General features: G+C 65.9%; 57 protein-coding genes (2 of these 57 running past the window's edge). 29 read left to right on the top strand and 28 right to left on the bottom strand.

The genetic code is table 11. The annotated features are described in order from the left end of the window. On the top strand, positions 1 to 36 hold the end of the coding sequence (locus ACFPN5_RS24340) for a YsnF/AvaK domain-containing protein (RefSeq protein ID WP_379786433.1). The gene continues 1,341 nt to the left of window position 1, outside the view; the window shows 36 of its 1,377 coding nt (coding positions 1,342-1,377); its start codon lies off the left edge, out of view; its stop codon occupies positions 34 to 36. Positions 37 to 138: 102 nt separating this feature from the next. Here the strand turns inward: ACFPN5_RS24340 and ACFPN5_RS24335 are convergent, their stop codons facing one another. After that, positions 139 to 1,050, bottom strand: coding sequence for a sensor domain-containing diguanylate cyclase (locus ACFPN5_RS24335; protein WP_379786607.1), 912 nt, complete (start codon positions 1,048 to 1,050; stop codon positions 139 to 141). 284 nt (positions 1,051 to 1,334) lie between these two features. Beyond that, the gene (locus tag ACFPN5_RS24330; RefSeq protein WP_379786432.1) at positions 1,335 to 2,273 is read right to left on the bottom strand and encodes a sensor histidine kinase; all 939 of its coding nucleotides are present in this window, start codon (positions 2,271 to 2,273) and stop codon (positions 1,335 to 1,337) included. A 188-nt stretch (positions 2,274 to 2,461) separates the two neighbouring features. Between ACFPN5_RS24330 and queE the strand changes: the two genes are divergently transcribed. From queE to nadC, 8 genes are all read left to right on the top strand, one after another. Continuing rightward, positions 2,462 to 3,097, top strand: coding sequence for a 7-carboxy-7-deazaguanine synthase (gene queE / locus ACFPN5_RS24325; RefSeq protein WP_379786431.1), 636 nt, complete (start codon positions 2,462 to 2,464; stop codon positions 3,095 to 3,097). Positions 3,098 to 3,149: 52 nt separating this feature from the next. Next, positions 3,150 to 3,596: a 6-carboxytetrahydropterin synthase QueD gene (gene queD / locus ACFPN5_RS24320; protein ID WP_379786430.1), complete on the top strand. Its 447-nt coding sequence runs from the start codon at positions 3,150 to 3,152 to the stop codon at positions 3,594 to 3,596. Positions 3,597 to 3,603: 7 nt separating this feature from the next. Continuing rightward, a complete protein-coding gene (gene tadA, locus ACFPN5_RS24315; RefSeq protein WP_379786429.1) occupies positions 3,604 to 4,128 on the top strand; it encodes a tRNA adenosine(34) deaminase TadA in 525 nt (174 codons plus the stop codon). A 147-nt stretch (positions 4,129 to 4,275) separates the two neighbouring features. Next, the gene (locus tag ACFPN5_RS24310) at positions 4,276 to 5,208 is read left to right on the top strand and encodes an alpha/beta fold hydrolase (protein ID WP_379786428.1); all 933 of its coding nucleotides are present in this window, start codon (positions 4,276 to 4,278) and stop codon (positions 5,206 to 5,208) included. Further along, on the top strand, positions 5,205 to 6,143 hold the full coding sequence (ldcA, locus tag ACFPN5_RS24305; RefSeq protein WP_379786427.1) for a muramoyltetrapeptide carboxypeptidase: 939 nt from the start codon (positions 5,205 to 5,207) through the stop codon (positions 6,141 to 6,143). Before ACFPN5_RS24310 ends, ldcA begins: the two co-directional genes overlap by 4 nt. 110 nt (positions 6,144 to 6,253) lie before the next feature. After that, positions 6,254 to 7,855, top strand: coding sequence for an ABC-F family ATPase (locus tag ACFPN5_RS24300; protein ID WP_379786426.1), 1,602 nt, complete (start codon positions 6,254 to 6,256; stop codon positions 7,853 to 7,855). A gap of 134 nt (positions 7,856 to 7,989) precedes the next feature. After that, on the top strand, positions 7,990 to 9,123 hold the full coding sequence (gene nadA, locus ACFPN5_RS24295; protein WP_379786425.1) for a quinolinate synthase NadA: 1,134 nt from the start codon (positions 7,990 to 7,992) through the stop codon (positions 9,121 to 9,123). Positions 9,124 to 9,131: 8 nt separating this feature from the next. Next, positions 9,132 to 9,998, top strand: a complete 867-nt coding sequence (gene nadC / locus ACFPN5_RS24290) for a carboxylating nicotinate-nucleotide diphosphorylase (protein WP_379786606.1) — start codon at positions 9,132 to 9,134, stop codon at positions 9,996 to 9,998. Between the two features lie 52 nt (positions 9,999 to 10,050). Here the strand turns inward: nadC and ACFPN5_RS24285 are convergent, their stop codons facing one another. The 6 genes from ACFPN5_RS24285 to ACFPN5_RS24260 all read right to left on the bottom strand — a co-directional run bounded on the left by ACFPN5_RS24285 (position 10,051) and on the right by ACFPN5_RS24260 (position 16,504). Further along, positions 10,051 to 11,097, bottom strand: a complete 1,047-nt coding sequence (locus tag ACFPN5_RS24285) for an alpha/beta fold hydrolase (RefSeq protein ID WP_379786424.1) — start codon at positions 11,095 to 11,097, stop codon at positions 10,051 to 10,053. A gap of 31 nt (positions 11,098 to 11,128) precedes the next feature. Further along, on the bottom strand, positions 11,129 to 12,022 hold the full coding sequence (locus ACFPN5_RS24280) for an NAD-dependent protein deacetylase (RefSeq protein ID WP_379786423.1): 894 nt from the start codon (positions 12,020 to 12,022) through the stop codon (positions 11,129 to 11,131). Between the two features lie 97 nt (positions 12,023 to 12,119). Beyond that, positions 12,120 to 13,016: a DMT family transporter gene (locus ACFPN5_RS24275; protein WP_379786422.1), complete on the bottom strand. Its 897-nt coding sequence runs from the start codon at positions 13,014 to 13,016 to the stop codon at positions 12,120 to 12,122. Between the two features lie 64 nt (positions 13,017 to 13,080). Beyond that, complete coding sequence (gene nadB / locus ACFPN5_RS24270; protein ID WP_379786421.1) at positions 13,081 to 14,721, bottom strand: L-aspartate oxidase; 1,641 nt, start codon at positions 14,719 to 14,721, stop codon at positions 13,081 to 13,083. A 98-nt stretch (positions 14,722 to 14,819) separates the two neighbouring features. Beyond that, the gene (locus ACFPN5_RS24265) at positions 14,820 to 15,641 is read right to left on the bottom strand and encodes an alpha/beta hydrolase family protein (RefSeq protein ID WP_379786420.1); all 822 of its coding nucleotides are present in this window, start codon (positions 15,639 to 15,641) and stop codon (positions 14,820 to 14,822) included. Continuing rightward, entirely contained in the window at positions 15,638 to 16,504 is an 867-nt protein-coding gene (locus ACFPN5_RS24260) for a hydrolase 2, exosortase A system-associated (RefSeq protein WP_379786419.1), read from the bottom strand. Before ACFPN5_RS24260 ends, ACFPN5_RS24265 begins: the two co-directional genes overlap by 4 nt. A gap of 224 nt (positions 16,505 to 16,728) precedes the next feature. On the opposite strand from ACFPN5_RS24260, the gene ACFPN5_RS24255 reads away from it, so the two are divergent. Continuing rightward, positions 16,729 to 18,366: an AMP-binding protein gene (locus tag ACFPN5_RS24255; RefSeq protein ID WP_379786418.1), complete on the top strand. Its 1,638-nt coding sequence runs from the start codon at positions 16,729 to 16,731 to the stop codon at positions 18,364 to 18,366. Next, positions 18,363 to 20,240, top strand: a complete 1,878-nt coding sequence (locus ACFPN5_RS24250; protein ID WP_379786417.1) for an asparagine synthase-related protein — start codon at positions 18,363 to 18,365, stop codon at positions 20,238 to 20,240. The genes ACFPN5_RS24255 and ACFPN5_RS24250 overlap by 4 nt, the downstream gene beginning before the upstream one ends. A 30-nt stretch (positions 20,241 to 20,270) precedes the next feature. On the opposite strand, the gene ACFPN5_RS24245 is transcribed toward ACFPN5_RS24250, so the two are convergent. Next, on the bottom strand, positions 20,271 to 21,473 hold the full coding sequence (locus ACFPN5_RS24245) for a glycosyltransferase (RefSeq protein ID WP_379786416.1): 1,203 nt from the start codon (positions 21,471 to 21,473) through the stop codon (positions 20,271 to 20,273). Between the two features lie 438 nt (positions 21,474 to 21,911). Between ACFPN5_RS24245 and ACFPN5_RS24240 the strand changes: the two genes are divergently transcribed. The 3 genes from ACFPN5_RS24240 (at position 21,912) to ACFPN5_RS24230 (ending at position 24,956) form a co-directional block, all read left to right on the top strand. Continuing rightward, positions 21,912 to 22,685 (top strand): N-acyl amino acid synthase FeeM domain-containing protein, encoded by a 774-nt coding sequence (locus ACFPN5_RS24240; RefSeq protein WP_379786415.1) that lies wholly within the window; start codon positions 21,912 to 21,914, stop codon positions 22,683 to 22,685. Next, a complete protein-coding gene (locus ACFPN5_RS24235) occupies positions 22,682 to 24,328 on the top strand; it encodes an FAD-binding oxidoreductase (RefSeq protein WP_379786414.1) in 1,647 nt (548 codons plus the stop codon). Before ACFPN5_RS24240 ends, ACFPN5_RS24235 begins: the two co-directional genes overlap by 4 nt. A gap of 103 nt (positions 24,329 to 24,431) precedes the next feature. Next, positions 24,432 to 24,956, top strand: a complete 525-nt coding sequence (locus tag ACFPN5_RS24230) for a pyridoxamine 5'-phosphate oxidase family protein (protein WP_379786413.1) — start codon at positions 24,432 to 24,434, stop codon at positions 24,954 to 24,956. Here the strand turns inward: ACFPN5_RS24230 and ACFPN5_RS24225 are convergent. Both ACFPN5_RS24225 and ACFPN5_RS24220 read right to left on the bottom strand, forming a co-directional pair. Next, positions 24,953 to 25,300, bottom strand: a complete 348-nt coding sequence (locus ACFPN5_RS24225; protein WP_379786412.1) for a hypothetical protein — start codon at positions 25,298 to 25,300, stop codon at positions 24,953 to 24,955. The two genes, ACFPN5_RS24230 and ACFPN5_RS24225, sit on opposite strands and share 4 nt — an antisense overlap. 40 nt (positions 25,301 to 25,340) lie before the next feature. Further along, positions 25,341 to 25,784 carry a DUF411 domain-containing protein gene (locus ACFPN5_RS24220; protein ID WP_379786411.1) on the bottom strand — a complete coding sequence of 148 codons (444 nt, stop codon included), beginning with the start codon at positions 25,782 to 25,784 and terminating at the stop codon, positions 25,341 to 25,343. A gap of 65 nt (positions 25,785 to 25,849) precedes the next feature. Here ACFPN5_RS24220 and ACFPN5_RS24215 point away from each other — a divergent pair, with 65 nt between their 5' ends. Both ACFPN5_RS24215 and ACFPN5_RS24210 read left to right on the top strand, forming a co-directional pair. Then, complete coding sequence (locus ACFPN5_RS24215; RefSeq protein ID WP_379786410.1) at positions 25,850 to 26,239, top strand: DUF2784 domain-containing protein; 390 nt, start codon at positions 25,850 to 25,852, stop codon at positions 26,237 to 26,239. A gap of 245 nt (positions 26,240 to 26,484) precedes the next feature. Next, positions 26,485 to 27,885, top strand: coding sequence for an amino acid permease (locus ACFPN5_RS24210; protein WP_379786409.1), 1,401 nt, complete (start codon positions 26,485 to 26,487; stop codon positions 27,883 to 27,885). A gap of 92 nt (positions 27,886 to 27,977) precedes the next feature. Here the strand turns inward: ACFPN5_RS24210 and ACFPN5_RS24205 are convergent, their stop codons facing one another. After that, complete coding sequence (locus ACFPN5_RS24205; RefSeq protein ID WP_379786408.1) at positions 27,978 to 28,580, bottom strand: isochorismatase family protein; 603 nt, start codon at positions 28,578 to 28,580, stop codon at positions 27,978 to 27,980. A gap of 124 nt (positions 28,581 to 28,704) precedes the next feature. Between ACFPN5_RS24205 and ACFPN5_RS24200 the strand changes: the two genes are divergently transcribed. The 4 genes from ACFPN5_RS24200 to ACFPN5_RS24185 all read left to right on the top strand — a co-directional run bounded on the left by ACFPN5_RS24200 (position 28,705) and on the right by ACFPN5_RS24185 (position 34,499). Continuing rightward, complete coding sequence (locus ACFPN5_RS24200) at positions 28,705 to 29,868, top strand: tyrosine-type recombinase/integrase (protein ID WP_379786407.1); 1,164 nt, start codon at positions 28,705 to 28,707, stop codon at positions 29,866 to 29,868. A 399-nt stretch (positions 29,869 to 30,267) separates the two neighbouring features. Next, positions 30,268 to 30,867, top strand: a complete 600-nt coding sequence (gene wrbA / locus ACFPN5_RS24195; RefSeq protein ID WP_379786406.1) for an NAD(P)H:quinone oxidoreductase — start codon at positions 30,268 to 30,270, stop codon at positions 30,865 to 30,867. Between the two features lie 669 nt (positions 30,868 to 31,536). Then, complete coding sequence (locus ACFPN5_RS24190) at positions 31,537 to 33,054, top strand: BCCT family transporter (RefSeq protein ID WP_379786405.1); 1,518 nt, start codon at positions 31,537 to 31,539, stop codon at positions 33,052 to 33,054. Positions 33,055 to 33,068: 14 nt separating this feature from the next. Then, the gene (locus tag ACFPN5_RS24185) at positions 33,069 to 34,499 is read left to right on the top strand and encodes a DUF389 domain-containing protein (protein WP_379786404.1); all 1,431 of its coding nucleotides are present in this window, start codon (positions 33,069 to 33,071) and stop codon (positions 34,497 to 34,499) included. A 145-nt stretch (positions 34,500 to 34,644) separates the two neighbouring features. On the opposite strand, the gene ACFPN5_RS24180 is transcribed toward ACFPN5_RS24185, so the two are convergent. Together ACFPN5_RS24180 and ACFPN5_RS24175 are read right to left on the bottom strand one after the other, a co-directional pair. Beyond that, a complete protein-coding gene (locus tag ACFPN5_RS24180; RefSeq protein WP_379786403.1) occupies positions 34,645 to 34,839 on the bottom strand; it encodes a hypothetical protein in 195 nt (64 codons plus the stop codon). 59 nt (positions 34,840 to 34,898) lie between these two features. Beyond that, positions 34,899 to 36,182 carry a cation:proton antiporter gene (locus ACFPN5_RS24175; protein WP_379786402.1) on the bottom strand — a complete coding sequence of 428 codons (1,284 nt, stop codon included), beginning with the start codon at positions 36,180 to 36,182 and terminating at the stop codon, positions 34,899 to 34,901. 465 nt (positions 36,183 to 36,647) lie between these two features. On the opposite strand from ACFPN5_RS24175, the gene ACFPN5_RS24170 reads away from it, so the two are divergent. Next, complete coding sequence (locus ACFPN5_RS24170; RefSeq protein ID WP_379786401.1) at positions 36,648 to 37,043, top strand: hypothetical protein; 396 nt, start codon at positions 36,648 to 36,650, stop codon at positions 37,041 to 37,043. A 685-nt stretch (positions 37,044 to 37,728) separates the two neighbouring features. On the opposite strand, the gene ACFPN5_RS24165 is transcribed toward ACFPN5_RS24170, so the two are convergent. Next, positions 37,729 to 38,730, bottom strand: a complete 1,002-nt coding sequence (locus ACFPN5_RS24165; RefSeq protein WP_379786400.1) for a LysR family transcriptional regulator — start codon at positions 38,728 to 38,730, stop codon at positions 37,729 to 37,731. 32 nt (positions 38,731 to 38,762) lie between these two features. On the opposite strand from ACFPN5_RS24165, the gene ACFPN5_RS24160 reads away from it, so the two are divergent. After that, positions 38,763 to 39,518, top strand: a complete 756-nt coding sequence (locus ACFPN5_RS24160; RefSeq protein ID WP_379786399.1) for an SDR family NAD(P)-dependent oxidoreductase — start codon at positions 38,763 to 38,765, stop codon at positions 39,516 to 39,518. Positions 39,519 to 39,548: 30 nt separating this feature from the next. Here the strand turns inward: ACFPN5_RS24160 and ACFPN5_RS24155 are convergent, their stop codons facing one another. After that, the gene (locus ACFPN5_RS24155; RefSeq protein WP_379786398.1) at positions 39,549 to 40,571 is read right to left on the bottom strand and encodes a DNA-binding protein; all 1,023 of its coding nucleotides are present in this window, start codon (positions 40,569 to 40,571) and stop codon (positions 39,549 to 39,551) included. 198 nt (positions 40,572 to 40,769) lie between these two features. Between ACFPN5_RS24155 and ACFPN5_RS24150 the strand changes: the two genes are divergently transcribed. The 3 genes from ACFPN5_RS24150 (at position 40,770) to ACFPN5_RS24140 (ending at position 43,704) form a co-directional block, all read left to right on the top strand. Then, a complete protein-coding gene (locus ACFPN5_RS24150) occupies positions 40,770 to 41,720 on the top strand; it encodes a site-specific integrase (protein WP_379786397.1) in 951 nt (316 codons plus the stop codon). 357 nt (positions 41,721 to 42,077) lie between these two features. Next, the gene (locus ACFPN5_RS24145; protein ID WP_379786396.1) at positions 42,078 to 43,070 is read left to right on the top strand and encodes a tyrosine-type recombinase/integrase; all 993 of its coding nucleotides are present in this window, start codon (positions 42,078 to 42,080) and stop codon (positions 43,068 to 43,070) included. Between the two features lie 196 nt (positions 43,071 to 43,266). Continuing rightward, positions 43,267 to 43,704, top strand: coding sequence for a universal stress protein (locus ACFPN5_RS24140; RefSeq protein ID WP_379786395.1), 438 nt, complete (start codon positions 43,267 to 43,269; stop codon positions 43,702 to 43,704). A gap of 27 nt (positions 43,705 to 43,731) precedes the next feature. On the opposite strand, the gene ACFPN5_RS24135 is transcribed toward ACFPN5_RS24140, so the two are convergent. The 11 genes from ACFPN5_RS24135 to mltG all read right to left on the bottom strand — a co-directional run bounded on the left by ACFPN5_RS24135 (position 43,732) and on the right by mltG (position 51,877). Then, complete coding sequence (locus tag ACFPN5_RS24135) at positions 43,732 to 44,634, bottom strand: aspartyl/asparaginyl beta-hydroxylase domain-containing protein (RefSeq protein ID WP_379786394.1); 903 nt, start codon at positions 44,632 to 44,634, stop codon at positions 43,732 to 43,734. Between the two features lie 159 nt (positions 44,635 to 44,793). Next, positions 44,794 to 45,018: a DUF6139 family protein gene (locus ACFPN5_RS24130; protein WP_379786393.1), complete on the bottom strand. Its 225-nt coding sequence runs from the start codon at positions 45,016 to 45,018 to the stop codon at positions 44,794 to 44,796. Positions 45,019 to 45,143: 125 nt separating this feature from the next. Continuing rightward, on the bottom strand, positions 45,144 to 45,344 hold the full coding sequence (locus ACFPN5_RS24125) for a hypothetical protein (RefSeq protein ID WP_379786392.1): 201 nt from the start codon (positions 45,342 to 45,344) through the stop codon (positions 45,144 to 45,146). A gap of 127 nt (positions 45,345 to 45,471) precedes the next feature. Continuing rightward, positions 45,472 to 46,422, bottom strand: a complete 951-nt coding sequence (locus ACFPN5_RS24120) for a methyltransferase domain-containing protein (protein ID WP_379786391.1) — start codon at positions 46,420 to 46,422, stop codon at positions 45,472 to 45,474. Between the two features lie 135 nt (positions 46,423 to 46,557). Continuing rightward, positions 46,558 to 47,244, bottom strand: coding sequence for an ankyrin repeat domain-containing protein (locus tag ACFPN5_RS24115; protein ID WP_379786390.1), 687 nt, complete (start codon positions 47,242 to 47,244; stop codon positions 46,558 to 46,560). 1 nt (position 47,245) lies between these two features. Further along, a complete protein-coding gene (locus ACFPN5_RS24110) occupies positions 47,246 to 48,028 on the bottom strand; it encodes a TatD family hydrolase (RefSeq protein ID WP_379786389.1) in 783 nt (260 codons plus the stop codon). 218 nt (positions 48,029 to 48,246) lie between these two features. After that, a complete protein-coding gene (locus ACFPN5_RS24105) occupies positions 48,247 to 48,765 on the bottom strand; it encodes a GNAT family N-acetyltransferase (protein ID WP_379786388.1) in 519 nt (172 codons plus the stop codon). Positions 48,766 to 48,793: 28 nt separating this feature from the next. Then, on the bottom strand, positions 48,794 to 49,171 hold the full coding sequence (locus tag ACFPN5_RS24100) for a PilZ domain-containing protein (RefSeq protein ID WP_379786387.1): 378 nt from the start codon (positions 49,169 to 49,171) through the stop codon (positions 48,794 to 48,796). Between the two features lie 35 nt (positions 49,172 to 49,206). Next, positions 49,207 to 50,244, bottom strand: coding sequence for a DNA polymerase III subunit delta' (locus ACFPN5_RS24095; protein WP_379786386.1), 1,038 nt, complete (start codon positions 50,242 to 50,244; stop codon positions 49,207 to 49,209). A gap of 8 nt (positions 50,245 to 50,252) precedes the next feature. Beyond that, on the bottom strand, positions 50,253 to 50,867 hold the full coding sequence (tmk, locus tag ACFPN5_RS24090; protein ID WP_379786385.1) for a dTMP kinase: 615 nt from the start codon (positions 50,865 to 50,867) through the stop codon (positions 50,253 to 50,255). After that, positions 50,864 to 51,877: an endolytic transglycosylase MltG gene (gene mltG, locus ACFPN5_RS24085; protein WP_379786384.1), complete on the bottom strand. Its 1,014-nt coding sequence runs from the start codon at positions 51,875 to 51,877 to the stop codon at positions 50,864 to 50,866. Before mltG ends, tmk begins: the two co-directional genes overlap by 4 nt. A 120-nt stretch (positions 51,878 to 51,997) precedes the next feature. Between mltG and ygfZ the strand changes: the two genes are divergently transcribed. The 4 genes from ygfZ to ACFPN5_RS24065 all read left to right on the top strand — a co-directional run bounded on the left by ygfZ (position 51,998) and on the right by ACFPN5_RS24065 (position 54,295). Then, positions 51,998 to 53,059 (top strand): CAF17-like 4Fe-4S cluster assembly/insertion protein YgfZ, encoded by a 1,062-nt coding sequence (gene ygfZ, locus ACFPN5_RS24080; RefSeq protein ID WP_379786383.1) that lies wholly within the window; start codon positions 51,998 to 52,000, stop codon positions 53,057 to 53,059. 1 nt (position 53,060) lies between these two features. Beyond that, entirely contained in the window at positions 53,061 to 53,342 is a 282-nt protein-coding gene (locus ACFPN5_RS24075) for a DUF4936 family protein (RefSeq protein WP_379786382.1), read from the top strand. Continuing rightward, the gene (locus tag ACFPN5_RS24070) at positions 53,333 to 54,076 is read left to right on the top strand and encodes an NRDE family protein (protein ID WP_379786381.1); all 744 of its coding nucleotides are present in this window, start codon (positions 53,333 to 53,335) and stop codon (positions 54,074 to 54,076) included. The genes ACFPN5_RS24075 and ACFPN5_RS24070 overlap by 10 nt, the downstream gene beginning before the upstream one ends. Positions 54,077 to 54,151: 75 nt before the next feature. After that, entirely contained in the window at positions 54,152 to 54,295 is a 144-nt protein-coding gene (locus ACFPN5_RS24065; protein ID WP_379786380.1) for a hypothetical protein, read from the top strand. 15 nt (positions 54,296 to 54,310) lie between these two features. Here ACFPN5_RS24065 and ACFPN5_RS24060 read toward each other — a convergent pair whose 3' ends face one another. Next, positions 54,311 to 54,889: the 3' portion of an SDR family oxidoreductase gene (locus tag ACFPN5_RS24060; protein ID WP_379786379.1), read on the bottom strand. Its footprint extends 318 nt past the window's final position; 579 of the gene's 897 nt are visible here — the last part of the coding sequence; its start codon lies beyond the right edge, outside the window — the gene reads right to left on this strand; it ends in the stop codon at positions 54,311 to 54,313.

The raw sequence follows: 54,889 nt of genomic DNA, 5'->3' as shown, positions 1-54,889 counted from the left end.
GCCGTGCGCCACGGCTGGAACAAGATGACGAAGTAATGCAAACAGGGCAGGGCCGGTGTGGGTTGCCGGCCTCCTGAAACAGCAGCGGGCGCCTTCGGGCGCCCGTTTTTATTCAAGCCATCGCCAGGGGGTGAGTACTCAGGCGCCATCCGCCATCGGCAGGCTGATACGGTTGCGTCCGAGGTGCTTGGCGCGGTACAGGGCGGCGTCGGCGATCGCCACCAGGTCGCTCGCGCTGTTGTCGGGGCCGGCAATGGCCGTCGCGGCGCCGATCGATACGGTCACCTGCCGCAGCGGCGCCAGGCCGTTCGGCAGCTGCAGGCTCTCAACCCGGCGCCGGATGCGCTCGGCAACGATGGCCGCGCCCTTCAATGACTGGTTCGGCAGGATCACGGCGAATTCTTCGCCGCCATAGCGCGCCACGAGGTCGTTGGCCCGCATTTCGCTGGCCACCGCGGTGGCGATCCGCTTCAGGCATTCGTCGCCGCCGAGGTGGCCGTTAGCGTCGTTATAGGCCTTGAAATTGTCGACGTCCACCATCAGCAGCGACAGCGGCTGGCACAGGCGCAGGGCGCGCGACCACTCGGCAACCAGGGTGTCGTCGAAGCAGCGGCGGTTGGCGAGGCCCGTCAGGCCGTCGCGGGTGGCCAGTTTTTCCAGCGCCGACTGAGCCATCTTTTCGTCGGTCAGGTCGCGCAGGGTTTCCACCACCGCCTTCAGGCGACCGGCTTCGTCGAAGATCGGGCTGGCGTCGGCGGCGAGGTAGCGGCGCTTGCCGGCGCGCGGCATGTCGCACCAGGTTTCGATCGACAACTGACTGGTGGCCGCCTGCGGCTTGCCATGGCGCGGATAGATATGGCGAATTTCGTCGGTACGGTTCTGGATGACGAGGTCGGCCAGGGTAGGGCGGCGCTGGTCGTAGAAGCTGCGCCAGTGATCCTCGGTGCCGATGACTTCAAGCGCCGGCACCCCGGTCAGGCGTTCGCAGGCGCGGTTCCAGATCAGCACCTGGGCGTTACTGTCGAGGACAAAGACGGGCACTGCCAGCATTTGCAGCAACTGGTGCGTGAAACGCAGGTCGGCGTCGGGCGCCAGACCATTGCCTGGCGTTCCGGGCACGATGCCTGGTGCGGCAGCTGCGCCCGGCCCGGCCGCAGCTGCGGCGTTCGTCATGGCATTGGTTGCCGAACTCGGGCGTTGCATTGCTGTGCTGGTCATCAGGCGGCCTTTTCAACTGTTCGTTGAGCAATCTGTTGATTGCTGACAAGGTCCGATTCTGCAACCGCGACTCGTTCGCGCTATTGATGTGAAGCAATACTCACAGGATTGACTTCTCAGACTGCCAGCATCCCATGCCGCGTGGGTAGGCTCAGGGTGAGGCGCGTGCCGCGTCCCGGGCTGGTTGCCGCCTTCAGGCTGCCGCCGAGCGCTTCGATGCGCGGGCGTATGCTCGACAGGCCGCAGCCGCAGGCCGCGCCGGGTTCGCGCGCGGCCATGCCGTTGTCGTCGATACACAGCGTTGCCTCCGATCCACGGTGCTGCAGGCTGACGCTCACCTCGGTGGCGCTGGCCTGGCTGGAGATGTTCGACAGGACTTCCTGCAGCACGCGGTAGAGCAGGGCGTCGGCCTCGACGCGGGAGGAGGCGCCGTCGGAAGCGTTCGATGCGGCATCGAAGCGATGGGTGATGCCGGTCAGGCGCGTGAACTCGTCGAGCTGGCGCGCCATCGCAGTGTCCAGGCGCTCGTCGGGGCCGAGCGGGCGCAGGCCGTTGACCACGATGCGCAGCGAGCGCAGCGCCATGTCGAGCGTGCGGACCATGGCGCCGGTCTTCTGGTGCACCATCGGATGGATGCCGTTGCTGGCGACCTGCAGCAGCGACAGTTCGATCCGCAGCGACAGCAGCGTCTGGCCGAGGTCCTCGTGGATGTCGCGCGCGATGCGGTCGCGCTCGTCGTCGCGCATCGCATCCTGCTGGCGCACCACCCGCGACAGGACCGTCTGGGTGTCCTGCAGCAAGCTGTCGGCGAGCTGGCGGGCGCCGCGTTCGCGGGCAAGCTGGGCGGCCAGCTCGCGGCTGCGGTCGTCAGCATCGATGGCGCGGCGCAGTAGCAGGCAGATCGCGCCGCCCAGCCCGAGCAGCCACAGGATGGTGGTGACGGTGGAGAGCCCCGGCGCGCTTGGGGCGCCGGCGCCCAGTGCGCCCACGGCGCAAGCCAACAGAACCGCGAGGGCGGGGATCCAACCGGCTGTCCTGGCAAGTGCGGTCTTCATGACGCTCCTTTCCGACGGGTTATCAGAAATTTCCTCTAGTAAAGTTACCGCTTGTCGCTTGGGTTTATCTTGTCGGGAGTCAATACCTGTGCCGCATGGCCAACATGGTGCGATGGTGGCCAGTGGCGGCCGGGCCTCGGCAAGCCTGCCGCGGAACGGTATAATGGAGGGTTGACGAGAGGTTTACTGTGACTTACAGCATCAAAGAAATTTTCTACACCTTGCAGGGCGAGGGCGCCCATGCCGGGCGGCCTGCAGTGTTTTGCCGCTTCTCGGGCTGCAACCTGTGGACCGGCCGCGAGAGCGACCGCGCGAGCGCGGTATGCCAGTTCTGCGACACCGACTTCGTCGGCACGGACGGCGAGCGCGGCGGCAAATTCCGGGACGCCGAGGTCCTGGCAAGCGAAATCAACGGCCTCTGGCCGGCGACCCACGCGGCCAGCAAATACGTCGTCTTTACGGGCGGCGAGCCGCTCCTGCAGCTCGATGCCGCGCTGATCGACGCCATGCATGCGCATGGCTTCATGATCGCGATCGAGACCAACGGCACGCTGCCGGTGCCGGCTGGCGTCGACTGGGTCTGCGTCAGTCCGAAGATGGGCTCGAAGCTGGTAGTCGCGAAGGGCAATGAAATCAAGGTCGTGATCCCGCAGGCGAACCAGGACCTGGCCAGCTACGAACACCTGGACTTCGAGAACTTCTTCGTGCAGCCGATGGACGGCCCGCTCGCCGCGCACAACACGCGCCTGGCGATTGAAACCTGCCGTAACAATCCGAAATGGAAGCTCAGCCTCCAGACCCATAAACTCCTACAGATTCCCTGACTTTTCACTAAGACTTTTTACTAAGTCTTTTCACTAAGCTGATGCTGACCCGATGTTAACTATTACCCGCAAGCTCGAATTCGATGCCGGACACCGGATTCCCGACCACAAGAGCCAGTGCCGCAACCTGCACGGCCACCGCTACACGCTCGAGATCACCCTGGTGGGTGCGGTCATCCAGGCCGAGGGCAACTCGGACAACGGCATGATCATGGACTTTTCGGACATCAAGGCGCTCGCCAAGGAGCACCTGGTCGATGTCTGGGACCACGCCTTCCTGGTCTACGAAAAGGACGACAAGGTGCGCGAGTTCCTCGCCAGCCTGCCCGGCCACAAGACGGTCGTGATCGACCGCATCCCGACGGTCGAGAACCTGGCCCAGGTCGCGTTCGGCATCCTGAAGGCCGCCTATACCGACCGCTTCGGCACCGGCCTGCATTTGCACAAGCTGGTGCTGCACGAAACCCCGAACTGCTGGGCCGAGATCACGGATGCCTGATAGACGGATGCTTGATTCAACGCTGATCCTTCCCGACGCATTGACGGTCGAGGCCGCCGAGGCGGACGCGCGCTTCATGCGGCTGGCGCTGGCAGCGGCCGGGCAGGCGCGCCTGGAAGGGGAGGTCCCGGTCGGCGCCGTCGTCGTCAAGGATGGCGAAATCATCGCGGTCGGCCACAACCAGCCGATCGGCCGCCACGACCCGACCGCGCATGCGGAGATTGTGGCGCTGCGCGCCGCGGCCAGCAAGCTGGGCAACTACCGGCTTCCCGGCTGCGAGCTGTATGTCACCCTCGAGCCATGCGCGATGTGCTCGGGCGCGATGATGCATGCGCGCCTGGCGCGTGTCGTGTACGCGGCCACTGACCCGAAGACCGGCGTGTGCGGCTCGGTGCTCGACCTGTTCGCGCACGAGGGGCTGAACCACCATACCGAGGTCGTCGGCGGCGTCCTCGCCGAGGAGGCGAGCAGCATGCTGAAAAGCTTTTTTGCCGAGCGCCGGGCCAGCGCCCGCCGAACCGTGGCGCCCTAGCCGCGCGCGCACGCATCCGCGCCGTCATCGGCGCGAAAATGCTATGCTGGTTTCGCGCTGTGGGTTGTTACTGCGGCGCAGCCACGGGAGACCAGCCTTGCACCCAACCACACATCGGCTTCCTTCATGGGCGCCGGTCCAGATGCCATGCCAACGCTGACCACCAACGGCATCCGCATCGCCTTCGACACCGCGGGGGACGCCAAGTCCACGCCGGTGCTGTTGCTGCACGACCTGGGCATGCAGCTGACGGCCTGGCCCGAGGAATTCGTCGACGGCCTGGTCGAACTGGGTTTCTACGTCATCCGTTTCGACCACCGTGATTGCGGGCTGTCGAGCAAGTTCGACCGCGCCGGCAAACCCAATCTCGCCTGGAGCTGGATCAAGTCCCGTCTCAAGCTGCCCTTGCGCCCGGCCTACGGCCTCGACGACATGGCGACCGACGCACTGGGCGTGCTGTCCGCGCTCGGGGTGGCCCGGGCGCACCTGGTCGGGGTATCGATGGGCGGCATGGTCGCGCAACTGCTGGCGGCGCGCCACCCGCAGCGGGTGCTCAGCCTGGCCTCGATCATGTCGAGCAGCAGCCGGCGCGGCTTGCCGGGCCCGACCGAGCCTGCGCGCCAGGCGCTGCAGGCGCTGCTGCGTCCCGCCAACCCGAACGACGCCGAGGCCATCGTCGACGGATCGGTCGCACTGTGGCAGGCCATCGGCAGCCCTGCCTATCCCACGCCCGAAAAACAGTTGCGCCGCCGCGCCGCGCGCGCCTTGCGGCGCTGCTATTGCCCGGCCGGGATGGCGCGCCAGATGCTCGCCGTGGCGGCAGCACCCGACCGCAGCGCGCTGCTGCAGTCGATCGCCGTGCCCACGCTCGTGATCCACGGCGCCTGCGATCCGCTGGTGCCTCCGGACTGCGGCGCCGATACGGCTGCCCAGGTGCCGGGCGCGCGGTTCGAGCTCATCGAAGGCATGGGGCACGACCTGCCGGCCCAGCTCAACGAACGGCTGCTGACCTTGATCGACTTTCATGCGCGCGGTAAGATGGCGCCGGACTCAACACCGCGCCTCTTCGTCAAACAGTGACTACATCTCCCCTCGGCGTCGCCACCGTGGCGCCCGCCGGCTATGCGCCGGACCCGCTTGCCGTCGAACGCGGCATCGCCCGCCTCGAGGCCGGCGGCTGCCTTGTCCACAATTATTATGACCACCAGGCGATCCACCAGCGCTTCGGCGGCACCGACGAAGCGCGCCTGGCCCAGCTGTATGCGGCAGCCGACGACCCCGACGTGCAGTTGGTGATGGCAGTGCGCGGCGGCTACGGCCTGACGCGCCTGATGCCGCACATCGATTTCGAGCGGTTGGCGGCCAGCGGCAAGCTGTTCGTCGGCTACTCGGACATTACGGCCCTGCACATGGGGCTGATGGCGAAGACGGGCGCGCTCAGCTATGCAGGCCCGTTCCTGATCGACTTCGGCGCCCCCGAGCCGGTCGATTTCACCCTCGACAATTTCTGGCAATGCCTCGCCGGCCCCACCCACACGATCGGGGAAGCCGCATCCGGCAACCCCTGCGTGAATGTGGCGGGCACGATCTGGGGCGGCAACCTGGCCCTGCTCACGTCCCTGGTGGGCACCGAATGGTTCCCGCGCATCGCGGGCGGCCCGCTCGACGGCGGCATCCTGTTCGTGGAAGACATCGCCGAGCACCCGTACCGGATCGAGCGCATGCTGCTGCAGCTGATGCAGGCCGGCGTGCTCGAGCGCCAGCAGGCGCTGGTGCTGGGCGACTTTTCCGGCTACCGGCTCGGCCCCATGGACAACGGCTACGATTTCGACGCCATGGTCGCCTACCTGCGCGCGACACTGCCGATCCCGGTGCTGACCGGGCTCTCGTTCGGCCACGTCCCGCGCCGGGTGACGATACCCTTCGGTGCCCAGGCGCGCCTGGCCAGCACCGAAGCGGGCTTCACGCTCAGCCTGAGCGACTATCCGACGCTGCGCGCGAGGCCGCTGCCCTAGGAGGCTGCACCCCTGCGCCCCTGCGCAGCGTGCTAAAATACGCGGTTAAATTGCCAGATTCGTGTCAGATTCTGCGCCAGACTCCGAAAACTCCGCTAGAGGTCACACCAGTGCTAAGTACAGCCAATATCACGATGCAATTCGGCGCCAAGCCGCTGTTCGAAAACATTTCCGTCAAATTCGGCGACGGCAATCGTTATGGCCTGATCGGCGCGAACGGCTGCGGCAAGTCGACCTTCATGAAAATCCTGGGCGGCGACCTCGATCCGTCGGCCGGCAACGTCAGCCTCGACCCGGGCGAGCGCCTTGGCAAGCTGCGCCAGGACCAGTTCGCGTATGAGGACGTGCGCGTGCTCGACGTCGTCATGATGGGCCATACCGAGCTGTGGGATGCGATCGCCCAGCGCGACGCCATCTACGCCAATCCGGAAGCGACCGACGACGACTACATGCGCGCGGCCGAGCTCGAAGGCAAGGTTGCCGAGTACGACGGCTATTCGGCCGAAGCGCGCGCCGGCGAACTGCTGCTGGGCCTGGAAATTGCCAGCGACCTGCACCAGGGCCCGATGAGCGCCGTGGCGCCGGGCTGGAAGCTGCGCGTTCTGCTGGCGCAGGCCCTGTTCTCGAACCCTGACATCCTGCTGCTGGACGAGCCGACCAACAACCTGGACATCAACACAATCCGCTGGCTGGAAGACGTGCTGAACCAGCGTAACTCGACGATGATCATCATCTCGCACGATCGCCACTTCCTGAACCAGGTCTGCACCCACATTGCCGACATGGATTACGGCACGCTGAAGGTCTACCCGGGCAGCTACGACGACTACATGCTGGCGTCGACCCAGGCGCGCAACCAGCAGCTGGCGAACAACGCCAAGGCCAAGGAAAAGGTCGCCGAATTGCAGGACTTCGTGCGCCGCTTCTCGGCCAACAAGTCCAAGGCCCGTCAGGCCACTTCGCGTGCAAAGATGATCGACAAGATCAAGATCGAGGAATTCAAGCCGTCCTCGCGCGCCTATCCGTTCGTGCGCTTCGAGGGCGAGAAGAAGCTGCACCGCCTGGCGGTGGAGACCGAGGGCCTCACCAAGTCCTATGACCGCACGCTGTTCAAGAATTTCTCGATCATGGTCGAGGCGGGTGAACGGATTGCGATCATCGGCGCCAACGGTGCGGGTAAGACCACGCTGCTGCGCTGCATCGGCGGCGCCGACATTACCGGACTGTCCGCCGACCACGGCCGCGTGAAGTGGGCCGAGAATGCCAGCGTCGGCTACATGCCGCAGGATCCGACCGAGGAATTCCCGACCGACGACGTTCTGACCGACTGGATGGGACGCTGGACGAAAGAGGGCGACGACGACCTCGCCGTGCGCTCGATCCTCGGGCGCCTGCTGTTTTCCGGCGACGAAGTGAAGAAGTCGGTGAAGGTGCTGTCCGGCGGCGAAAAGGGCCGCATGATGTACGGTAAGCTCATGCTGGGCCGTCACAACGTCATGCTGTTAGATGAGCCGACCAACCACATGGACATGGAATCGATCGAGTCGCTGAACATCGCCCTCGATAAATACGAAGGCACCCTGGTCTTCGTGTCGCACGACCGCGAGTTCGTCTCCTCGCTGGCCACGCGCGTGCTCGAAGTGAAGGAAAACGAAATCGTCGACTTCCGAGGCACGTACGAAGAGTACCTGACGAGCCAAGGCATCGATTAATTTGATGCTCGTACGCGCGGCGCTGTCGACTGCGCTGCGCGACCCGTAGGGTGGACGGCTTTGCCGTCCACGCGTTCAACCGGCTGCTGCGCCACTGCACCGGTATTCCGCCATCAATGTGAGAACAACATCGCATGAACATCCTGCCGATCAAAACCTACGAATACGATCACCCGCAAGGCGGCAACGCCTGCACGGCGCAAGCGTGGGCACGTACGCCCGCTACGCCGACGGCTGCCGAGAAGCTTGAACTGAAAGAGCGCATCCGCCGTCTCCTGAAGGAAAAAGAGGCGGTCCTCGTCGCCCACTACTACGTCGACCCCGAACTGCAGGACCTGGCCGAGGAAACCGGCGGCTGCGTCTCCGACTCGCTCGAGATGGCGCGCTTCGGGCGCGACCATCCGGCCCGGACCCTGGTCGTGGCCGGCGTGCGCTTCATGGGCGAAACCGCCAAGATTCTGAGCCCGGAAAAGACGATCCTGATGCCGGACCTGGAAGCGACCTGTTCGCTGGATCTGGGTTGCCCGGCCGACGAATTCGCGGCCTTCTGCGACCAGCACCCAGACCGCACCGTCGTCGTCTACGCCAACACGAGCGCCGCCGTGAAGGCGCGCGCCGACTGGATGGTGACCTCGTCGATCGGCCTGGACATCGTCAAGCACCTGCACGAGCAGGGCAAGAAGATCCTGTGGGCGCCGGATCGCCACCTCGGTTCCTGGATCCAGAAGCAGACCGGCGCCGATATGCTGCTGTGGCAGGGCTCGTGCATCGTGCACGACGAGTTCAAGGGCATCGAACTCGACCTGCTCAAGGCCGAACACCCAGAAGCCAAGGTGCTGGTGCACCCGGAGTCCCCGGCCAACGTGGTGGCCCAGGCCGACGTGGTCGGATCAACCACGCAACTGATCAATGCCGCGCAGACGCTCGATGCGACCACCTTCATCGTCGCCACCGACAACGGCATCCTGCACAAGATGCGCATGGCCGCACCGGGCAAGCACTTCATCGAAGCGCCGACGGCCGGCAACAGCGCCACCTGCAAGAGCTGCGCGCATTGCCCGTGGATGGCGATGAATGGCCTGAAGAACCTGGCCGAAGTGCTGGAATCCGGCGCCAACGAAGTGTTCGTCGACCCGGCCATCGGCCGGGAAGCGGTGCGCGCAATCGACCGCATGCTCGATTTTGCCGCGGCCAAGAAGGCCAAGGCGCTGCCGACCGGCAGCCTCGAGCAGAACACCCGGTTGTTCTCGAATGTGGGGCCGGCATGACGACCTCATTGACTACATTACGTAATCCCCACGCCAGTTTTGACGACAAGCTGCAGGCGAGCTTCGAGCAGAACATCCTTGCGGCGCTGCTGGAAGACGTCGGCACCGGTGACCTGACCGGCAAGCTGGTGCCGCTTGAACCCCGCGCGAAAGCCCGCGTCATCGTGCGCGAAGCGGCCGTGCTGTGCGGCGCGCCCTGGTTCGAGGGCGTGATGCTGGCCGTCGACCAGGACATCGAGATCAGCTGGCAGTATGCCGAGGGCGACCTGATGACGGCGGACTCCGTGGTCTGCACCATCGAAGGCTCGCCCCGTTCCCTGTTGACGGCCGAGCGCGCCGCGCTGAATTTCATGCAGCTGCTCTCGGGCGTGGCCACGGCCACGCGCAAGTATGTCGAGGTGATTGCCGGCACCAATGCCGCCATCCTCGACACGCGCAAGACGCTGCCCGGCCTGCGCCAGGCGCAGAAGTACGCGGTGCGCGTCGGCGGCGGCAAGAACCAGCGCATGGCCTTGTATGACGGCATCCTGATCAAGGAAAACCATATCGCGGCGGCCGGCGGCGTGACGCGCGCCCTGGAAAATGCGAATGCCCTCGATGCGGGCGTGAACGTGCAGATCGAAGTCGAAACCATTGCCCAGCTCGAGGAAGCGCTGGCTGCAGGCGTCAAGTCGGTGCTGCTCGATAACTTCAGCCTCGACACCATGCGGGAAGCGGTGCGCGTGAATGCCGGCCGCGCGCTGCTCGAGGCGTCGGGCGGCATCAACATGGAGACGGTGCGCGCGATTGCCGAAACCGGCGTGGACCGCATTTCGATCGGCAGCCTGACGAAGGATGTGCGCGCGACGGATTATTCGTTGCGGATCGTCGGGTAAGCGGCAGGGGTTGAATGCATCGGGATGGGCGGGTTATCTCCGCCCATTTTTTTTACACTCCGCTCTCGCTGGCCCGCGCCAGCGCCTCCGCCTGCGGACTCCTCAATGCCACCGGTTCGCCCACCTGCGCCGCGATCGCATCGACCGCCGCCACCACCTGTTCAGGGTGCGCGTAATGCACCATGTGGCCCACGCCCGGCATCAGGTGCAGTTCGCTGGAAGCTTCCCGCTCTTGCAGTTCTTGGTGCAGCCGCTCGGACGCCTTAGCCGGGAAGATCACCTTGTCCTGGGTGCCGGCAATGACTTGGACCGGCACCTGCAGCCCCTCGACGCGTTTCGACAGCGACATGGCCGCGGGTATCATCAGCGCCGCGTCGGCCGCACTGGCGCGTACCTGCTTTGGCCGCAGCGCCATCCAGGGCGACATCTGGCGGAAGCGTTCGGACACCCGCATTGGTGCGAACATGTGCTTCGAAGTCAGCGGCCACAGCAGGCGCGCGAACAGCGGCGTGATCGTATGGCGCATCAGGTCGCCGATGATCGGGATCGCAGGCGGCGTGGCGAGCGGCGCGTCCAGGCGCAGCGTCGGGTAGTAATAACCCGACAGCAGCACCAGCCCGCGCACGGCGTCGGGCACCTGCAGGCCCATCGCCAGCGCTACCATCGATCCCCACGAGTGGCCGACGACGATGGCGGAATCGATTTTCAGTTCCTGCATCGCATGGTGCAGCAGGCGGGCCTGGGCGTCCGGTGTCCAGAGCGTGGTGCGCGGCCGCTCGCTGTAGCCGAAGCCGGGGCGGTCGAAGGCGATCACGCGGTAGCGTTCGCCCAACTTGTCGACCAGTCCGCTGTGCTCGAAATCGGTCGAATACACGGCATTGCCGTGCAGGAGCACGAGGGCCGGACCGGTGCCGCGCTCGAGATAGTGCAGGCGCACGCCGTCCACCTCGATGAACTTGCCGCGCGGCGGGTTGTCCTGCTCGGCCTGGGCGGTCTTGCTGCGCACCACCAGATAGGACGCGGCCAGCGCGAGGCCGGCCACGATCGCCGGCTTGCGCCAGCGGCTGTCGGATGTGATGCTGTTGAATGATCTTGTCAAAGTACTCCCCTTTATTGGATGAGGCCGATTGTCATCGGCGCGGAATTGGCGTGGAGCAGTGAGCCAGCATATGTGCCACCTGCGGCAGCAGGCGTTCGGCGGATTCCTCGATTTTCAGCGAGATCAGGTGGTCGGCACGGGTGCGGCCGAGGTTGACGGCGGCGATGGGCTTGCCGGCGGCCGTCGCCAGCCGGCAAAAGCGAAAGCCCGAATACACCATCAGCGACGAACCGACGACCAGCAGCGCGTCGGCCGCTTCCATCTGCGCTAAGGCGCAGGCCGAGCGCGCCGCCGGCAGGTTGTCGCCGAAGAAAATCACGTCGGGCATGAGGGTGCCGCTGCAACAGGTGCAGGCCGGCAGGTGGAAGGTCTCGATCGCGGCCGGATCCAGGTGGGCGTCGCCGTCGGGCAAGGGTATCGCCTCCGCGCCGGAGAACTGGGGGTTGGCGGCGACGAGCTGGGTTTGTACGACAGAGCGTGGCACGCGCGTGCCGCAGCCGAGGCAGACCACCGAGTGGATATTGCCGTGCAGCTCGAGCACGGCCCGGCTGCCGGCTTGCTGGTGCAGACCGTCCACATTCTGGGTCAGGAGCGAGCCGATCCGGCCGGCGCTTTCGAGTGCCGCGAGCGCCTCGTGCCCGGCGTTCGGGCAGGCGCACGCCAGCACCGGCCAGCCGACCATGCTGCGCGCCCAGTAGCGGCGCTGCACGGCGGGCGAGGCGCGGAATTCCGGGCCCTGAATCGGGTGATTGCCTCGGCGCACGCCGTCGCGGTCGCGGTAGTCGGGAATGCCGGACGCGGTCGACAGCCCGGCGCCGGTCAGCACCAGCGTGTTCGGATGGCGCTCCAGGAAGTGCGCGAGCTCGGCCGCGCTGGCGTCCGCGTTAACGTGCGATTCGTCATGTTGCGTAACACCTTCAGCCATCGTGTGCGATCCTCCATTCGGATGGGATCGTAGCATCGTTGCCGGGTCAGCCAGAGCACGATACCCTCAGGGACCATGTAGTCTGGAAACAATCCCTTCAGCGCGCGGACACGGCGATGCCGCCGACGATCAGCGCAAAGGCCAGCGCGTGGTAGAGGTGCGGCGCTTCGCCCAGGAAAGTCGACGACAGCAGCGCCGCGAACAGCGGCGTCAGGTTCACGAAAAAGGCGCCCACGGTCGGCCCGGCGCGCTGCACGCCGGCGCCCCAGGCACGCATGGCGAGGATGGCCGGGCCGACCGCGACGTAGAGCAGGGCGGCGGCCAGCGGCCAGCTCCAGGCGATCTCGATGCCGGTCACTGCGGCTTCGGCGCCGCTCAGCGCGACCGACCACAGCACGCCGAAGGCCACCTGGGCCAGCAAAAAGGCGGCCCAATCGCCGCGCAGGGCCGGCACATCGCGCTGCTGCATCAGCATCCAGCTGTAGAAGGCCCAGGCAATCGTCGCCAGGATCATGTAGAGGTCGCCCGGCACCAGGCGCAAGGCCGCGAGCTGGGCCAGGTCGCCGCGGCACAGCACGACCAGCACGCCGGCGATCGACAGCGCGGCCCCGGCCACCTGTTTGGGCCTGACCTGGACCCCGAAGAACAGGCGCCCGACCAGCAACATCCAGACCGGCATGCCGGAGGCGACCAGCGTCACGTTGATCGGGGTGGAGCTTTGCAGGGCCAGGTATTGCAGCGAGTTGTAGAGGCCGATGCCGAGCAGGCCCAGCATGCTGTAGCGGCGCCAGTTGGCCAGCACCCCATTCTCGGGGCGCAGGGCGGCACGGCCGAGCGGCAGCAGGATCAGGAGCGCCAGGCTCCAGCGCAGCAGGTTGAGCGTCATCGGCGGCACCGCCTCGCGCACCAGGCGGCCGACGATAGCGTTGCCGGCCCAGAGCGCCGGCGCGGCCGTCAGGAGCAGGGCCGTGGAGAGTGTCAGTTTCGGTTTCATAAGCAAAACGAAGACAGCCCGCGATGAGGCGGGCTGTCCATGGAATAGTAATTCAGGTCGCGGTTCAGCGGCGCGCTGGCGTCAGCACGCTCGGCAGCGCCTTCGGCAGCGTGTCAGGATAGTCGCGCGAATAATGCAGGCCGCGGCTTTCGTGACGCGACAGCGCACTGTTGACGATCAGCGAGGCCACATCGACCAGGTTGCGCAGTTCCAGCAGGTCGTGCGTGATACGGAAGTTGCGGTAGTACTCGTCGATCTCTTCCTTCAGCAGCGCGATCCGGTGCTGGGCGCGCTCGAGGCGCTTGGTGGTGCGCACGATGCCGACGTAATTCCACATGAAGCGGCGCAGCTCGTCCCAGTTGTGGGCGATCACGACTTCCTCGTCGGCGTTCGTCACGCGGCTTTCGTCCCACGGCGGCAGCACCGGGTTTTCCAGGCGCGGAGCGGCGGCGATCTGGCTGGCGCAGGCGCGGCCGACGACGACGCATTCGAGCAGCGAGTTGCTCGCCAGGCGGTTCGCGCCGTGCAGGCCGGTGCAGGCGGTTTCGCCGACCGCGTACAGGCCGGGGATGTCGGTGCGCCCGGCCAGGTCGGTGACCACGCCGCCGCAGGTGAAGTGGACGGCCGGCACGACAGGGATAGGTTCTTTGGTGATGTCGATGCCCAGTTCCAGGCAGCGCGCGTAAATCGTCGGGAAGTGTTCCTTCAGGAACTCAGGGCTCTGGTGGCTGATGTCGAGGTGCACGTAGTCGAGGCCGCGCTTCTTCATCTCGAAGTCGATGGCCCGGGCGACCACGTCGCGCGGGGCCAGTTCACCGCGCTCGTCGTGGGCCGGCATGAAGCGCGTGCCGCCGGCCAGCGAGGTGTCGGGCGGCAGTTTCAGCAGGCCGCCTTCGCCGCGGATGGCTTCGGTGATCAGGAAGGATTTCGCGTACGGGTGGTACAGGCAGGTCGGGTGGAACTGCATGAACTCCATGTTCGAGATGCGGCAGCCGGCGCGCCAGGCCATGGCGATGCCGTCGCCGGTGGCGGTGTCGGGGTTGGTCGTGTACAGGTAGACCTTGCCGGCGCCGCCGGTGGCCAGCACCGTGTGCTCGGCCTCGAAGGTGAGCACCTGGCCGTTTTCCACGTCCTGCACGTACAGGCCGTGGCAGCGCGGCTGGCCAACCAGGTGCGGAATCCCGCCATGAACCGCGCCGTGCCCGCCTTTGCCCGTCAGCTTGTCCGAGGTGATGACGTCGATCGCGCAGTGGTGTTCGAACAGGGTGATGTTCGGGTGCGCGCGCACCTTCTGTTCCAGCGTGGCCTGCACCGCGTGGCCGGTGGCGTCGGCGGCGTGGATGATGCGCCGCTGGCTGTGGCCGCCTTCGCGGGTCAGGTGGAAGCCGAGTTCGGCACTGGCGTCGCGCGTGAAGGGCACGCCCTGTTCGATCAGCCATTCGATCGCGGCGCGCCCGTTTTCGACGATGTAGCGTGTGGCGGCCTCGTCACACAGGCCGGCGCCGGCGACCAGGGTATCGGCGATGTGCTGGTCGTGGCTGTCGCCCGAGTCGAGCACGGCGGCAATGCCGCCCTGGGCCCAGCTGCTGGCGCCGTCGAGCAAGGCACGCTTGGAAATGATCGCAACCGAGCGCGTCTGCGCAAGATGCAGGGCTACTGACAGGCCGGCCAGGCCGCTGCCGACGATTGCAACGTCAAATTTCATGGAAAGTTTAATATTTGTACAGAAGCATCACTATAGACGATTTGCGTCCGATGCGTTCTGCAAGGACCGCGCAGGACCGGTGCCTGCCGGTCCCGCACTCACCACGAGCTGAGCCAGCTGGCGCAGGCAAAGGCGACCGCCTCGCGCCAGGCGCTGCCGGCCGAGTCGGCGCAGGCCGCGATCTGGACCCGGCGGCAGTGCGGGCCCTGGTGTTCGAGTGCGCAGGTGCTGCCGGCTGCGCTCCCCGCAGTGCCGCCTCCCGTGCCTCCCGCCGCGCTTCCTGCCGAGACCAGCAGCACGCGCCCGCCGAAGGCGCCGGCGGCCGGGCTGGCGCCGCCCGTAACGGGGGCGGCGGCCGTGGCGCGTTCCTGGGCCCGTTCGGCGGCGCGCCGGAAGGCCGAGGCCCGGCGGAACAGGCGCTCGGCGGCTGAGCGGAAGCCGGGGCGCGGCGGCGCCGTGGCGCCGGCAGGAGCGGTGGCCGAGGTGATGGCCAATGCGGGCGGCAACAGCGGATCGAGCAGGGCCAGTCCCGTGACGCGCGGATCGCCGGCCGCGTAGCGGGCGGCCAGGGGCGCCGCATCGCCGGGGGCGAGGATGACCGATTCCTTCATTTCCGGCACGTGGAAGAAGAATTCTTTCATGGCGGCGGCAATGTCCTCGCCGGACTGCGCGCTCCCCGGGCCGCCGGCGTCGCCCTCGCTGTCGCCGAAGCCGCGCCGGTCGAAGCGCATCACGGCAATCCCGCGCCCGGCCAGCAGGCGCGAGAGCAGGGTGAACTGGCGGTGGCTGCCCGCGCGGTACTGGGTACTGTCGGGCAGCACCAGCATCCCGCGCGCGAGCGGACGCTCGGGAACGTCGACGATCGCGATCAGGCCGGCGCCGGCCGCATGGAAGCGCAGGGCGCGCTGTTCGAGTTTCATGCCGGGTCTCCGGAAAACAGGTCGCATGTGGCTGCGCGCAGGGAGGGAATGTCGAGCTCGCCTCGGCCGGCCCAGCCGGGTGCGCCGTCGAGCGGGTGGAAGTGCAGCTTGACGCCGGCCGGCGCCCAGCGTGCGGCCAGGCGCGCCGCGCTGGCCGCCGTCTTCGATGCCGCCGCGCCGACCGGGGCGCCGGCCGGCCCGCCCGCCTGTGCGAACCAGTGCACGGTGCAGGGCGGCAGGCTCAGGCCGGCGGCGTCGCAGGCGTCCACCGCCTTGACCAGCGGTACCGCCACCTCGTAGCCGCCGACCTCGATCGCGCCGTGCACCGCAAGCTGGGCGCGCAGGGCCGCGGTACTGCGCGGCCCGCCCGGCGCCGGATTGCGCAACTGCGGCGACATGCGCAGGAATTCGTTGATGCAGGCGCGCCCGCTCATGAAAGGCTGCCACAGCAGCACCGAACGCGGGCGCAGGCGCGCGGCCGCGTCGAGCGCCAGCAGGCCGCCGAGGCGCATGCCCCACAGCGTCAGCGGTCCGCTGTCGCGCTCGGCCAGCCAGTTGGCAGCCAGCAGCAGGTCGTCGTGCCAGATTTGCCAGCGCCCGGCGTTGAACTCGCCGCAGCTATCGCCGCAGCCAAACAGGTCGATCTGCAGCACGGCATAGCCGAGCGCCGCGAACGCGCGCGACTGCTGGGCCGCCATGCGCCGTGTGCGGTTCAGCTCTTCGGCAAAGGGGTGCACGTAGAGGATGGCGCCGCGGGGAGCGACCTGGGGATTCGGCGCATGGTACAGGCTGAAACGCGTGCCCGGCCTGGCATCGAAGAAGAACGGCTCCACGCGGGGCGTGGTCAGCAGCGGGGCATTCATTGGCTGGCGTCTCCTGCACTCGGTGGGCTCGCCGCAAGGGTTTTGCGTGTCGAAGCGGTTACTCGTTGTAACGATCGTGCATTTATGTCAATTAGACACGCGTGACACCGCCGGATCTTGCGCGCTGACAGGACGAACCTCCGGACATCTGTTGAGCGGAATCAATAACCCGCTTGCAGTTTTTCTGAATCATAGATTTCTTTTGAGCATGATCGGAGGAACCCATGGTCCAGTTGGCCCACGAATTAGTGGACGAAGCCGCGGCGCGCTCGCCGGCCGCCCTTGCCCTGCGCCATGGCGCCGATCGGATCAGCTATGCGGCCCTGGCCGGCGCCGCCGCCAGGGTGGCCGCCGCCCTGCGTGCGTGCGGGGCCGGAACCGACGAGCGTGTTGCGGTGCGGCTCCCGGCCTGCCCGGCCTTTGTGATGACCCTGCTGGGCGCCTGGGCCGCCGGCTGCGCCGTCGTGCCGATCGACCCCGATCTCGATGACGAGCGCTGCGCGGCGCTGCTGCGCGACTGCGGGGCGGGCGTGCTGGTTGCCGGGGCGGCCGATCTTGCCAGCCTGAACGGGGTGCTGCAGGCCTGCCCAATGCTGCGCACGGTCGTTGTCCATGGCGGCGCTGCGCCCGCCAATACCGTGCCGCGTATGCTCGACTGGGAAGCCTTCCTGGCCATCCCGGGCGGCGCGGCCGGGGCGCCGGCCGCGGCGGCGCTGGCCACGCTGTTGTATCGCATCGACGCCGGGGGTGAGCCGCGCGGCATGGCCTTGTCGCACCGCAACCTCGTGGCGGGTGCGCAAGCGACGCTCCGCTGCGCCGCCCTGGGAACGGGCGACCGTGTCCTCAGCGCGCTGCCGCTGCACAGCGACTACGGCCTGAACGCCTTGCTCGCCACCTTCGCCGCCGGGGCGACCGCCGTGCTCGATACGGCTTGCGCGGACCCGTACTCGGACTCGGACTCGGACTCGGACGCTGGCAAAGCGCTCGAACGGCTGCTCGACACCGGCGAGGCGAGCGGCCTGTTCGCCTCCCCCGCGACCCTGAAGCAGCTGGCCGGCCTCCAACTGGCACGGGCGGCCGGCTGCCTGCGCTACCTGGTCTGCGCCGGGGGCGGACTCGACCGGGAGGCGCTCGAGGTCCTGCGTGGCGCGCTGCCGCGCACCCGCATCCACCTGCTGTACGACATTGGCGATGCCTGCCGCTCGACCAGCCTGATGCCGTCCGCGCTCGACGAACGTCCCGGCTCGATCGGGCAGGCCTTGCCGTATTCGGAGTGGCGGGTGCTGCGCCCCGACGGGCGCGAATGCGCGGCCGGCGAAGCCGGGGAACTCGTGCGCTGCGGCGCGCTCGTCACGCTCGGCTACTGGAACGACCCGCAACGCAACACCCGGCACTTCCGTGCGTTGCCCGCCATGCCCGGCCTTTCGCGGCGCGAAACAGGTTACTATCCCGGCGTTTGCGCGCGCAAGGATCCCGACGGCTTCCTGTACCTGGTCGACACCCGCAGCGACATCATCATCACCCAGGGCTACCGCGTCAGCCCGCGCGACGTGGAAAAGATCGTGGTCGGCACCGGCCTCGTGGCCGAGGCGGCGGCGGTCGGCGTCGCCCATCCGGTGCTGGGGCAGGTGATCGCGGTGCTGGCCACGCCCCGTCCGGGCGCGCGGCTCGATTCGTCGATCCTGTTCGGCGCCTGCCAGGCACGCCTGCCGCGGCACATGCTGCCGGCCATGGTCGACGTGCGCCGGGCGCCGCTGCCGCGCGCAGGCGATGGCCAGATCGACCGCGCGCTGCTGGCCGGCGAACTGGCGCCCCTGTTCGCGGAGGTAACTGCGGAGGTGACTGCGGAGGTGCGGCCATGACCGGGCTGTGCGGCTGGTTCTCGACCGAGCCGCCCGCCTTGCCGCTGGCGGACATGGCGGCCCCCTTCGGTGTCGCCGTGCCCCTGCGCACCGGCGTCCACAGCCTGGGCGCGGCCGCGGTGTCGGGCGGCAGTCATGAAGCGGCCCTGTACCACGAGGATGGCCTGCTGATCGCCCATTGGGGCGAGCGGGTTGATGGGCTGGCGGAGCTGGCGCGGCTGTGGCGCACCCATGGCGCCCAGGCCTGCGCGGCACTGTCGGGGCATTTCGCCTTCGCCATCGTCGACGAGCGGCGGGCCGAAGCGCTGCTGGCGGTGGACCGCTGCGCTACCCGGCCGCTGTTCTACCAGACGGTCGGGCGCACCCTGCTGTTCGCCAGCAGCATGGAGACGCTGGCGCGCCACCCCGGCGCCGGGCGCGAGCTCGACCCCCAGGCCGTGTTCGACTACCTCTACCTGAACGCCGTGCACGGTCCGCGCACCATGCATGCGGGCGCACGGCGCCTGGCGCCCGGCGAGCGCCTGCACCTGCGCGCCGGGCGCTTCGAGCGGATGCACTACTGGCGCATGCGCTACACCGAGCACGCCGCCCACGATGCGCCGCACGGCGCGCTGGCCGATGCGCTGCACTGCGCGCTGGGCGCTGGCCGCACGTCGCACTCGCCCTCGCAGCGCCCGGTTGGGCTGATGTTCGCCGGCGGCGCCGGCAGCGCGCTGCTCGCGGCGCGGCTGGGGCGTGCCGCCGAAGCGGCGCCGGCCACCTACACGGTCGGCTACGGCCACCAGGCGGGCGCCATGCTCAATCGGGCGCGCGCGAATGCCGGGCGCCTCGGGACATGGCACCGCGAGACCGTGATCGATGCCGACGACGTGGCCGATGCGGTGGCCGCGCTGGCGCTGGCGTCCGACGCTCCCTGCGGCGATCCGGCCGCGGTGGCAATGCTGTTTGCCGCGCGCATGGCGCGGGAGGACGGCGTGCGCCGCCTGGCCTGCGGCATCGGCGCGGCCCAGCTGTTCGGCTGCAGCCAGCAGCATGCAAGCCTGGCCCGCGCGGGCCGCTATGAACGCCTGCCCGGCGCGCTGCGCCAGCTCCTGATCGAGCCGCTGCTGTTCGGGGCCGCCGCCAGGCTGCCGGGCGCCTTCGAGCGCATGCGCGAGCGCATCGAACTGTCGATGGCCCCGGCGCCGATGCGCCTGCGCCGCGGCAATGCACTGCTGGCGCACGGCACGGCGGCCGTGTTCGAGCCCGGTTTTCTCGAACTGGTCGACCCGGGCGCCCCGGGCGCTGCCCAGGAGCAGGCCTGGTGGCTGGCGCAGGGGCGCAGCAGCGTGAATCGCGCGGTCAACCTGGAACTGCAGGGCGACCTGCCGTGCCGGCTGCTGCCCGCGTTCACCGCGGCCTGTTCTTCAAGCGGCGTCGCCCCGGCGTTTCCTTACCTTCACGACGCGGTGGTGGCGATGTCGGCCTGCCTGGCGCCGCGCCACAAGACACCGGGGGGCGCGCGCGACCTGTTTGCACGGGCCCTGCGCGAGGCAGGCGTCAGGCTGTCCGTGACCCCCGACCCCGCGCCGCCGCTGCCGTTCGGCACCTGGCTGCAGGGCGACGCCCGCCTGCGCGCGCTGGCCTACGACAGCCTGGCCGCACTTGCAGGGCGCGGCATCGTGCGGCGCGAATTCATCGACCTGCTGCTGGCGCGCCGGCTGCCCGAAGACCCGGTGCTGCACGGCCGGACCGTCTGGCAGCTGATGATGCTCGAAGCGTGGTTTGCGCGGCGGCGCCACGGCGGCTTTGCTCCGGCAGTGACAAATCGGGAGGCGGCGGCGCCGGCGCAAGCGGACTCGAACGCCGCGGCGGGCGTGGCCTTGCCTATATAGAAGTGTGGGAGGCGCGCCGTGGCGCGCCGCTCAAGTCGCGGCGAGCGCGTCGTATACCGCCAGGTAGCTGCGCGCCATCGCCGGCAGGCTGTGGTGCGCGATCACCTGGCCACGGGCACGGGCCCCGTGGCGCGCGCCCATTTCGGGGATGCGGCAATAGTCGGCGATCGCGGCCGCCATGACGTCGGGCGACATGGGCGGCACCAGGATGCCCGTCAGGCCCGGCTGCACCAGTTCCTTGTGCACCCCGACCGAGGTGGCGACCACCGGCAGCCCGGTGGCCATCGCCTCGAGCAGCGCATTGCCGCTGCCTTCGGCCAGGGCCGGCAGCACCATCAGGTCCATCGCGCGCAGCAGCCGCGCCGTGTCGGCACGCTCGCCTGGCAGCCAGGCCCGGTGCGCGGCGCCTGCGCGCTCGAGCATGGCCTGGCATTCCTCGCGCATCGGGCCGTCGCCGATGATCATCAGGCGCAGGCGGGCATGGGCCGGGTGCTGCGACGAGATCAGGCGCAGGAAGGCTTCGACCAGGGTCATGTCGTTGTTGGCGTCGTCCATGCGACCGACGCAGCCGATCACGAAGGCATCGTCGCGCATGAAGCCGTCCGGCCCGACGGCCGCGTGGGGCCCGAGGCGCGGGTGGAACTCCAGGCTGTCAACGCCGTGCGCGATATGCGACACGCGCGAGGGCTCGGCGCCGACCTGTTCGATCAGCCAGCGTTCCTGTTCGGCGCTGGCGGCAATGTAGTGGCCGACCAGCGGGCGCAGGAGCCGACGCAGACCCGGCCGCAGCAGGCCGGGCTGGCGCCTGTGGTGCGGCTCGTGCGGCACGAACGGCTCGAGCGGATCGCGCCCGTATTCGCCGTGCACGCGCAGCTTGATGCCGGCGAGCGCCGCCGCGAGCTGTCCCTCGAGCCCGCCCAGGTTGCGGGTATGGACCAGGTGCGGGCGCAGGCTGCGCAGCGCGCGCACCATGCGCAGGAAGTGGCCGGGATCGGCGCCATCGCGCTTGTGCAGGTCGATCACCTCGACGCCGCGCTCGCGCAGATGCGCATGGTAGATGCTGTGCTCGCGCAGGCAGAGCACCGCGTGCCGGTAGCGTTCGGCGGGGGTATGGTTGACCAGGTCGAGCAGGGCCGAGCCCGCGCCGGCGGCGTCGAGCCGGTTCACCACATGGGCGACGAGCCGTGGTTCGTCGAGCGAACGGGCCAGGCCGGAAGGAGGGCGATTACCCATGGCAGGGGACCGGCAGGCGGCTGGACGGGTTGCAGCCGGGGGGGCATCGGACAATCATGGCCGCACAGCGAACGAAGGTGGCGGAAGTGTCAGCTGGCTGGAGCGAAGGAACAGCATTGCAGGGTCTCCGGTGAAAGCCTGGCCGCGGCACGCTTCAAAGGGCCGTCCGGCGATTATATGGCTGCGCGGCCCACGCTTCCGGCAACACGGTTCCACCCTTGATACCTGTCAAACAGATCATTTTTCCGCGCAACGCTCGGCGCCTGGGCGCCTGGAAAACGCTCAATGCTTGTGACAAATTTCTCCCGAGCTTGACCTAGATTCAGATGGGACATATCCGCCGAAAATGGCGGGAACCGTGCTACTGCTGACCTTGTCTGACTGCCAGCTTGACCGTTTTCGCCAATGACGGCGGGACGCCATCCGGAGGAGACAAGTATGCTGGTAGAAGAAACACCGATCGCAAGCTTCCACACCCCGCCGGCCCCCGTGGCCGGCCTGGCCCAGGCGCTGGCACCGGGCACGCCTGGCTCGGCGGACCCCGCCCATGCCGGGTTCCAGGTATTCAACGTCCGCCTTGCGATCTCGGCCGAGCGCCGTGCGGACGCCGGCGTGCTGCTGCAGCGCATGTATGCGTGGCGCGGCTATGCGGTCGAGGCAGGCGCAGGAGGCGGCAATGCGGGCAACAAGTTCACCCTGTACGCGGAAACCGGAGGCGAGCTGGTCGGCACGGTAAGCCTCTACCTCGACCGGCATGGCGTGCTGCCGGCCGACGAGCACTTCGGCGACCGCCTCGCGCTCCTGCGGCGCGAAGGGCGGCGCCTGTGCGAGCCGTCGCGCCTGGCCATCGACAAGGGCATGTCCAAGCGCGTGTTCGCCGCGCTCATGCATATTTCTCACCTGTACGCCTCCAGGCTGCACGGCTGCACCGATTACGTCATCGAGGTCAACCCGCGCCACGTGGCGTTCTACCGGCAGGTGCTGGGCTTCGCCGAGTTCGGTGCGCAGCGCCATTGCGACCGCGTCGGCGCCCCGGCGGTACTGCTGCACCTGCCGATCGACCACATGAGCGCCCAGATCGCGAAGTGGGCCGGCACCCTCGAACAGCACGGCGCCGAGCGCTCGTTCTATCCGTATTTCTTCCCGCTGCGCGACGAGGCGGGTATCACGGCGCGCCTGGCCGCGCTGTGCGGTCCGGGAGAACGCGCATGAGTAAACTCAACGACCTCCATCATCCCGCGCGCGTGACCGAGGCGCTCGCCGCCATGGCCGCCGTCGTCGGCCCCGCCCACCTGGCAAGCGACGACGCCACCCGTGAGCGCTATGCCCACAGCACGGCCGCGCGCCCGGTGCTGCCGCTGGCGGTGGTGCGCCCCGGCAACGCGGACGAAGTCGCGCAGCTGGTCAGGATCGCGTCCCGCTTCGCGCTCGCCGTCTATCCCGTCAGCACGGGCAAGAACTGGGGCTATGGCGACGCCTGCGCGGTCGGCGCCGGCCAGGTCCTGCTCGACCTGTCGCGCATGAACCGCATCGTCCAGGTCGACGCGGAACTGGCGTACGCCGTCATCGAGCCGGGCGTGACCCAGCACCAGCTCTCGAGCTTCCTGCGCGAACGGGGCCTGCCGCTGTGGGCGGACTGCACCGGCGCCGGCCCGGACACCAGCTATGTCGGCAACATCATGGAGCGCGGCTTCGGCCATTCGCCCTACGGCAATCGCCTGCAGCATGTGGCCGGCATGGAGATCGTGCTGGCCGACGGCGAGGTGCTCAAGACCGGGTTCGGCCACTACCGCAACGCGCGCACGGCCCACCTGTTCCCGTATGGGGTCGGGCCCTTCCTCGACGGCCTGTTCACGCAGTCGAACATGGGCATCGTCACGCAACTGGGCATCTGGCTCATGCCGCGGGTCGAGTGCGTGAACCACTTCCTGTGCAGCGTACCGGCGCATGGCGACATCGCGGCGGTCGTCGACGCCTTGCGGCCCCTGCGGCTCGATGGCACCCTGCGCAGCATCCTGCATATCGGGAACGACATGCGTGCCCTGTCCGGTGGCGGCGTCTTCCCGCGCGCACAGGTGCCGCAGGGAGCGCGCCTGCCGGAAGCGCTGCGCGGTGCAATGTGCCGGGCGGCCGGGGTCAAGCCCTGGACCGTGTCCGGCGCCCTGTATGGCTCGCATGCCCAGGTTGCCGCTGCGCGCCAGGCGCTGCGCCGGGCCCTGCGCGGCACGCCGGCACGCACCATCTTCATCACCGAACGCAAACTGCGGATCGGGGGACTGCTGGCCCGGGCCTTCGGCGACACCCGGATCGGCCGCCAGCTCGGCACCAGGGTGGCGATTGCGCAGTCGCTGTTCGGGATGAACCACGGCACGCCGAGCGGACGCTTCCTGGCTGGCGCTTACTGGCGGCGGCGCGGCGGGCTGCCGAAGACGTTTCCACAGGCGGCCGACCCGGCGCGCGACAATTGCGGCCTGCTATGGGTGTCGCCCGTGCTGCCGCTGCGCGGCACCGACATGCTGGCAGTGCACGACCTGGCCCAGACGGTCTTCTGGAAGCACGGCTTCGACCTGTTTGCGACCTTCAGCATGATCAACGAACGCGCCCTGGGCGGCGTGCTGACCGTGGCCTACGACAAGGACGACCCCGAGGAGACCGCGCGTGCCCGGGCCTGTCACGACGAAGTGTTCGGGCGGATGATGGACGCCGGCTATATCCCTTACCGTGTCGGCAACCACTCGATGGGCCAGCTCGATCCCGACGGCGACACCTACTGGCGCACGGTGGCCCGCATCAAGGCTGCGCTCGACCCGGCCGGCATCCTCGCACCGGGACGCTACCAGCCGGGCGCGCGATGACGGGCAGGGCGAATGGCGGGGCGGGGCGAAAAGGTTCGGCCCCGCACGGAGCGCGCCGCCGATACGGTCTAGTATGTAAATTCATTTACATGAAGGAGATGCCATGTCCACGAACGCTTCCGCACAGGTCGCCGCGCTGGCCGACAAGATCAGCTCGATGCGCTTTGCGATGTTCACCACGGTCGACGAACACGGCCACCTGATCAGCCACCCCATGACGAACCAGGAAACGGACGACCAGGGCGGCTTGTGGTTCTACACCTCGATCCACACTCCGCTCTGGCAGAATATCGCCGTCCAGCCCGAAGTGAACGTCAGCTTCGCCCAGCCCGACGACAGCCTGTACGTCTCGATCAGCGGAACGGCCGAGCGCGTGGTCGACCGCGAACGGATCCGCGCGCTGTGGAACCCGATGGTGCAGGCCTGGTTCCCGCACGGGCCCGAGGACGAGCATGTGGTTCTGGTGCGCGTGGCGCCGCACAGCGCCGAATACTGGGACTCGAACGACAGCAAGATGGTGCGCCTGTTCCAGATGGCGAAAGCTGCCATGACCGGCACCACCCCGGACGTCGATCCGGGTGAGCACGGCATGATCAAGCTGCAGGAGTCGGTCCCGCCAGTGCGTTAGCCCGGGGGGAGATCGTCCTGGGACTGGTTGGCGCCGCTTTCCCGGCTGCCGATGCCGGTCCCGGTTCCCCCGCCTTGTTCCGGCCGGGTGTCGAGTGCGCCACGCGCGCCCGTTTGCAGGGCGCTCTCAGGGGCGCCGGCCTGGCTGGCAGGGGAGGCGGGCTTGCCTGTGCCGTCGTCCTGAATCTCGCCGTGGCTGTGCGTCAGCTGTGCGCCGCCACTGCCGCCGGTTTCGGCCTGCGTTTCATGCGACGGCGTGGCGCCGGCCTGGCCGCTGGTCGCGCCACCGATGCCGATCGTCGTCGAGTCCTGGCTGCTTCCTGGTGTAGTTGTCGGTTCTGCCATGCTGTTCTCCTTGGGTGTAATCCTGCCAATCATACGCCGCTTACTCGTAGCGCTTGAACACTGCAGTCTTGCCATCCTTTTTCACGAGCAGCACATCGTATGGATCGCTGCGCGGCCCTTCCATGCCCGGGGAGCCGAGCGGCATGGCAGGCACCGCCAGTCCGGTCGCCTTCGGTTTGCTGGCCAGCAGCCGTTTGATCTCGGCCGCGGGCACATGGCCTTCCAGCGCATAGCCGCCGACCCGCGCGCTGTGGCAGGAGCCAAGCTCCTGCGGAATGCCGAATTTCTCGCGGTAGTCGCCGGGATCGGGCACATCGTGCGCCTTGACCGTGAATCCGTTCGCTTCGAGATGCTTGACCCATCCCTTGCAGCAACCGCAGCTGGCGGTCTTGTAGACCTCGACGGTGGGTTTCGCGGCGCCCGCGAGGGCCGGCAATGCGATCAGGCCGGCGGCAAGCAGCGGCAAAAAACGTGGGCTGGACATACGGGTTCCTCCATAATTCAATTAACCATGTATTCGATCGTCCATATTACAGCGCGGAGGCGTTCATGAGCTATGCGCTAGCGTCGGCGCTGGTGCTGCTGGTTCACCTGGCCTTCGTCCTGTTCGTCGTTTTCGGCGCCGCCTTGCTGCCGCGCTGGCCGCGCCTGGTGTGGCTGCACCTGCCGGCCGCGGCCTGGGGCGTCTTCGTCGAACTGACCGGGCGCGGCTGCCCCTTGACCGCGCTCGAGAACCTGCTGCGCGTGCGCGCCGGGCTGGAGGGCTACCCGGAGAGCTTCATCGAACACTACATCCTGTGGCTGCTGTACCCGGGCGCTCTGACGCGCGATACCCAGCTTCTGCTCGCCGCCGGCGTGGCTGCCATCAACCTCATCCTGTACGGATGGGTCTTCCTGCGGGCCTCCCGGCGCCGGGCGCGCGGGCTCGGCACCCCCTGAAAACCGTCCCGTATGCTGTTGCCATACGGCGAGCTTGCTCAACCGGGGTTGGCGGAGCAATAATGCGGATGTGCTGGCTTATTGTTATCGCTTTTCGGTGCGTGCGTACATACGCGGGCGCCGACATGGTGTTTCGATCGGTGCAGCGTTTGGAGGATGAACGACAGCAAAGCGGGGGAAGCCGACCAATGAGACCCGGCGCCTTCCCTGGAGGAGAAAGATAATGAAAAACAGGAGAACACGTAGTGAGTATTTTTAGGACGAAAAATCTCGATACCATGGTCGCGGATGCCCGCGCGCCGGGCGGGTTGAAGAAGGTCCTCGGACCGATGGACCTGATCCTGATGGGTATCGGGGCAATTGTCGGCACGGGTATTTTCGTGCTGACCGGCACCGGCGCCGTCACGGCCGGCCCGGCGCTGACCCTTTCCTTCATCATCGCTGCCGTGGCCTGCGGCTTCGCCGCCCTGTGCTATGCGGAATTTGCCTCAAGCGTGCCGGTAGCCGGCTCGATCTACACCTATTCCTACCTGACACTGGGCGAACTCGTGGCCTGGATGATCGGCTGGGACCTGCTGCTGGAATACGGCCTGGCCACCTCGACGGTGGCAGTGGGCTGGTCCGGCTACTTCCAGTCGCTGCTGGCGGGCGTCGGCGTCGTCCTGCCCGAAGCCTTGCGCGCCGCGCCAGGCGCCCAGCCTGGTGTCGACACCGTGTTCAACCTGCCGGCCTTCCTGATCATGATCGTCCTGACCTTCATGCTCTCGCTCGGCGTGCGCGAATCGGCTCGCGTGAACAACGTGATGGTCCTGATCAAGACCGGCGTCGTCCTGCTGTTCATCGTCGTCGGCGTCAACTACGTCAAGCCGGAAAACTGGCAGCCGTTCATGCCGTTCGGCGCAGGCAGCGTGATGAGCGCGGCCGCACTCGTGTTCTTTGCCTTCATCGGCTTCGACGCCGTGACCTCGGCTGCCGAGGAAGTCAAGAATCCATCGAAAGACCTGCCGATCGGCATCATCGGCTCGCTGGCGGTCTGCACCGTGCTGTACGTGGCGGTGTCGGCGATCATGACCGGCATCGTGCCGTTCATGAACTTCAAGGGCGTTGACCACCCGGTGTCGCTGGCGCTGCAGTACGCGGGCCAGGACTGGGTTGCCGCCTTCGTCGACGTGGCAGCGATCCTGGGCATGAGCACGGTGATGCTGGTGATGGCCTACGGCCAGACCCGCATCCTGTACGCCATGTCGCGCGACGGCCTGCTGCCGGCCAAGCTGTCGACCGTGCACCCGAAATACGGCACCCCGTACTTCGCCACCTGGCTGGTCGGCATCGTCTTCGGCCTGATCGCCGCCGTCGTGCCGCTGGGCGTGCTGGCGGAACTGGTGAACATCGGTACCCTGGCAGCGTTCTCGCTGGTGTCGGTGGCCGTGATCATCCTGCGCAAGACCCGTCCCGACCTGCCGCGCGCCTTCCGCTGCCCGGGCGTGCCGGTCGTCCCGGCCCTGGCGATCATCTTCTGCCTGGCGCTGATGTCCTTCCTGAGCGCCACCACCTGGATCGCCTTCGGCATATGGCTGCTGCTTGGCCTGGTGATCTACTTCGTCTATGCGCGCCACCACTCGAAACTGAACGGCAAGAAAGCGTAACCGCTGCAAGCACAGCCCGGCTTCGGCCGGGCGAATTCCTACCAGCCTGACCGGCGGCGTACGCTGCGGTCAGGTTTTTTATTAGCGCAAGCTCAGGCGCCGGCCGCCTCCCCGACCAGCTCGTCCACCTGCACGGGTTGCGCCCCCCGCTCGACCATCCGGCCGATCGCGCGCTCGCCGTCTCCCGCCTGCACCTCGACTGCGCGCATGGCTTCCGGGACGATCAGGACCTCGAAGCCGTCCGTGCGCGCGTCCAGCGCCGTATTGAGCACGCAGTAATCGGTGGCGAGCCCGCACACGACGACGCGCCTGACGCCGCGTGCGCGCATCTGCCTGGCCAGTCCCGTCCCGTTGAAGGCCGAGTAGGCATCGACGTCGGCCGTGTCCGCCTTCGAGACGATGGTCGCGCCGGGCGGCAGTTGCAGCGCGTCGGAAAACGCGGCCCCGCGGGTGCCGGCGACGCAATGCGGGGGCCAGGGGCCGCCGCGCGCCCCGAACGAGCAGTGATTCGCGGGATGCCAGTCGCGCGAGGCGTAGACCGGCAGGCCCTGCTGCGTGAAGAGCTCGAGGAGCCGGTTGATCGGTGCCAGCACCTGGTCCCCGTTTGGCACGCCGAGGCTGCCGCCTGGCAGAAAGTCGTACTGCATGTCGACGATGAGCAGGGCATCGGTCGGTTCGAGGTGCAGGGGGTTCATGGTTGATCCTTGTCAGGGTGGTAAGAAGAGGGCGGCCCGGCTTGGCATGTTTGCAAGACGAATATGGATGTGCATGAGGGCTCGTGCTATACTGTACAAAAATACAGTAGTTTGCAGCCCAGCCATGACAAAATTCCTCCCTATCGACCTGAGACCGCCCGCGCCCGACGCCGGTGAAGCCGCGCCCAGCGGCCGCCTCGACGTCAAGATGTTCCGGGTCGCCGACGACCCGATTACCGAAGCCCAGACCGATATCGAGATCGCCCGCGAGTTCATCGCCAATGGCGAACTGAGCGCCAAGTCGATTGCCAACACCGAAAAGGAACTATATCGCTTTCTGACCTGGTGCCGCGAAGAAGCAAAGAAAACCCTGGCCCAGCTGAACGTCGCGGACCTGAACGCCTACAAGGAATTCCTGCGCAACCCGCCGCCGGACTGGATCTCGAAGACCAAATGGCCGCGCAGCGACCCGCGCTATCGCCCGTTCACCGGGCCGCTGTCGGACCCGAGCCGGCGCCAGGCAATGATCGCCGTCAAGGGCTTGCTCGCGTTTGCCGAGCATACCGGCTACCTGCGCCGCAACCCCGGCGCCCTGGTGCGCAACGTGCGCGCACCGCTGGCCAGCCGCATCACGCGCTACCTCACACCGGAAGCCATCGCGCTTGCGGTGGCGATCGTATCGCGCCGCCTGCCCGATTCCCCGGCCGCCTTGCGCCGGCGCGAGCGCGACCGTTTCCTGCTGGTCGCATTTGCCCATACGGGCGCGCGGCTGAACGAACTCGTTGGTGCGGACATGGGCGCCATTTATACCGAGGGCAATGGTCGCTGGTGGATCGATGTGCTGGGCAAGGGGAACAAGCCGCGCCGCCTGCCGGTGCCCGAGGAAATGCTCGACGCCTTCCGGCAGTATCGCGAGGCGTTCGGCTTGCCGCCGCACACTGTGCGTGCCGACCGCATGCCGCTCGTGCTGTCGAGCAGGAGCCGCACGGTGAGGCGCCTCACCGACGAGGCGGCGGCCGAGGCCCTGAAAGGGGTCTTCGCCGAAGCGGCATCGGCGGCGACACAGGCAGGGGAGGCCGATATTGCGGCCAGCCTGCGCCACGCGTCCGTGCATTGGCTGCGCCACAGCATGCTGACCAACCACGCGAACAATGGCGTGCAGCTGAAAACGCTCCAGGACACGGCAGGGCATGCCAACATCGCCACCACGGCGGCCTACCTGCACAAGACCGATCACGAACGGCACGACGAGATCATCGCCTCGGTCGAGAAGAAGCGCGAGAAGTGACAGTGCTGGAATGTGTCCGGGATTGTTCCGGCGGCGCGCAAGCGCAGGCCGGTCTCGGCAGGCGCCGCCGTGGACGCGAATTCCTGACGAGGCCATGCGCAACCGATTGCGGCGGGGCACTCCGGCAAGAAACGTAACTAACCAACAGAGCGTTTTTAAAAAACCATCATCTTTAACGCCACCGACTACGAAAACAATCGCGATACTCGCCCAAGCGACCAAGGAAGAGGGTTTTGAACCGCCTGGAAAGTATCCCAAAGAATCAAGGCAGGCTTTGACGGAGCTGTTCCGGACGAGCCGCCCCGCGGGATAGGGGTAGCATAGGCAGCGCGCGGATGAACTGCCGACTGCAGGCAGTCGCCGTCATCCTTTTTACATTTCATTGTCGAGGAGAGTCGCATGGCGAAGGTACTGGTTCTGTATTACTCCACCTATGGCCACATCGAGCAGATGGCGAACGCCATGGCCGAAGGTGTGCGGGCGGCCGGGGCGGAAGTAGTGGTCAAGCGGGTGCCGGAAACGGTTCCCGAGGCCGTTGCCCGGAATGCCCATTTCAAGCTGGACCAGCAAGCACCGATCGCGACCGTCGACGAGTTGCCCGGCTACGACGCCATCATCATCGGCGCGCCCACCCGCTACGGCCGCATGCCGTCGCAGATGGCCACCTTCCTCGACCAGACCGGCGGCCTGTGGGCGCGCGGCGCTCTGCACGGCAAGGTCGGCGCCGCCTTCACCTCGACCGCCACCCAGCACGGCGGCCAGGAGACAACGCTGTTCTCGATCATCACCAACCTGCTGCACTTCGGCATGGTCGTGGTCGGCCTGCCATACAGCTTCGCCGGCCAGATGACCCTCGACGAAATCACCGGTGCCAGCCCCTACGGCGCCAGCACCATCGCAGGCGGCAAGGGCGAGCGCCAGCCCAGCCGGAATGAACTGGACGGGGCGCGCCACCAGGGGCAGCTGGTGGCGGCGACGGCGATCAAGCTGTTCGGTTGAGGGCAGGGTCCTGGCCGCGACCAGAGCGCCCATGCAACTGGACAGGGCAAACCTGTTTGATGAGCGTAATAGGCAACTGAACGTGGTAAATCACGCGTGATGCCTCCGACCGGGTCACCAGGTTCTCCATCGGTCCCGGTCCACGTGTGCCCATGATCACATCGGCGCTGCCGCCGTACGTAACATGATCGGCGATCTGGAGGGCGGTTCCCCCGGACGGCACTGCGCCCCATGGCCGATGTTTTCAGCGGCGAGGAACTCTCGTGCAGTGGCACTCGCCTGGTCAATTCGGGTGATGCGAGCTGCGTCAGTTCGTCAGGCGACGGCGCCGCGTGCGAGCGGGAGGTCGTCGGGTCGGCTACCCGCAACAGCTCGAGCCGTACGGCCGGGTTGATGTGCATTTGTACAAATGCTTTCCAGTTGCTACAATTCATCTCCCTACGGAGCCTGGCGTTTCTGCGATCGCCCGGCGGACAAGAGCGACCGGATACCTTCGTTCCGACAGAACTTCGTCCAACAGCGGTGCCCGCTAGCGGCGCACGACTTTCCCGGGCGCGTAACGGTCGTCCCGTCCACATCCGGGACCCTTGAGGAGGAGGCGGGGTCTGCCCGCCGGGACTGAACCGGGTTTTTCCCACACGCAAAATAAACATAAAGGAGTGGGCAAACATGCAAATGCTGCTTTCTGCAGGTTTCATCCTGGCCGTCGTGTTATGGGGCATTTTTGCCCCCGGTAGCATGGGCGCCGCGTTCGACATCCTGCTGGCGGGGCTGACCCGCAATTTCGGCTGGCTGTACCTGTGGGTCGTACTGGGCCTGGTCGTATTCGCAGCCTATGTCGCCTTCAGCCGCTACGGCAACCTGAAACTCGGCAGCGAGGATGAAGAGCCCGAGTTCGGTGTCGGGAGCTGGTTCGCCATGCTGTTCGCCGCCGGCATGGGGATCGGCCTGGTGTTCTGGGGCGTTGCCGAGCCAGTATCGCATTACGCCACCGCTCCGCCGGGCACAATGTCGCACACGCCGGAAGCGGCGAATGCGGCAATGCGTTACGTGTTCTTCCATTGGGGCATTCACCCATGGGCTGTGTACAGCGTGGTGGCCCTGGCGATTGCGTTCTTCCAGTACAGGCGCGCCGGCAGTCCCCTGATCAGTACGGTGATTGGCGCCTTGCCTTGGGCGCCGGTACGGTCGATGGGTGGGCTCTTCAATGGCCTTGCCGTGGTGGCCACGGCTTTCGGCGTCGCCGCTTCGCTCGGCGTCGGTGCGTTGCAGATCAACAGTGGCCTGAACGCCGTGTTCGGCGTCGAGGTCAGCGGGGCGGCTCAGGTGACGATCATCGTCCTGACCGCCATCGTATTCATCACGTCGGCGGTCACGGGCGTCGAGAAGGGTATCCGCTACCTGTCCAACTTCAACATGAGCGTCGCAGCCTTGCTGGCCCTGATCGTGTTCCTGCTGGGACCGACGGTGGCGATCATCGATACCTTCACCAATACCCTTGGCAGCTACCTGAGCGAGATCATCCGAATGAGCCTGCGTGCAACGCCGTTCCGCGACAGCACCTGGGTCGGCACCTGGACGATCTTCTACTGGGCCTGGTGGATTTCCTGGTCCCCGTTCGTGGGACTGTTCATCGCTCGTGTCTCGCGCGGACGCACCATCCGTGAATTCATTCTCGGTACCGTGCTGGCGCCGTCGCTGGCGGCCTTCCTGTGGTTCTCGATCTTCGGCGGAACCGCCCTGCACATGGAGATCTGGCAGCATGTGCCATTGGCGGAAGCTGTGAAGGCGGATGTGGCGACCGGCCTGTTCGCCATGTTCGATGCGATGCCGTTCGGGCTGGTGATGTCGGTACTCGCCACATTGCTTGTGTTCGTCTTTTTTGTCACGTCCGGAGACTCGGCCGTGCTGGTACTTGGCATGATGAGTACCGGCGGCAACCCGAACCCGCCCCGCAAAATCAAGGTGCTCTGGGGCGTGCTGGTGGCAGGCATTGCGATCAGCCTGCTGCTGGCGGGTGGACTGAAGGCCGTGCAGAGTGCCACCATACTGTTCGCATTACCGTTTGCCCTGGTGATCGTCCTGATGGTGATTTCCCTGTGGCGCGCCCTGCGGGAAGACTGGCTGGAGGAAGCGCGGCGCGAACGCGAACTGAAGCGCCGTATGCGCGAGATGATCGTCACATAGTCATGGACCAGCCTATGAACGCACCTCCATCCCGACCACGCTCACCCTCCCTGCGCGAGGCGATCGCCCATCGCTTCAGCCTGCTGGACGACAAGGCAGACGACGCCGAGATCGACCGCAGCTTGCGCGCCGGTGTGGAGTTGCGGGGCGCCACGCCCTGGATCCTGATGCTGGCCATCGTGATCGCCTCGGTCGGCCTGAACACGAATTCGAACGCGGTCATTATCGGCGCCATGCTCGTCTCGCCGCTGATGGGCCCGATCGTCGCGCTCGGCTACGGCATCGGTATCTTCGATTTCGCCCTGGTGCGCCGTTCGCTGGCGAACCTTGCCATCGCTGCCGGGATCAGCCTGCTCACCTCGACGCTGTACTTCATGCTGACCCCGCTCGACGAAGCCCAGTCCGAGTTGCTGGCACGGACGACCCCGTCCCTGTGGGACGTGCTCATTGCGCTGGCCGGTGGCTTGGCGGGCATCATCGGCCAGACGCGGCGCGAAAAATCGAATGTGATTCCGGGCGTGGCCATCGCGACTGCCCTGATGCCGCCGCTGTGCACGGCGGGGTACGGTTTGGCCAACGGCGACTGGGCCGCTTTCGGCGGGGCCTTTTACCTGTTCTCGATTAATTGTGTATTCATCGCTTTCGCGGCGGTCGTGGTCATCGAGTTCCTGCGCCTGCCGCATCGCAAGTTCCTCGACCCGCGCCGCGAGCGCCATGTGAAGGGCGCGCTGCTGGCCATCGTTCTGCTGACCGGCCTGCCCAGTATCTACCTGGCCGCGCGCCTGGTGGACAACGAAGTCTTCAAGAGCCGGGCGCGCGACTTCGTCCGCAAGGAATTCAAGGTGGCAAAGGTGCACGTGCTCGATACGCGCCTGACGCCGGCCTCCCACGAGATCGAGGTCACGCTGATAGGGCCGCGGCTTCCCGTATCCTCGATCAAGGCGATCGAAGCGCGCCTGCCGGCGGCGGGGTTGAAGCACGCACGCCTGTCCGTGCACCAGGCGCAGGCTGCCGACACCGACAAGATCGATGTCGGCGGCCTGAAGGCCGAACTCCTGGCCGATATCGTGCGCAACAACCAGCAGGCCCTGCAGGACAAGGATGCGGCGATCGCCGCATTGCGGAAGCAGTTGACGGGGCAGCGGGGCTGGATAGATCAGGCCGCCGCCGTGACGCGCGAGTTCGAGGCCCAGTATCCGCAATGTGGGAACGTGCTGACGGGCAGGGCGGTGCCGGCGGGGGAAGGGCAGGGAGCACCCGTGCCCTTCCTCAGCGCGGACTGCCGCCGCCTGCCCCGAGCGGACGAGGTGAAGCGGATCAATGCCTGGCTAAAGGTACGAACGGGGAGCGGGGTCGTGCGAGTCGTCCTTGCCGCCAAGCGGGGGAACATCGTGCGGTCCGCCCCGACGGGCGCGCCCTCCTTGGCGCCAGCAGAGACCGATTAGACGCAACGGCTGCAGCGCCTGACATCTTTATTGCATGCTATTCCACGCGTTATACATTTGGGCAAATTGTGTTGGCGTCACTGTGCACGTGCCAGCGGTGTTACACCGACAGTGTCGCCGAGTTACTTCGTCCTCCGCCGCCAGCTCAAGGAGCGTCCCTGATCATTGCCTGGAGTGCGACAAAACCATGAGAGGGCTTCTCGTAGTTCCCAAAAAACGTAAAGGTCACCGCACCAATCGGACGCCAGCCCGTGGCCAGGTTCGCATTGACTTCTTCTTCCAGCGCAGCGAGCGCTTCGCTGGGGTCGCTTCTTGCGCCTCGCGCAATCTTGTATTCCACCTGGTCACCTCCTGTCTTGACTGGTCGGGTGATTCGCACGTGCTTCCGTTCATGCCCGCTCAGCGCCAGTATCGGTTGAGCAGAGGCGTCACGCTTGCTCCATGCAGCAGGATCGACAGCATAATCACGGCCAGAGTTGCGTTGATCAGCTCACGCCCCAGGGATGGTGGCAAGCCATGGTTGATGGCATAGGTCAGATAGTAGATCGAACCAATGCCGCGTACGCCGAACCATGCCGTGATGGCGGTCGCGCGTCCGCCGATACCGGCACCGATCATGCTTGTGAGCACACTCAGGGGGCGCGCAATAAAGAATACGAACAAGGCCAGCAGCCACGGCCGCCACTCGGCGAGGGCCAAGCTGGCGGCGCCGCCCAACAGCAGAACCAGTGTCAGTTCGGACAAGCGTTCGAGATGCTCCTTGAACACCAGTGCGCCGCCGCTCACCGTCGGGGCGGTTGGCACCACGGCGGGCGTGTGGGCTTCATCGACCTCGGGCTCGAGCAGACCCTCGTCGTTCGTCCGGGCGTGGATCAGCCGCAACTCGGTCTGGCGCAAGGCGACGCCAGCAGCAAAAACGGCGAGGAAGCCGTAGGTATGCACCGACAAGGCGATGCCATAGGACACGCCAATCAAGCCAAGGCCAAGCAAGTCGTCGAGCACTTCGTGTTTGGCGATGCGCTTGCGTAAAGCGGCGCTCAGGTAGGCGAGGGTGGCCCCGCACGCAATGCCCACGGCAATACCGCCTGCAGTTGCCCAGGCGACATCGACGAGAAGCCACGTAGTTCCCCCCTCGCCAAGTTCATGCAGGCCCAACAGACCCAGCCCGAGCATGACGAAGGGGAAGGCACTGCCATCGTTCAGGCCTGCTTCACAGGTGAGGGTGAACCGTAGCGGATCATTGTCACCGGCATGGCGCACCTGGACGTCGGTTGCCAGCACCGGATCGGTCGGTGCCAGGATGGCGCCAAGGAGGATTGCCGCGCCAACGGGCAATCCAAGTACAAGCACACCGAAGCCCGAGATCAGGAGGACAGAGAGCGCCATCGCCAGCCAGGCAAGGCGTATCGCGGGGAGCCAGCGCGACCATGTGAACGGTACGGGCATCTTGATGCCGGCCGAAAACAGCGAGATCAGGACCGCCACTTCGGCAACGACCTCCAGCACCGGCGCTTCGCGCAGTGGATCAAAGCGGAACAGGTTGAGGAACAGCGGGCCCAGCGCCAGGCCAATGGCAAGATAAATGGTGGCCGACGTGAAAGGCAAGCGGGCAATTGTCGAGCCCCAGAGGCCGCGCGCAACCATCAGGCCGCCAACGAGCATAAACCACTGAAAATTTTGCAATGCAAGCCTTTCCACACGCGGTGGCAGCCTGGTGACCGCCACTCCGCACCTTTATCGGTTGACCATAGTCTCGCGGCGCCGCAACCTTTGTCTGTGCAGTGCACCACCAAAGCAGGCCCCGGGGAGCTTCCTGACAGCGGTAAGTTGGACAGAACGTGCGGGCACACGCCGGAGCAGGGCGGCCCGGAGCTGGAGAGGGGCACGTGTGCAGTTGGACGCCAAAGACCTCGCCGATCCAGCATATCCAGGAAGCGTTGCAGACACGGGGAAGAGGCACCGTGAAATCGATCCGCGAGCAGGCTGGATAACCGGAGCACCGAATGATCACTGAAAGTGCCCCGTCACCGGCTGCGCGATCACGGGATCGAGATCCAGGCGAAGGCAAAAGCCTTTTCCATGCGCAGCTCAGGGTGGTGGCGGCAAGGGTCAGGGCAAGATTCCCGACCAAATTAATGGATGAACTGAATGCTGCTCTACGACTTGAAAAAGCCTTGCCGCTGGCGATTGCAACCGGCGACCGGTCGACTGGCGCTTCACGATCGGCTGGCCTGGCGCAAAAACCAATGCGTCAGCCGAGCCAGCGCTGATCCGCTCAAGTGCAGACAAATCAGAGAACTCGACATTATGTTTACTATTGTCGAGTTTGGTCCGATCCAGGGCACGGGCACGGCAGTGGAGGTCTCGCAACTGCTCTGCCGCGAGCGACGGCGAGGCCAACCAGTGTGTGGGCAAGCGTTCGCCTTCGCGATGGTTCAGGCGACCTATTCCATTCATGCCGGCGCAGTCTGGTCGGATCGATGGCAACTCTGCAGGAATCGAGAGCTATCTGGCAGCTTGCCGATCGCCTGTAAAGCCTGCTAGCTCCTGTCGCGGCCGGGCTCGCCAGCGCCATGGCAGCGCTGCGAACTGATGTCGCCCGCAACGTCCCGTTTAGCGCATGACACTGTTCGCGAACCAGGGTGGCCGCCGGCGGTTCGGGATTCGCGCCCGTCCATCGTGACGGCTCGAGTCCGGGCTAGCGGGAGCTTCCTTCTTCGAGCCAGGCGCGGTCGGAGACGATGCGCCGTTCATTCGCTTCGGCGCTGCCATGCCGCATAGGAAGAGCGAAGACGGCGCTGCAGGTTCACGCTGCGTGGCGCGTGGAGCCGAGCCGCCGTCATCCTCCAGTTGCAAAATCCGGTTCGCGTTCAGCAGCGCGTAGCCGCACCGGTCGAACACGCTGACGACCTGGCAACGTTCCAGGCTGAATGCTGAATCGCAGGGCGTATCTCTGGGAGCGGCGGCGATCCAGCAGAGTGGCCCCGGCAGCGGACAAGTTCGACAGCGAAGTGCGGTCAAGTCGCCTGAAATCTGCAGGTTCGCGCCGACGTCTTTCTCGCAGCCCGGACCAGGCAGGGAACTGCTGTCCCATAGATTATCAGCCTTGCTGGAGAACGCATTTGACATAATATAGATTATGCGAAGTCATTCTTATTATCGGTAATGTCCGGGAACTCGGCCCACGCTCGCGAACAGTTGTAGAAAAGCCGGCCTCAAGCAACGGGACCTAAACGAGGGATACCCCGTTGAGTCCGCGTGTCGCGGAAAAAACGCTGCTGATAAATTCGATGAACACCGATGCACGTTGAGGAAGCAGCCGCTCGGCCGCATACAAGGCGTTCAACGGCGTGCCGACTGCCGTGTAATCGGTCAATACCGCCTGGAGTTCACCACGTTCGAGTTCGCCGGCAACCATCCATGATGGCAGATAGCCTATGCCCATGTGGCGCGAGACCGCGCGTCGAATGCCTTCCAGGCTGTTCAGCCGCAGGCGGCCGCCGACATGCACTTCGCCGGTCTTGAATGGCCAGCCCCCGCTTCCCAACAAGGTGTAGATGACGCATTCGTGGTGTAGCAGATCAGGAGGTTCGGCCGGCGCCCCATGTGCCGCCAGGTACGCCTTGCTGGCGACGCAGATACGCTCCGATGTACCGACACGACGCGCCCTGAACGCACTGTCCTTGAGTGCCCCGCCCCGAACCGCGATATCAACGCCTTCGGCGATCAAGTCGATGTAGTTGTCGCCGAGCCGCAGCTCGACTTGTACGTCCGGATAGCGGGACAGGAACTCCGGCATGGATGCCATGAGCACCTCGGTACCCAGGCTTTCCGCGCACGCCACCCGGAGCAAGCCATGAGGATTCTGTTCTCCACGCGCATCGGACTCAGCTTGCGAGATGACATCGAGTGCGTGACGTGCCTGCGCATAGTATTTCTGCCCTTCCTGCGTCATCGCCAGCTGACGCGTCGAGCGATGCAGCAAGCGCGTGTCGAGCAGTCTCTCGAGCGAGGCAATGTGCCGGCTCACATTCGGCTGGCCGATTTGCAGCTCCCTGGCGACCGCGGAGAAGCTTCCGGTTTCGACGGCTCGCACGAAGCAATGCATCCACAGCAATTTATCCATTTTGGCACGCGCCCATTCGATCCATGCAGTACAAGCATAAATGATATGACTCCCGCCTGTCTTCTCCCTCTTTCGCTCCCGCCGCACACTGAGTTCTGCGTTCACATCCAGACGCGATCAAACAGCCATAGGAAATCATGTCACTGAAACTTGCACAAAAAGTAGCGGTCGTTACCGGCGGAAGCACCGGCATCGGCTTGGCCATCGCCAGGCGCTTCGTTAGCGAAGGCGCAAAAGTCTACATCACCGGTCGCCGCCAGGCCGAACTTGATGCAGCCGTCCAGGCCATTGGCGATGGCGTGGAAAGCGCGCGGGTCGACTCGTCGGATATCGCGCAGTTGCAGGCACTGTTCGAACAGATCAACCAGAAGCATGGCAAGCTCGACGTGCTGGTAGCAAACGCCGGCGGCGGCTCGCTCCTGCCCCTCGGCCAGATCACCGAGGAACACTTCGACGACACGTTTTCGCGCAACGTGAAAGGCACCCTGTTCACCGTGCAGACCGCCTTGCCGCTGCTGGGCAAAGGCTCGTCGGTGATCCTGACCGGCTCGACTGCGGCCAGTGGCGGTACCGAATCGTTCAGTGTCTATGCTGCGTCGAAGGCGGCCGTGCGTGCGTTCGCCCGGAACTGGATTATCGATTTGAAAGGGCGCGGTATCCGTGTGAACACCCTCAGCCCTGGTCCAATCAAGACGTCTGGCCTGGTCGAACTAGTTGGTTCCGATCCAGGTCAGCAGCAAGGGTTCCTCGACCATCTCGCTTCGCTGATTCCAATGGGCCGCGTGGGTGAGCCGGACGAGATTGCCAAGGCCGCGGTCTTCCTCGCATCGGACGACGCGAGTTTCGTGAGCGGAATCGAACTGTTCGTCGACGGCGGCATGCGCCAGATTTAAGCCTGGTCGTAGCGCGGCTTTTCGACAAAGTCACTCCCCGGCTTCCCGCCCTTCTCCCGCGCCGAACACTGCTTTGTCCAGCTTGGCCAGGCGTTCCTCCAGCGCGGCCGCGTCCTGGGCGCCGGCCAGCCGGGCCTCGAGCACGGCCTTTTGCTGGCGCAGTTCGAGGCACAGTTCCGCAGCGCGTGCCGATGCCTGCTCAGCTGCCGACACCCGGGACCGGCTCTCGGCCAGCTCTGCCTCCAGCACGGCCGCGCGCGTTTCGCCTGCCTGCAGCTGCTCGACCTTGCGTGCGAGGCTCCGGCCGGTTTCCCGTTCAAGGTGCAAGGACTGCTTGCTCGTGCCGAGTTCGGTGGCGAGCGCTGCGGCTTCCTTGTTCAGGTGGGTCAGTTCTTCCTGCTTGGCCGAGACACCAAGCTGCGCCTGCCTCAGTTCGGCCTGCAAGGCCTGGACCTGCTGCTCGTGCCGCCGGACCTCCTGTTCGCGCTGTTCCTTCGACGCGCTTCGATAGTGCTCCAGCGCGTCGCGCGCATGCCGGTGCTTTTCTTCCAGCGATGCCTGGTGCTGCTGCGCGTCGGCCAGCCGTTCGCCGAGATCGCGATTGTGCTGTTGGGCGGTGTGCCGGGCGATCTGTTCAACGCCCAGCTGTTCTTTTAGCCCGGCGAGGTCGTGCTCGGTCCTTGCCAGTTGCCGGGAAACCGCCTCCAGCGTCTGCCGTGCGTCGGCAAGCTGCGCTTCCAGCCCGGCCTGAGCCTGCTCGTGCGCTTCGTGCTGTTCAGCCATCCGGGCCCGAATCGCTTCGACTTCGATAGCGGATTCGGCCTGGAGCTGATCGGCAAGCTGGGTGACCAGGGCGCCGATGGCGTCGCTTACGCCGGCCTTCCGGGCACCCTCCCCGGCCTCGATCTCGCGCAGATATTTGTGGATCGTGGTCTTCGATCCGGTATTGCCAAGCGCGGCTCGGACGGCGTCGATGGAGGGATGCCGTCCCTCGGCCACCAGGCCATCCCGTGCGCGTTTGACGTCAGAAAAATACACTCCGGCGCGCGCCATATCGATCCTCGTTAAAATAACGTACTAGTTACACACTACCATATTACATACCGTATTTATTTCTTTATCGGTGGCGACTCGGCCAAAAATCACGCTTGATAATAAGAAATTATCCCGCATGAGCATCTGTTCTGGCGTTAAAATCCAGTTGACCAGTACAGCCGCCCTCTGCCGGGGGCTTTTTGGATAAAACGCATCATGAGCACCGTCGAGATCTATGCGCGCGCCGCCACGCGCGAAAACACGCGGCGCAGTTACCGCTCCGCCTTGCAGCACTTCGAGGCGGAATGGGGTGGCCTGCTGCCGGCGAGTCCTGATACCGTCGCGCGCTATCTCGCCGAGCACGCCAAGACGCTGTCGATCAGCACGCTGCAGCAGCGCCTGGCGGCGCTCGCCGACTGGCATCACACGCATGGGTTTGCCGACCCTACCAAGTCTCAAATCGTGCGCAAAGTGATGAAGGGGATCCGTGCCTTGCATCCTGCACAGCAGAAACAGGCAAGGCCGATCCAGCTCGAACAGGTGGGCCAGATCGCGCATTGGCTCGATGAAGCGATTGCGGCTGCCGCGCTGGTCGGCCGCAAGCCGGAACAGCTGCGCTACACACGCGACCGTGCCCTTCTCCTGCTGGGTTTCTGGCGTGGTTTTCGCGGCGACGAGCTCGCACGCTTGCGGGTTGAGCACGTCAATGCGGTGTCTGGCCAGGGAATGACTTGCTTCCTTTCCCAATCAAAAGGCGATCGGGAGTCCCGCGGCAAGACGTTCAAGGCACCCGCACTGCGTGCACTTTGTCCGGTCGACGCGTATCTCGCCTGGATTGCATTGGCAGGCATCACCGATGGCCCCGTCTTTCGCGCCGTCGATCGATGGGGAAACATCAGCGAAGCCGGGCTGCATATCAACAGCCTGGTTCCGGTGCTGAGGACCCTGTTTCATAACGCAGGCATCGCGCTCGCGCACCAGTACAGCAGTCATTCGTTACGCCGGGGCTTCGCCAACTGGGCGACGTCGAACGGTTGGGACCTGAAAACACTGATGGAATACGTAGGCTGGCAGGATGCCCACTCTGCCATGCGCTATATGGACGCCGCGGATCCGTTCGCAACCATGCGTGCGGCACACGGACAGGCTGGCGCCACAGTCCTCTGATGGTTCGGCGAGCCGCGGATCACTTTTCGTGTACGGCTCGAACATTGTTTTCGGTGGCGGCTGGACGGAACCAGGCCATGCCTGGCCTCGCGAGAGGCACCCGTCCCCTGCCGGTTTCTCCTTACCTTGAATTACTCAAGACAAAAGGTCGCGAAAATGCGCCAAAAACAATTGCCATTCCAATCATACGTGGCGACGAAAAGATTGGTCAAAAACCCTCTTCCCTGGTGGCTTTGGTTGATTATTGTTATCTGTTTAGTAGTCGTTAGCGCATAAGTAGTTTGTTTTTTTGAAAATCCGCGTTGGTTAGTTACGTTTTATAATAAGGCATACCATCACAATCCAATAAGGCCCACCATGCATGCTCTGGCTTCGTGGAATGCCGACCCGGTTCGGGCATTCAAGGAATTCGTGTCCACCACGGCCTTCGCAGAGACTGGCCGCCGCTTGCGCGCAGACGGCACTATGAGGGCGCTATCTGCCGAATCGGCCAAGATCTATGTTTTCATGTTCGCGAACGTGGCGAGCTGGATCCTGGAACAAGGACTCACCTTCTCGACGGTAACGCAGGCAGACCTGGTGCGTTTCATTGACCGCACCGTCAAGGGCAAGCGCGTTCTGAACAGCAAGATCGCCTACCGCTACCTGCGTCTGCTGGAGCGCTGCTACGAGCACCTCGAAGTGGCGCCCAATCCGGCGCAGCAGGCGATCCTCGGCATCGACCGCGCCCACATGACAAAAGATGAGGCCGGGCGAACCTTGTCGGAGGATCAGCTGGAGCGTTTCTTTGCCGCCCTGCCGGCGGAAGCACCACGGCGCCGAAACAGCACGCCCTTCGATGGCTGGAAGCGGCGGCGCGACCGGGCCATGCAGGTCGTCATTGCACTGGCCGGGCTGCGCGTGTCCGAAGCGATCGGCTTGCTGATCCCGGAGGTGGGCCGCCAGGTCTCCATCGACGGATCGATCATGCTGACCATCACCCCGGACGAGAAACACGACACGAGCCATGAACATACGATCACCCTCCCCCGCGAAGGTGTTGATGAGCTGCGCCCCTGGCTGCAGGAGCGGGAAACGATGGCGATCCCGGGCCAGTTCGTCTTCCCGGCCAACCTGACCGGCGCCAGGATGACCAGGAAAACCGTCTACGTGCAGATGCGGGCCACCTTCGAACGTGCCGGAATGGACCTGTCGCGCTCCGGCGGGCGCACCTTGCGCAACACCTTTGCGAAGCGCCAGCTCGACAATGGCGCGAGCGCCGACGAGCTCAAGGACGTTCTGGGCCTGGCGCTTGAACGTTCCGCGGCGGACTACCAACTCACCCGAGTGAAACCCGATCCGACGAATTGACGCTGTAGCCAGGCACAGTCTTCCAACGCGTCAGGCATCCGCAAGCCGATGCATTCGCGGGCCTTTTCCTGTGCCCCTGACCGCGCCCTTTTGATGCGGATCAAACCTCGCCCGTCTTCGCACCGCAGACTAAGGCCGACCGCACGCGGGTGACCATGCGCGGACGCTGGTCGCGCGACGGGTTCGAGGAGCCATCATGTTCAAACGGATTCTATTGCCCACCGACGGGTCGGAACTGTCTGCGCACGCGGTGCTCGCCGGTGTGCGCTTTGCCAAGGAGACCGGCGCCGAGCTTGTCGGGATGACGGCGCTGCCCGACTTCAAGACCTTCACGGCGAATGCCGACATGCTCGAGAGCACCGAGGACGAATACCTGGCCGCCAGCGAAGCACGCGGCAACCAGCAGCTGGCCGTGGTGGCGAATGCGGCGCGCGAAGCCGGCGTGCCGTTCACGACCGAGCTGGTGCGGTCCGACCAGCCCTACGAAGCGATACTGCAGGCGGCACGCCAGCGGGGATGCGACCTGATCATCATGGCGTCGCACGGCCGCCGCGGCATCAGCGGCATGCTGCTGGGCAGCGAAACGCAGAAAGTGCTCGTGCACAGCGCGATTCCGGTGATGGTATATCGCTGAGCGCGGCTTCAGACGGGGCGCACGCGTTCATATCCAGACCACGAAAGCGGCCAGGCCGGCGATCAGGGCCAGTTTGGTGACCCTGTAGGCAAGCGGGCTCCACCCCTTGTAGCGCCGCCGGTATTGTCCCATCGCGTGCGAGATGCGAAACGCCTTGCTCACCACCCCGGTCTGGTCGCCCGTCTCGTTCGGCGAGCTGGCCGCCGTCATCATCGTGCGGCCGAGCCAGCGGTTGAGCGCCGCCATCCAGCGGGTGCGCATCGGGCGCTCGACGTCGCAGAACAGGATGACGCGGTCGCTTTCGCTGCCGTTCACGGCCCAGTGGATATAGGTTTCGTCGAACAGGACGCCCTGCCCGTCGCGCCAGCTGTGACGCTGCCCGTCGACTTCGATGAAGCAGCGGTCATCGTTCGGCGTGGCCAGCCCCAGATGGTAGCGTATCGATCCGGCGAAGGGGTCGCGGTGCGCGTTCAGCTTTGCCCCGGGCGGCAGTTCGGCGAACATTGCGGCTTTCACCGACGGAATCGCCTGCAGCAGCGCCCAGGTTTGCGGGCACAGGCGCCGCGCGGACGGATGGCTGGCGTCGTACCACTTCAGGTAAAAACGCTTCCAGCCGGTCTTGAAGAAGGAATTGAAGCCGGCGTCGTCGTTCTGTTCGGCGGCCTTGATCTTCTTCATGGCGATCATGTCCAGCGCCTCGGCACGGATGACCCGCCAGTTGGCCTCGAGCGGCGCCAGCTCGGGAAATTCGCGGACGGGAATGTAGGGCGTGCTCGGCACCCGCGAGAACAGGTGCATGAATAGATTGATCGGTGCCATGAACGATGAATGGTCGAACAGCTGGCGGCGCAGCGGCAGGCGCACTTTTCCGCGCAAGTGAATGTGCAGAACAGAGTAAAAATACAAGCCGACGACTGTCCACTTCATCATGCCCTCCGGGCTGGTCTATGCAGCCAGCGTATCGCAGCAGGGCAAAAAGCATAGCAAATTCGCCAGGCGCCCGCTTGGGGCCCGGCGAAAAGCAGACAGACGGTTGAGTGTCCAGCCTGAGCCCGTCGAAAAACGCGGGCCCGGCTTGACTGCGACGGCTTAGTGCAGTGCCGTCATCGCATAGCCTTTTTCGGCCAGCTGTCCGCTCAGGTTGTCGATCTCGTAGTCGGGCAGCTGATCGGCGTCGTCGTCGATCTCGAAGGCGCGCGCCTCCACTTCCCAGTCGGTATTCGTCGCTTCTTCAGGGATGTTGCGGGTCTCCGGTACGGCCAAGTAGGAGAACTTGCCGTCGGTTTCCGCTCTGCGGTAAATATCAAGACGCATAATCGTTTCCTTACAGTAAAAGCGCGCTTTCGGATGAAAGCGGACCGCTCCACAGTAGGCGTTTCCGCTAGGCGCGTCTGTTAATTGCCCCACACTCTGCCGCCCGGCGCGACGGCATCCCGCGGCTAGCGTCCTGGTGTATGTCCAAGCACGCGAGCGGGCAGCATCAGGATCGAGCGCAGCAGGGCGAAAACGGCGTCAACCCCGATGCCGAGCAGGCGCAGCGGCAGGAGCAGGAGCCAGACCAGCGGGTACAGGACCAGGGCCAGCAGGGCAAGCGGCCAGCACACCAGGAGCAACAGCAGCCACAGCAGGAAACCGAACATTGCATGCTCCGAAAATGATCGTGAAGCAGCATTGTAAGGTCGCGGGCGGCGCGTCTGGCAAGGCTTGCGACGAACGGCAGGCCGACGCGACGGACCGGCCAAATCAGGGGATGAGCGATCTACCCGTTCAGGCGAATTCGGCAGTGCGCGCCGCCGGCAGGCTTGCCGCGGTCCTGCCGCCTTCGCTGCATGCCGCGTCGCACGCGAATCCTGCGCGCAGCGACGCCTGCAGGCTCGGGATCGACGTCCCGGCGCGGTATTCGAAGGCGACCTCGATCACGTCGCCCGCCACCACGTCCAGCGGACGCGCCAGGGGCAGGCTCATGTAGTGATTCAGCCAGTCGATCGTGCTGCCCAGTTGCGGCAGGATCGACAGCACGTTCTTGGTCACGAAACGCAAGGCGTTCAGCGTGCCGGCCCGTTCGATGGCGAAGCTGCCGCGCCAGGCGATCAGGCTGTCCACGGGTCCGGCGAAGTCGAGCACGCTGTAGACGGCGGGCGCGGCCAGTTCGATCGTGCCGGGATAAGCGACGTTCGTCTCGTGGAACTGCACGATCGGCGCGTAGAAACCGTTGAATGCATAGTCCTGCTGCAGCGGCTGGACCGCCATCACCACCGCTTCCGGCATGAACAGGGGCAGCGGGCCGCCGAACCGGGCGAGGTAGCGCCCCTTGAAGGCCTCGATCACGGCCACCTGCTTTTCGCGCAGCATGGCCACGTGGATCATTTCGCAGATGACGACGTCGACCGGCTCGGGCGGCAGGTAGTCGAAGGCGTCCGCATGGATGACCTCGACCTTGTGGCCGTTCGGGTTCATCGCAAGGAAGCGGCGTGCTTCGACCACCAGGTCCGGGTTGAATTCGACGCAGTACACCCGCTCGGCCTGCTGGGCCGCGAAGTACGACAGGACCCCGGTGCCGCCGCCCAGTTCGAGTACCTTCATGCCGGGCCGCACCGCGTGGCCGATCGCCGCCTGGAAGGCATTCATGCGGTTCTTGTCCATCAACATATTATGGTGATAGTGGACCGGGATGAATTGCCCGAGGTAGCAGCTTTCGTTGTCGCGTTCGTTCAGCATGAAACTTCCCTTTGTCGGCGCCAGCCTGGCATTGTTGTAATTACTGACTTAGCTGGAACATTATGAGGGTGGGCCGACGCCGGCGAATGGCGGAGCTGGGGCAGGAACACCTGCCAGTTTCACGGTTCCCGGTTTTCAGCGCGGGCCGCGTTCGATACTTTTCGCCACGCGCGGCTTGCCCGCACGCTCGGCGATCTGGACCGCGGTGAGGCCCTCGCTGTTGGTGCGGCTGCGGTCCGCCCCGTGGGTAATGAGCAGCAGCGCAGTGCCGTCGTGGCCTTCGCGCGCGGCCACCATCATCGGCGTGTAGGCGCCGCTTTTCAGGGGCGACACGGCGTCGACCTTGGCGCCGCGCGCGAGCAGCAGGCGCGCGATGGCGTCGTCTCCGCTGGCGGCCGCGTAGTGCAACGCCGTCCAGCCGGGCTGGTCGACTTTCGCACCCCTGGCCAGCAGCGCTTCGACCGCCGTGCGGTTGCGCTTGTAGGCCGCCATCATCAGCGCCGTGTTGCCGTTCGAGGCCTTGGCCTCGAGGTCCGTCCCCGGATGGGCCAGGAAGGCGTGGAACACGCGCATCGCGTCTTCGCGCACCGCCTGCACCAGCCCGGGTTCGGCCCCGAGCGGATTGAGCTGGTTCGCATTGACCTTACTGCCGAGCATAGCCTGGACGGTCTTGACATCGTCGAGCTGCACGGCGCGGAAGAAGGCGTTGAGCTGGGAAGCGTTGGGCGCAGCAGGTGCCGCAGGCGCGGCCTGTGCGGCTCCCAGCCCCAGGCTCAGGGCGAAGGCAATGTTGACGAGGATGGCGCGGCGCGGATGGCTCATCTCAGGCCTTTGCGTGCTGGAATAGGTTGAAGAAATTGTCGGTCGTGCGCTGCGCCACTTCGCGCAGCGGCAGGTCCTTCAGGGTGGCGATGAATTCGGCCACGTGCGCCACATAGCCCGGCTCGTTCACCCGGCCACGATAGGGCACGGGCGCCAGGTAGGGCGAATCGGTTTCGACCAGGATGCGGTCCATCGGCACCGCGCGCGCGACCGCCTGCAGGTCTTTCGCACTCTTGAAGGTGACGATCCCGGAAAACGAAATATAGAAGCCCATCTCGATGGCGGCCTCGGCCACTTCGAGCGACTCGGTGAAGCAGTGCATCACGCCAGCCACGCCGCCATCGGCCACGCCGGCGCCCTCTTCCCGCATGATGCGGATGGTGTCGGCGCTGGCCGCGCGGGTGTGGATGATCAGGGGTTTGCGCGTTTCGCGCGAGGCGCGGATGTGGGTGCGGAAGCGCTCGCGCTGCCATTCGAGGTCGCCCTCGAGGCGGTAATAATCGAGCCCGGTCTCGCCGATCGCGATCACCTTCGGATGCCGCGCCAGCTCGACCAGCTGGGCGACGCTCGGCTCGGGCGTGTCTTCGTAGTCGGGGTGGACGCCGACCGAGGCGTAAATGTGCGGGTATTGCTCGGCCAGGGCCAGCACCGACGGGAAGTCCGGCAGGTCGACCGACACGCACAGCGCGTGCGTGACCTTGTTCTCGTCCATTTTGGCGAGGATCTCGGGCATCCGGGCGGCCAGCTCGGGGAAATTGATGTGGCAGTGGGAATCGATGTACATGCCGATATTGTACGGGCAGCCGGCAGGTCGCGTCACGAACACGTAGGGTGGTCGGCTCCACCCGGGTATGTGCATCGACGCGCCGCGTGCGCCGCCCACGCGTTCAACGAACGTGCGAAACGACGGGAGGTCTTACTAGCCGGTTGAACGCGTGGGCGGCGTCAACGCCGCAGGATGATCAAGCACTTGGGTAGAGCCGACCACCCTACAGCCGAGTGTCAGGCGACGCGTTTACCCAGAATAATTAAATCCCGCTCTACGCCATCGAGATTGGCCACGCGCGGGAAATGCGCCCAGGTGTCGAAGCCGAACTTGCGGAACAGGGCCAGGCTCGGCACGTTGTGGCCGAAAATGAACCCGAGCAGGGTATGCACCTTGATGTCCGGAGCAAAAGCGATCGCCTGCTCCAGGCAGTATTTCCCGATGCCCTTGCCGCGCCAGGCTTCATCGATGTAGATCGAAAGCTCGGCGGTGCCGGAATACGCCGGGCGGCCATAGAAGTTCGAGTAGGACATCCAGCCGATCACGGGCGGGTCTTCGGAGGTATCAAGCGCATCGTGGATGGTCCACAGCGGCCGGCGCTCGGGCGTATGGTCGTTGAACCAGGCTTCGCGCGAGGCGACGGTGACCGGTTCGGTATCGGCCGTGACTTCGCGCGAGGCGATGGTCGAATTGTAGATGTCGACGATGACGGGCAGGTCGTCGCGGCGGGCAAGACGGTGGACGTAGGACGGCATTGAGCGAAAATGAGTTAGAGCAAAAAAATTACAGGGTATGGGTGGCGCGCGAGGAACGCAGGGCGGCGCCAAGGATTTCTTCAATGCGCATCCTGGCGCGCTGGCCGCTTTCGTCCAGCGGAAAATGCACGCCGATGCCCTGCGCCTTGCTGTTGTTGGCGCCGGCCGGCGTGATCCAGGCGACCTTGCCCGCGATCGGGTATTTGGCGGGATCGTCCATGAACGACAGGATCAGGTAGACCTCGTCGCCGATCTTGTAGGCCTTGGTGGTCGGGACGAACATGCCGCCGTTCTTCAGGAAGGGCATGTAGGCCGCGTACAGCGCCGCTTTTTCCTTGATGGCAAGCGACAGCACCGACGGCCGCGGTACCAGCGAGGCGTTGGGGTCGGTTGTATTGCCGGTCATCGGGATATCCTCTCAGGTGCTTTCATGCGGCACGCTCAGGCGGGGCGGCAGCAAGCTGTATAGTCCAGCAACATGTCCTCGACGAACAGCTTGGCCGACAAGGGATGGTCGGCGGTCGCGCGGCGTTCGTTCGCGGACTTGATTGCACGTAACAGATTCGCAGTGTGCACGTTGCCGGCCAAGGCTGCAAGTTCCTTCTGGTAGCGCGGATAGTAGCGCACCGTGCCGGCCAGCTTGCAGGCCAGCAGGTCGTACAGCCAGCGCTGCTGCCATGACACGAGCGCAGCGAGCGGGGTCTTGCTCAGCTTGTCGGCCTGGCGCAGCGCGCCCTCCACGTTCGGACGCGCGAGGAAGCCCAGCAGGGTGTCGAGTTCTTCCCGCGAGCCCCCCTGCGATTGCGCCAGGGCAGCGAGCGGCGCGCCGCCCTCCTCGCGCAGCCAGCTGTCGGCGTCCTGCACGCCCTGGGTTTGCAGCCAGGCGAGCGCCGCGGCATGGTCGGGCGTGGGCAGCGCGAACTTGCGGCAGCGCGACAGGATCGTCGGCAGCAGGCGGTCGATCCCGTTCGAGGCGAGCAGGAACACGGTGCCCGGCGGCGGTTCTTCCAGCGTTTTCAGCAGCGCGTTCGAGGCCGGCATGTTCAGCGCCTCGGCCGGGTACAGCACCACCACACGCAAGCCCTGCCGGTGGGTCGAGATGTTCATGAAGTCGGCCAGCGCCCGGATCTGCTCGATCTTGATTTCTTTCGAGGGCGCCTTGGTCGACTTCGATTTCTTGTCGCCCTCCCCTGCCTCGGCGGCCTCGCCATCGGCGCCCGGCTCGTCTTCCAGCGCTTCCGGCCGCACGCGGCGGTAATCGGGGTGGTTGTGCTGGACGAACCAGCCGCAGGATGCGCAGGTTTCGCAGGCGCGGCCGTCGGCCCGCACGTTTTCGCACAGCAGCGCCTGGGCAAAGGAAGCGATGAAGTCGGCCTTGCCGATACCGGCCGGGCCGTGGAACAGGATCGCGTGCGGCAAGCGCTCGCGCATCGTTTGCAGCGCGTCCCAGGACGCCTGCTGCCAGGGGTAAATTGTCACAGCACGCGTCAAAGCAACTTCTCCAGCGCCTCACTGATGGCTTGCTGCGTCACCGCGATGCTCCGGGTGGAGTCGATGACGGCGAAACGCTGCGGAAACTGCGCCGCGCGGCGCAGGTATTCGGCGCGGCAGCGGGCGAAAAATTCTTCCTGTTCACGCTCGAACTTGTCGAGCGCGCGCGTGGCGTCGAGGCGCTCGCGCGCCACCTCGAGCGGCACGTCGAACAGCAGGGTCAGGTCCGGCTGCAGCTGCGGGTGCACCCACCCTTCCAGCGCTTCCATTTTTGCCCGATCCATGCCGCGCCCGCCGCTCTGGTAGGCGAAGCTGGCGTCGCTGAACCGGTCCGACAGCACCCACTTCCCGGCCGCGAGGTTGGGTTCGATAACCTGGGCCATGTGCTCGCGGCGGCTGGCGAACATCAGCAGCGCTTCGGTTTCCAGGTGCATCTTTTCGTGCAAGAGCAGATCGCGCAGCTTTTCGCCGAGCGGCGTGCCGCCCGGTTCGCGCGACGACACGATTTCCTTGCCGCGCGCGGCGAGGAAATCGGCCACGAAGCTGATGTGGGTCGATTTGCCGGCCCCGTCGATCCCCTCGAAAGTGATGAACTTGCCCTGCTCGCTCATGGCTTGCTCGTGGTGCTCGTCGCGCCGCGCTGGTACTGGTTCACCGCACGGTTGTGGTCGTTCAGGTTTTCCGAGAACTGGCTGGTGCCGTCGTTACGCGACACAAAATACAGCGCATCGGTCTTCGCCGGCGCCAGTGCGGCGGCCAGCGACTGCACGCCGGGCAGCGCGATCGGCGTCGGCGGCAGGCCGTAGCGGGTATAGGTGTTGTACGGCGTATCGGTCTGCAAGTCCTTCTTGGCGATCTTGCCCTCGTAGCGCTCGCCCATGCCGTAGATGACGCTCGGGTCGGTCTGCAGCATCATGCCGACCCGCAGGCGGTTCACGAACACGCCGGCGATCATCGCCCGCTCGCTCTTCTGGCCGGTTTCCTTTTCGACGATCGAGGCCATGATCAGCGCCTCGTAGGGTGTCTTGTACGGCAGGTTCGGGTCGCGCTTTTCCCAGGCGGCCTTCAGGCGGTCGAGCATCATCTGGTGCGCCTGCTTGTAGATCTGCAGGTCGCTCGCACCCTTGGCGAATAGATAGGTGTCCGGAAAGAACATGCCTTCCGGCTCCTTGTATTCCAGCGTCACCTTGGACATCAGTTCGGCGTCGGTCAGCTTGGCCGTTTCCTGGCGCAGGGTCTTGGTCGTGCGGATCGCTTCGCGCATCTGGCGGAAGGTCCAGCCTTCGATGATGGTGACCGCTTCCTGGGCGAACTCGCCACGCACCAACTGGGTCAGCAGGCCGCGCGGCGAGGTGTTTGGCTTGAGCTCGTAGCTGCCGGCCTTGATGCGCGCGCTCTGGCCCGTGACGCGCGCCAGGACCTGGAACAGCGTCGGGTTGAGCGGCACGCCGGCCTTGGCCATTTGCTGGGCGGCGGCACCGACGCTGCTGCCGGGCGCAATGGTGAATTCAATCGGCGGCTCGGCGGTGGTCAAGGGCTGCTTGGCCCACCACGAGAAGCCACCCACGGCAGCGACCGACACGATCACGCCGGTGACGATAAGTTTTTTTATTAGTGCCATTCTTTTTTTCTGGTGTTTTTCCGCGATTGCGCCGGGTTTATTCAGCCTTCGGCGCGAAATGCTCGACAACTCTATAATGAGGCCGTAATGATAGCCTAATCGGAAAACATTTCTGGATTTATGAGCAACTGGACAGAACATCTCACATCGCATGGCGCCCGTTTCCATATGGATGAAGCCACGGCAATCGAAGACTTCGGCCGCACCCTTACCGCCGCCGATCTCGCTGCCGGTTTCGTGGCGCCCGTTACCGACCTCGGCCTGATCGCCGTCGCCGGCGAGGATGCCGCCGCCTTCCTGCACAACCAGCTGACCAACGACGTCGAGCACCTCGGCATGGGCGAAGCGCGGCTGGCCGGGTATTGCACGCCGAAGGGCCGCCTGCAGGCGACCTTCCTGATGTGGCGCGATGCTTCCGGCACCATCTGGCTGCAATTGCCGCGTTCGATCCAGGCGCCGCTGCAAAAGCGCCTGACGATGTTCGTGCTGCGCGCCAAGGCCAAGCTGCGCGACGCGACCAACGAGGACAACGTGGCTGCCGTGCTCGGCATCGGCGGCGCCGCGGGCGAAGCCGCCCTGCGCGCCTTCGTCGCCGAATTGCCAAACGCTACCTACGGCAAGGTCGAGGGTGCTTTTGGCACCGTGATCCGCGTGCAGGACGCGTTCGGCGCCCCGCGCTACCTGTGGCTGACCTCGGCCGATACGGCGCAGGCCGCCTTTGCCTTACTGAGTCAGCAACTGGCAGTCGGCGGCAACGCGGCCTGGCGCCTGTCCTCGATCCATGCCGGCGTGCCGCAGGTGACGCCTGCCACGCAGGAGCAGTTCGTGCCGCAGATGATCAACCTCGAACTGCTGGGCGGCGTGAATTTCAAGAAGGGCTGCTACCCGGGCCAGGAAATCGTCGCCCGCAGCCAGTACCTCGGCAAGCTCAAGCGTCGCACGAGTCTGGCATCGGTCGAGAACGCGGCCACCCGCGCCGGCGACGAGGTGTTTACGACCGCGGACCCGGATCAGCCCTGCGGCATGGTGGTGAACGCCGCGCCGAACGGCCTGGGTGGCGCCGACGTGCTGGTCGAAACCAAGCTCGGCGCCTTGAATGAAGACGTGCGCCTCGGGTCAAGCGCAGGCGCCCAGCTGCGCTTCCTGCCGATGCCCTACGCGCTGGACGCGCTCGACCTGTAGCATGATCGACCTATACGTGTACTACAAGGTGCGTGACGAGGATGCCGCGCGCCTCGAGCCGCTCGTGCGACGTCTTCAGGCCGGGCTTGCAGATGGCGCCGCCCAGCTGAAACGCCGCCCGGGCAGCCGCGACGGCCTCCAGACCTGGATGGAAGTCTATCCCGATGTGAACGAGGCGTTCGCCCCCGCGCTGGAAGCGGCCGCGCTGGACGCCGGTGTCGACACGTTGGTCGCCGGCCCGCGCCGCGCCGAAGTATTTGTGGAGCTGACACCATGTGCCTGATCGTCTTTGCGTGGCGCGTCTTCCCGGGCGTGCCGGTGATCGCCGCCGCCAACCGCGACGAATTCTACGACCGTCCGGCCGCGCCCGCCGCGCCGTGGCCGGAGAACCCGAACGTGATCGCCGGCCGCGACCTCGAGCACGGCGGCAGCTGGATGGGCATTACCCGCGAAGGCCCGAACGGACCGAAATTCGCGGCGCTGACCAATATCCGGGCCCCCGGCACGGCGCGGCTGAACGCCCCGTCGCGCGGGGAACTGGTCGCCGACTTCCTGAAGGGTTCGCTGTCGGCCGCCGCGTACCTGGACGTGGTCGCCGCGCGTGGCGACGTGTACAACGGCTACAACCTGGTGCTGGGCGATGCCAGCGACCTGTACTGGTATTCGAACCGCGCCTACGACGACGCGCGCAACGGCAAGCCCCTCGAGCCAGGCCGCATCTACGGCATCTCGAACGGCCTGCTCGACGACGCCTGGCCGAAAGTGACCCGCACCAAGGCCCAGTTCGCCAGCCTGCTGTGCCAGGGGGCACCGGAAGACGCCTATTTCGAAATGCTGGCCGACACCACCCGCGCGCCCGATATGCGCCTGCCGGAAACCGGCGTGCCGCTCGACCTCGAGCGCGTGCTGTCGGCGGTGTGCATCGAGACGCCGGGATATGGGACCCGGACCTCAACGGTGGTGAAGCTGTACGAGAATGCGCCGGCGGAGTTGCACGAGCACATATTGAGGCCGTAGAACGGGTTTGATCCAGATCAAACATCGCGGCATCCAGCGCGTTAGCGTGAACAACTTCACCCAACGGAGGATGCCATGCGCACACCTTCTTTCCTGATCTCGCTTGGCGTCGCCGCCCTGCTGGTTGGTTGCCAGACCCCCGCCTCGACGGGCTCGATTAACGAGCTCCCGCAAAGCAACCCGACTGCCACCAGCACCGACCTGGTCGACCGCTCCTGAGCCGCTCCTTGCAGGCTACAGGCGCGAGCTGAGCATCTCGCGTACCTGGGGCGTGGCCGCGTACGGATCCGGCGGATTTCTGCCCTGCACGATCGCATCGAGGCGTTCGGCCACGCCGCCGAGCGCCTGCGGGTGCGAGAAGATGTAGAACTGCCCCTCGCGGATCGCCTCGAAAGTCATGCGCGCAACGTCGCTCGCCGACACCTTGCCCGACTCGACCGCCTTGACGGTCAGCGCCTGCGCCGCCATCTGGCTGGCGGTCGGCGCCGTGTCCGCCTTGAGTTCTTCCGGCCGGTTGCGGTGCGAATGGCAGATTCCGGTCGGCACGAAGTAGGGGCACAGCACCGAGGTGCCGATCGGCGCCTTCACCAGCTGCAGGTCGTGGTAGAGCGTTTCCGACAGCGACACCACGGCATGCTTGGAGACGTTGTAGACCCCCATCGCCGGGGCATTGAGCAGGCCCGCCATCGACGCCGTGTTGACGATATGCCCCTCGTAGCCCGGATGGCGTTTCGCGCATTCGAGCATGGCGCGGGTAAACACGCGCACGCCGTGGATCACGCCCCACAGGTTCACGCCCAGCACCCACTCCCA

It is taken from the genome of Massilia niabensis (assembly GCF_042655085.1).
GTDB classification, from domain to species: Bacteria; Pseudomonadota; Gammaproteobacteria; order Burkholderiales; family Burkholderiaceae_D; genus Telluria; species Telluria niabensis.
The sequence above is the reverse complement of the archived record's forward strand: the minus strand, read 5'-3'. Positions and strand labels throughout refer to the sequence as shown.

Excerpts from the sequence above, each read along its gene's own strand:
- ACFPN5_RS24335 (WP_379786607.1), bottom strand. The coding sequence starts at position 1,050 with ATGCTGGCAGTGCCCGTCTTTGTCCTCGACAGTAACGCCCAGGTGCTG.
- ACFPN5_RS24330 (WP_379786432.1), bottom strand. The coding sequence starts at position 2,273 with ATGAAGACCGCACTTGCCAGGACAGCCGGTTGGATCCCCGCCCTCGCG.
- queD (WP_379786430.1), top strand. The coding sequence starts at position 3,150 with ATGTTAACTATTACCCGCAAGCTCGAATTCGATGCCGGACACCGGATT.
- tadA (WP_379786429.1), top strand. The coding sequence starts at position 3,604 with ATGCTTGATTCAACGCTGATCCTTCCCGACGCATTGACGGTCGAGGCC.
- ACFPN5_RS24310 (WP_379786428.1), top strand. The coding sequence starts at position 4,276 with ATGCCAACGCTGACCACCAACGGCATCCGCATCGCCTTCGACACCGCG.
- nadA (WP_379786425.1), top strand. The coding sequence starts at position 7,990 with ATGAACATCCTGCCGATCAAAACCTACGAATACGATCACCCGCAAGGC.
- ACFPN5_RS24280 (WP_379786423.1), bottom strand. The coding sequence starts at position 12,022 with ATGGCTGAAGGTGTTACGCAACATGACGAATCGCACGTTAACGCGGAC.
- ACFPN5_RS24275 (WP_379786422.1), bottom strand. The coding sequence starts at position 13,016 with ATGAAACCGAAACTGACACTCTCCACGGCCCTGCTCCTGACGGCCGCG.
- nadB (WP_379786421.1), bottom strand. The coding sequence starts at position 14,721 with ATGAAATTTGACGTTGCAATCGTCGGCAGCGGCCTGGCCGGCCTGTCA.
- ACFPN5_RS24265 (WP_379786420.1), bottom strand. The coding sequence starts at position 15,641 with ATGAAACTCGAACAGCGCGCCCTGCGCTTCCATGCGGCCGGCGCCGGC.
- ACFPN5_RS24260 (WP_379786419.1), bottom strand. The coding sequence starts at position 16,504 with ATGAATGCCCCGCTGCTGACCACGCCCCGCGTGGAGCCGTTCTTCTTC.
- ACFPN5_RS24255 (WP_379786418.1), top strand. The coding sequence starts at position 16,729 with ATGGTCCAGTTGGCCCACGAATTAGTGGACGAAGCCGCGGCGCGCTCG.
- ACFPN5_RS24250 (WP_379786417.1), top strand. The coding sequence starts at position 18,363 with ATGACCGGGCTGTGCGGCTGGTTCTCGACCGAGCCGCCCGCCTTGCCG.
- ACFPN5_RS24245 (WP_379786416.1), bottom strand. The coding sequence starts at position 21,473 with ATGGGTAATCGCCCTCCTTCCGGCCTGGCCCGTTCGCTCGACGAACCA.
- ACFPN5_RS24240 (WP_379786415.1), top strand. The coding sequence starts at position 21,912 with ATGCTGGTAGAAGAAACACCGATCGCAAGCTTCCACACCCCGCCGGCC.
- ACFPN5_RS24235 (WP_379786414.1), top strand. The coding sequence starts at position 22,682 with ATGAGTAAACTCAACGACCTCCATCATCCCGCGCGCGTGACCGAGGCG.
- ACFPN5_RS24230 (WP_379786413.1), top strand. The coding sequence starts at position 24,432 with ATGTCCACGAACGCTTCCGCACAGGTCGCCGCGCTGGCCGACAAGATC.
- ACFPN5_RS24225 (WP_379786412.1), bottom strand. The coding sequence starts at position 25,300 with ATGGCAGAACCGACAACTACACCAGGAAGCAGCCAGGACTCGACGACG.
- ACFPN5_RS24220 (WP_379786411.1), bottom strand. The coding sequence starts at position 25,784 with ATGTCCAGCCCACGTTTTTTGCCGCTGCTTGCCGCCGGCCTGATCGCA.
- ACFPN5_RS24215 (WP_379786410.1), top strand. The coding sequence starts at position 25,850 with ATGAGCTATGCGCTAGCGTCGGCGCTGGTGCTGCTGGTTCACCTGGCC.
- ACFPN5_RS24205 (WP_379786408.1), bottom strand. The coding sequence starts at position 28,580 with ATGAACCCCCTGCACCTCGAACCGACCGATGCCCTGCTCATCGTCGAC.
- ACFPN5_RS24200 (WP_379786407.1), top strand. The coding sequence starts at position 28,705 with ATGACAAAATTCCTCCCTATCGACCTGAGACCGCCCGCGCCCGACGCC.
- wrbA (WP_379786406.1), top strand. The coding sequence starts at position 30,268 with ATGGCGAAGGTACTGGTTCTGTATTACTCCACCTATGGCCACATCGAG.
- ACFPN5_RS24190 (WP_379786405.1), top strand. The coding sequence starts at position 31,537 with ATGCAAATGCTGCTTTCTGCAGGTTTCATCCTGGCCGTCGTGTTATGG.
- ACFPN5_RS24185 (WP_379786404.1), top strand. The coding sequence starts at position 33,069 with ATGAACGCACCTCCATCCCGACCACGCTCACCCTCCCTGCGCGAGGCG.
- ACFPN5_RS24170 (WP_379786401.1), top strand. The coding sequence starts at position 36,648 with ATGCTGCTCTACGACTTGAAAAAGCCTTGCCGCTGGCGATTGCAACCG.
- ACFPN5_RS24160 (WP_379786399.1), top strand. The coding sequence starts at position 38,763 with ATGTCACTGAAACTTGCACAAAAAGTAGCGGTCGTTACCGGCGGAAGC.
- ACFPN5_RS24155 (WP_379786398.1), bottom strand. The coding sequence starts at position 40,571 with ATGGCGCGCGCCGGAGTGTATTTTTCTGACGTCAAACGCGCACGGGAT.
- ACFPN5_RS24150 (WP_379786397.1), top strand. The coding sequence starts at position 40,770 with ATGAGCACCGTCGAGATCTATGCGCGCGCCGCCACGCGCGAAAACACG.
- ACFPN5_RS24145 (WP_379786396.1), top strand. The coding sequence starts at position 42,078 with ATGCATGCTCTGGCTTCGTGGAATGCCGACCCGGTTCGGGCATTCAAG.
- ACFPN5_RS24140 (WP_379786395.1), top strand. The coding sequence starts at position 43,267 with ATGTTCAAACGGATTCTATTGCCCACCGACGGGTCGGAACTGTCTGCG.
- ACFPN5_RS24135 (WP_379786394.1), bottom strand. The coding sequence starts at position 44,634 with ATGATGAAGTGGACAGTCGTCGGCTTGTATTTTTACTCTGTTCTGCAC.
- ACFPN5_RS24130 (WP_379786393.1), bottom strand. The coding sequence starts at position 45,018 with ATGCGTCTTGATATTTACCGCAGAGCGGAAACCGACGGCAAGTTCTCC.
- ACFPN5_RS24125 (WP_379786392.1), bottom strand. The coding sequence starts at position 45,344 with ATGTTCGGTTTCCTGCTGTGGCTGCTGTTGCTCCTGGTGTGCTGGCCG.
- ACFPN5_RS24120 (WP_379786391.1), bottom strand. The coding sequence starts at position 46,422 with ATGCTGAACGAACGCGACAACGAAAGCTGCTACCTCGGGCAATTCATC.
- ACFPN5_RS24115 (WP_379786390.1), bottom strand. The coding sequence starts at position 47,244 with ATGAGCCATCCGCGCCGCGCCATCCTCGTCAACATTGCCTTCGCCCTG.
- ACFPN5_RS24110 (WP_379786389.1), bottom strand. The coding sequence starts at position 48,028 with ATGTACATCGATTCCCACTGCCACATCAATTTCCCCGAGCTGGCCGCC.
- ACFPN5_RS24105 (WP_379786388.1), bottom strand. The coding sequence starts at position 48,765 with ATGCCGTCCTACGTCCACCGTCTTGCCCGCCGCGACGACCTGCCCGTC.
- ACFPN5_RS24100 (WP_379786387.1), bottom strand. The coding sequence starts at position 49,171 with ATGACCGGCAATACAACCGACCCCAACGCCTCGCTGGTACCGCGGCCG.
- tmk (WP_379786385.1), bottom strand. The coding sequence starts at position 50,867 with ATGAGCGAGCAGGGCAAGTTCATCACTTTCGAGGGGATCGACGGGGCC.
- mltG (WP_379786384.1), bottom strand. The coding sequence starts at position 51,877 with ATGGCACTAATAAAAAAACTTATCGTCACCGGCGTGATCGTGTCGGTC.
- ygfZ (WP_379786383.1), top strand. The coding sequence starts at position 51,998 with ATGAGCAACTGGACAGAACATCTCACATCGCATGGCGCCCGTTTCCAT.
- ACFPN5_RS24075 (WP_379786382.1), top strand. The coding sequence starts at position 53,061 with ATGATCGACCTATACGTGTACTACAAGGTGCGTGACGAGGATGCCGCG.
- ACFPN5_RS24070 (WP_379786381.1), top strand. The coding sequence starts at position 53,333 with ATGTGCCTGATCGTCTTTGCGTGGCGCGTCTTCCCGGGCGTGCCGGTG.
- ACFPN5_RS24065 (WP_379786380.1), top strand. The coding sequence starts at position 54,152 with ATGCGCACACCTTCTTTCCTGATCTCGCTTGGCGTCGCCGCCCTGCTG.